Origin of the sequence: Clostridium algoriphilum, from assembly GCF_020443705.1 — a bacterium.
Classification (GTDB): domain Bacteria; phylum Bacillota; class Clostridia; order Clostridiales; family Clostridiaceae; genus Clostridium_AD; species Clostridium_AD algoriphilum.
In genome coordinates, this window is the sequence record NZ_JAIZZK010000007.1 from 1 (window position 1) to 57,671 (window position 57,671).

At 31.0% G+C, this 57,671-nt stretch carries 53 protein-coding genes (1 of these 53 running past the window's edge); 42 read left to right on the plus strand and 11 right to left on the minus strand.

Features of this window, described 5'->3' with window-relative positions; genetic code table 11:
- Positions 1-183 precede the first annotated feature (183 nt).
- Both LGK95_RS07570 and mltG read right to left on the minus strand, forming a co-directional pair.
- Entirely contained in the window at positions 184-1,533 is a 1,350-nt protein-coding gene (locus tag LGK95_RS07570) for a citrate/2-methylcitrate synthase (protein WP_226123785.1), read from the minus strand.
- Positions 1,534-1,808: 275 nt separating this feature from the next.
- Positions 1,809-2,591, minus strand: a complete 783-nt coding sequence (gene mltG / locus LGK95_RS07575) for an endolytic transglycosylase MltG (protein ID WP_226123787.1) — start codon at positions 2,589-2,591, stop codon at positions 1,809-1,811.
- A 489-nt stretch (positions 2,592-3,080) separates the two neighbouring features.
- Between mltG and LGK95_RS07580 the strand changes: the two genes are divergently transcribed.
- A complete protein-coding gene (locus tag LGK95_RS07580; protein ID WP_226123789.1) occupies positions 3,081-3,716 on the plus strand; it encodes a flavodoxin family protein in 636 nt (211 codons plus the stop codon).
- Between the two features lie 47 nt (positions 3,717-3,763).
- On the opposite strand, the gene LGK95_RS07585 is transcribed toward LGK95_RS07580, so the two are convergent.
- Positions 3,764-6,064, minus strand: coding sequence for a diguanylate cyclase (locus tag LGK95_RS07585; RefSeq protein ID WP_226123791.1), 2,301 nt, complete (start codon positions 6,062-6,064; stop codon positions 3,764-3,766).
- Between the two features lie 242 nt (positions 6,065-6,306).
- On the opposite strand from LGK95_RS07585, the gene yidA reads away from it, so the two are divergent.
- Positions 6,307-7,140, plus strand: a complete 834-nt coding sequence (gene yidA, locus LGK95_RS07590; RefSeq protein ID WP_226123793.1) for a sugar-phosphatase — start codon at positions 6,307-6,309, stop codon at positions 7,138-7,140.
- 85 nt (positions 7,141-7,225) lie between these two features.
- On the opposite strand, the gene LGK95_RS07595 is transcribed toward yidA, so the two are convergent.
- Entirely contained in the window at positions 7,226-7,609 is a 384-nt protein-coding gene (locus LGK95_RS07595) for a hypothetical protein (RefSeq protein ID WP_226123795.1), read from the minus strand.
- Positions 7,610-7,863: 254 nt separating this feature from the next.
- Between LGK95_RS07595 and LGK95_RS07600 the strand changes: the two genes are divergently transcribed.
- Positions 7,864-8,838 carry an N-acetylmuramoyl-L-alanine amidase family protein gene (locus tag LGK95_RS07600; RefSeq protein ID WP_226123797.1) on the plus strand — a complete coding sequence of 325 codons (975 nt, stop codon included), beginning with the start codon at positions 7,864-7,866 and terminating at the stop codon, positions 8,836-8,838.
- 417 nt (positions 8,839-9,255) lie between these two features.
- Here the strand turns inward: LGK95_RS07600 and LGK95_RS07605 are convergent, their stop codons facing one another.
- Both LGK95_RS07605 and LGK95_RS07610 read right to left on the minus strand, forming a co-directional pair.
- Positions 9,256-9,858 (minus strand): class D sortase, encoded by a 603-nt coding sequence (locus LGK95_RS07605; protein WP_226123799.1) that lies wholly within the window; start codon positions 9,856-9,858, stop codon positions 9,256-9,258.
- Positions 9,851-11,242, minus strand: coding sequence for a hypothetical protein (locus LGK95_RS07610; RefSeq protein WP_226123801.1), 1,392 nt, complete (start codon positions 11,240-11,242; stop codon positions 9,851-9,853). Before LGK95_RS07610 ends, LGK95_RS07605 begins: the two co-directional genes overlap by 8 nt.
- 296 nt (positions 11,243-11,538) lie before the next feature.
- Here LGK95_RS07610 and LGK95_RS07615 point away from each other — a divergent pair, with 296 nt between their 5' ends.
- The 15 genes from LGK95_RS07615 to LGK95_RS07685 all read left to right on the plus strand — a co-directional run bounded on the left by LGK95_RS07615 (position 11,539) and on the right by LGK95_RS07685 (position 23,352).
- Positions 11,539-12,402 (plus strand): methionyl aminopeptidase, encoded by an 864-nt coding sequence (locus LGK95_RS07615; protein WP_226123803.1) that lies wholly within the window; start codon positions 11,539-11,541, stop codon positions 12,400-12,402.
- Between the two features lie 241 nt (positions 12,403-12,643).
- Entirely contained in the window at positions 12,644-13,015 is a 372-nt protein-coding gene (locus LGK95_RS07620; RefSeq protein ID WP_226123805.1) for a GntR family transcriptional regulator, read from the plus strand.
- Positions 13,016-13,047: 32 nt separating this feature from the next.
- Positions 13,048-13,938 (plus strand): ABC transporter ATP-binding protein, encoded by an 891-nt coding sequence (locus tag LGK95_RS07625; RefSeq protein ID WP_226123806.1) that lies wholly within the window; start codon positions 13,048-13,050, stop codon positions 13,936-13,938.
- Entirely contained in the window at positions 13,931-14,983 is a 1,053-nt protein-coding gene (locus LGK95_RS07630; RefSeq protein ID WP_226123807.1) for an ABC transporter permease subunit, read from the plus strand. Before LGK95_RS07625 ends, LGK95_RS07630 begins: the two co-directional genes overlap by 8 nt.
- Before the next feature lie 96 nt (positions 14,984-15,079).
- Positions 15,080-15,457 carry a hypothetical protein gene (locus tag LGK95_RS07635; RefSeq protein ID WP_226123808.1) on the plus strand — a complete coding sequence of 126 codons (378 nt, stop codon included), beginning with the start codon at positions 15,080-15,082 and terminating at the stop codon, positions 15,455-15,457.
- 128 nt (positions 15,458-15,585) lie between these two features.
- Complete coding sequence (locus LGK95_RS07640) at positions 15,586-15,735, plus strand: hypothetical protein (protein WP_226123809.1); 150 nt, start codon at positions 15,586-15,588, stop codon at positions 15,733-15,735.
- Positions 15,736-15,901: 166 nt separating this feature from the next.
- Entirely contained in the window at positions 15,902-16,876 is a 975-nt protein-coding gene (locus LGK95_RS07645; protein ID WP_226123810.1) for a sugar-binding transcriptional regulator, read from the plus strand.
- A 360-nt stretch (positions 16,877-17,236) separates the two neighbouring features.
- Positions 17,237-18,058 (plus strand): SDR family oxidoreductase, encoded by an 822-nt coding sequence (locus tag LGK95_RS07650; protein WP_226123811.1) that lies wholly within the window; start codon positions 17,237-17,239, stop codon positions 18,056-18,058.
- Between the two features lie 344 nt (positions 18,059-18,402).
- Complete coding sequence (locus LGK95_RS07655) at positions 18,403-18,780, plus strand: transcriptional regulator GutM (RefSeq protein ID WP_226123812.1); 378 nt, start codon at positions 18,403-18,405, stop codon at positions 18,778-18,780.
- A 33-nt stretch (positions 18,781-18,813) separates the two neighbouring features.
- On the plus strand, positions 18,814-19,359 hold the full coding sequence (srlA, locus tag LGK95_RS07660; protein ID WP_226123813.1) for a PTS glucitol/sorbitol transporter subunit IIC: 546 nt from the start codon (positions 18,814-18,816) through the stop codon (positions 19,357-19,359).
- Positions 19,360-19,388: 29 nt separating this feature from the next.
- Complete coding sequence (srlE, locus tag LGK95_RS07665; protein WP_226123814.1) at positions 19,389-20,393, plus strand: PTS glucitol/sorbitol transporter subunit IIB; 1,005 nt, start codon at positions 19,389-19,391, stop codon at positions 20,391-20,393.
- Positions 20,394-20,511: 118 nt separating this feature from the next.
- The gene (locus tag LGK95_RS07670) at positions 20,512-20,877 is read left to right on the plus strand and encodes a PTS glucitol/sorbitol transporter subunit IIA (protein ID WP_226123815.1); all 366 of its coding nucleotides are present in this window, start codon (positions 20,512-20,514) and stop codon (positions 20,875-20,877) included.
- 151 nt (positions 20,878-21,028) lie between these two features.
- Positions 21,029-21,475: a MarR family winged helix-turn-helix transcriptional regulator gene (locus LGK95_RS07675; protein ID WP_226123818.1), complete on the plus strand. Its 447-nt coding sequence runs from the start codon at positions 21,029-21,031 to the stop codon at positions 21,473-21,475.
- A gap of 119 nt (positions 21,476-21,594) precedes the next feature.
- A complete protein-coding gene (locus tag LGK95_RS07680; RefSeq protein ID WP_226123820.1) occupies positions 21,595-22,392 on the plus strand; it encodes a nitroreductase family protein in 798 nt (265 codons plus the stop codon).
- Between the two features lie 327 nt (positions 22,393-22,719).
- A complete protein-coding gene (locus LGK95_RS07685) occupies positions 22,720-23,352 on the plus strand; it encodes an HAD family hydrolase (RefSeq protein WP_226123822.1) in 633 nt (210 codons plus the stop codon).
- Here LGK95_RS07685 and LGK95_RS07690 read toward each other — a convergent pair.
- From LGK95_RS07690 to LGK95_RS07705, 4 genes are all read right to left on the minus strand, one after another.
- A complete protein-coding gene (locus tag LGK95_RS07690) occupies positions 23,330-23,962 on the minus strand; it encodes a DUF3267 domain-containing protein (RefSeq protein ID WP_226123823.1) in 633 nt (210 codons plus the stop codon). The genes LGK95_RS07685 and LGK95_RS07690 overlap by 23 nt on opposite strands.
- 242 nt (positions 23,963-24,204) lie before the next feature.
- Positions 24,205-25,647: a glycoside hydrolase family 32 protein gene (locus tag LGK95_RS07695; RefSeq protein ID WP_226123824.1), complete on the minus strand. Its 1,443-nt coding sequence runs from the start codon at positions 25,645-25,647 to the stop codon at positions 24,205-24,207.
- A gap of 34 nt (positions 25,648-25,681) precedes the next feature.
- Complete coding sequence (locus tag LGK95_RS07700; RefSeq protein WP_226123825.1) at positions 25,682-27,061, minus strand: sucrose-specific PTS transporter subunit IIBC; 1,380 nt, start codon at positions 27,059-27,061, stop codon at positions 25,682-25,684.
- Positions 27,062-27,449: 388 nt separating this feature from the next.
- Complete coding sequence (locus tag LGK95_RS07705; RefSeq protein WP_226123826.1) at positions 27,450-29,999, minus strand: FAD-dependent oxidoreductase; 2,550 nt, start codon at positions 29,997-29,999, stop codon at positions 27,450-27,452.
- A gap of 238 nt (positions 30,000-30,237) precedes the next feature.
- On the opposite strand from LGK95_RS07705, the gene LGK95_RS07710 reads away from it, so the two are divergent.
- The 13 genes from LGK95_RS07710 (at position 30,238) to LGK95_RS07770 (ending at position 41,190) form a co-directional block, all read left to right on the plus strand.
- Positions 30,238-30,696, plus strand: coding sequence for a COG2426 family protein (locus LGK95_RS07710; protein WP_226123827.1), 459 nt, complete (start codon positions 30,238-30,240; stop codon positions 30,694-30,696).
- Between the two features lie 136 nt (positions 30,697-30,832).
- Positions 30,833-31,432 (plus strand): hypothetical protein, encoded by a 600-nt coding sequence (locus LGK95_RS07715; RefSeq protein WP_226123828.1) that lies wholly within the window; start codon positions 30,833-30,835, stop codon positions 31,430-31,432.
- 368 nt (positions 31,433-31,800) lie between these two features.
- Positions 31,801-32,157, plus strand: coding sequence for a DUF6514 family protein (locus LGK95_RS07720; protein ID WP_226123829.1), 357 nt, complete (start codon positions 31,801-31,803; stop codon positions 32,155-32,157).
- A gap of 343 nt (positions 32,158-32,500) precedes the next feature.
- A complete protein-coding gene (gene acpS / locus LGK95_RS07725) occupies positions 32,501-32,926 on the plus strand; it encodes a holo-ACP synthase (RefSeq protein ID WP_226123830.1) in 426 nt (141 codons plus the stop codon).
- 122 nt (positions 32,927-33,048) lie between these two features.
- Complete coding sequence (locus LGK95_RS07730; protein WP_226123832.1) at positions 33,049-33,663, plus strand: germination lipoprotein GerS-related protein; 615 nt, start codon at positions 33,049-33,051, stop codon at positions 33,661-33,663.
- Between the two features lie 39 nt (positions 33,664-33,702).
- The gene (gene alr / locus LGK95_RS07735; RefSeq protein WP_226123835.1) at positions 33,703-34,863 is read left to right on the plus strand and encodes an alanine racemase; all 1,161 of its coding nucleotides are present in this window, start codon (positions 33,703-33,705) and stop codon (positions 34,861-34,863) included.
- Positions 34,864-35,023: 160 nt separating this feature from the next.
- Entirely contained in the window at positions 35,024-35,344 is a 321-nt protein-coding gene (locus LGK95_RS07740) for a CopG family ribbon-helix-helix protein (RefSeq protein ID WP_226123837.1), read from the plus strand.
- Positions 35,304-35,651 carry a type II toxin-antitoxin system PemK/MazF family toxin gene (locus LGK95_RS07745; RefSeq protein WP_071614469.1) on the plus strand — a complete coding sequence of 116 codons (348 nt, stop codon included), beginning with the start codon at positions 35,304-35,306 and terminating at the stop codon, positions 35,649-35,651. Before LGK95_RS07740 ends, LGK95_RS07745 begins: the two co-directional genes overlap by 41 nt.
- Before the next feature lie 293 nt (positions 35,652-35,944).
- Positions 35,945-36,631 carry a cell division ATP-binding protein FtsE gene (ftsE, locus tag LGK95_RS07750; protein ID WP_226123839.1) on the plus strand — a complete coding sequence of 229 codons (687 nt, stop codon included), beginning with the start codon at positions 35,945-35,947 and terminating at the stop codon, positions 36,629-36,631.
- Positions 36,621-37,511, plus strand: a complete 891-nt coding sequence (ftsX, locus tag LGK95_RS07755; RefSeq protein ID WP_226123840.1) for a permease-like cell division protein FtsX — start codon at positions 36,621-36,623, stop codon at positions 37,509-37,511. The genes ftsE and ftsX overlap by 11 nt, the downstream gene beginning before the upstream one ends.
- A gap of 98 nt (positions 37,512-37,609) precedes the next feature.
- Positions 37,610-38,881 (plus strand): S41 family peptidase, encoded by a 1,272-nt coding sequence (locus LGK95_RS07760; protein ID WP_226123841.1) that lies wholly within the window; start codon positions 37,610-37,612, stop codon positions 38,879-38,881.
- 158 nt (positions 38,882-39,039) lie between these two features.
- Complete coding sequence (locus LGK95_RS07765) at positions 39,040-40,344, plus strand: PDZ domain-containing protein (RefSeq protein WP_226123842.1); 1,305 nt, start codon at positions 39,040-39,042, stop codon at positions 40,342-40,344.
- Between the two features lie 393 nt (positions 40,345-40,737).
- Positions 40,738-41,190: a hypothetical protein gene (locus LGK95_RS07770; protein WP_226123843.1), complete on the plus strand. Its 453-nt coding sequence runs from the start codon at positions 40,738-40,740 to the stop codon at positions 41,188-41,190.
- A 301-nt stretch (positions 41,191-41,491) separates the two neighbouring features.
- Here LGK95_RS07770 and LGK95_RS07775 read toward each other — a convergent pair whose 3' ends face one another.
- On the minus strand, positions 41,492-41,956 hold the full coding sequence (locus LGK95_RS07775) for a hypothetical protein (RefSeq protein ID WP_226123844.1): 465 nt from the start codon (positions 41,954-41,956) through the stop codon (positions 41,492-41,494).
- A gap of 436 nt (positions 41,957-42,392) precedes the next feature.
- On the opposite strand from LGK95_RS07775, the gene uvrB reads away from it, so the two are divergent.
- From uvrB to LGK95_RS07830, 11 genes are all read left to right on the plus strand, one after another.
- Positions 42,393-44,378, plus strand: coding sequence for an excinuclease ABC subunit UvrB (gene uvrB, locus LGK95_RS07780; RefSeq protein WP_226123845.1), 1,986 nt, complete (start codon positions 42,393-42,395; stop codon positions 44,376-44,378).
- A gap of 25 nt (positions 44,379-44,403) precedes the next feature.
- The gene (uvrA, locus tag LGK95_RS07785; protein ID WP_226123846.1) at positions 44,404-47,226 is read left to right on the plus strand and encodes an excinuclease ABC subunit UvrA; all 2,823 of its coding nucleotides are present in this window, start codon (positions 44,404-44,406) and stop codon (positions 47,224-47,226) included.
- 69 nt (positions 47,227-47,295) lie between these two features.
- Positions 47,296-47,724 (plus strand): FHA domain-containing protein, encoded by a 429-nt coding sequence (locus tag LGK95_RS07790; protein ID WP_226123848.1) that lies wholly within the window; start codon positions 47,296-47,298, stop codon positions 47,722-47,724.
- A 59-nt stretch (positions 47,725-47,783) separates the two neighbouring features.
- On the plus strand, positions 47,784-49,028 hold the full coding sequence (locus tag LGK95_RS07795) for an FtsW/RodA/SpoVE family cell cycle protein (protein ID WP_226123850.1): 1,245 nt from the start codon (positions 47,784-47,786) through the stop codon (positions 49,026-49,028).
- The gene (locus LGK95_RS07800; RefSeq protein WP_226123852.1) at positions 49,021-50,445 is read left to right on the plus strand and encodes a peptidoglycan D,D-transpeptidase FtsI family protein; all 1,425 of its coding nucleotides are present in this window, start codon (positions 49,021-49,023) and stop codon (positions 50,443-50,445) included. The genes LGK95_RS07795 and LGK95_RS07800 overlap by 8 nt, the downstream gene beginning before the upstream one ends.
- Before the next feature lie 279 nt (positions 50,446-50,724).
- Positions 50,725-52,590, plus strand: coding sequence for an excinuclease ABC subunit UvrC (uvrC, locus tag LGK95_RS07805; RefSeq protein WP_226123854.1), 1,866 nt, complete (start codon positions 50,725-50,727; stop codon positions 52,588-52,590).
- A gap of 153 nt (positions 52,591-52,743) precedes the next feature.
- On the plus strand, positions 52,744-53,661 hold the full coding sequence (gene murB / locus LGK95_RS07810; protein ID WP_226123856.1) for a UDP-N-acetylmuramate dehydrogenase: 918 nt from the start codon (positions 52,744-52,746) through the stop codon (positions 53,659-53,661).
- A gap of 181 nt (positions 53,662-53,842) precedes the next feature.
- Complete coding sequence (rapZ, locus tag LGK95_RS07815; protein WP_226123858.1) at positions 53,843-54,727, plus strand: RNase adapter RapZ; 885 nt, start codon at positions 53,843-53,845, stop codon at positions 54,725-54,727.
- The gene (locus LGK95_RS07820) at positions 54,724-56,061 is read left to right on the plus strand and encodes a gluconeogenesis factor YvcK family protein (protein WP_226123860.1); all 1,338 of its coding nucleotides are present in this window, start codon (positions 54,724-54,726) and stop codon (positions 56,059-56,061) included. The genes rapZ and LGK95_RS07820 overlap by 4 nt, the downstream gene beginning before the upstream one ends.
- Before the next feature lie 4 nt (positions 56,062-56,065).
- Positions 56,066-57,016 carry a DNA-binding protein WhiA gene (gene whiA, locus LGK95_RS07825; RefSeq protein WP_226123862.1) on the plus strand — a complete coding sequence of 317 codons (951 nt, stop codon included), beginning with the start codon at positions 56,066-56,068 and terminating at the stop codon, positions 57,014-57,016.
- A 7-nt stretch (positions 57,017-57,023) separates the two neighbouring features.
- On the plus strand, positions 57,024-57,671 hold the 5' end (the start) of the coding sequence (locus LGK95_RS07830; protein ID WP_226123863.1) for a DRTGG domain-containing protein. Its footprint extends 657 nt past the window's final position; the window shows 648 of its 1,305 coding nt (coding positions 1-648); the start codon lies at positions 57,024-57,026; its stop codon lies beyond the right edge, outside the window.

Sequence of the window (57,671 nt, forward strand, 5' to 3'; positions counted from 1 at the left end):
AATGTTTGACATAAAAATACTCCTCCTTACAATCTTTGATAATCACTTATCTCAATTATTGCCAAGAAAGAGTACATTATATTCTGTTTACACAAAATTATTTACAGGCCCGCTAGTAATAACAACTCACCAAAAACTCTTCCACAGAGGAATTAGGTGTAGGCCAATGTTACTTTAATATAATTATCTATCACTTAATGGAACGTAAGTTTTACTTCCTGCAACGCATTTATATGCAGGTCTAATAATCTTACCATTGTTTATTATTTCCTCTAGTCTGTGAGCACTCCAGCCAGATATTCTTGCTACAGCAAAGAGAGGAGTGTACATTTCATCTGGTATATCAAGCATTTTATATACAAAGCCTGAGTAGAAGTCTACGTTTGCACTTACACCTTTGTAAATCTTTCGTACTTTGGCAATTACAATAGGCGCTAGTTCTTCTACTTTTGCATAAAGGTCGTATTCATCTTCTAGACCTTTTTCCTTAGCAAGTCTTGCAACATATTTTTTTAGAAGAACGGCTCTTGGGTCTGATATAGAATAAATGGCATGGCCTATTCCGTAGATTAGGCCAGATTTATCAAAGGCCTGTTTAGTAAGTATTTTTGATAAATATTTTTCGATTTCCTCATCATCTTTCCAATTACTAACTTTTTCTTTCATATCTTCAAACATTTGCATAACTTTTATGTTTGCACCACCATGTTTTGGACCTTTTAGAGAACCAAGTGCAGCGGATATTACTGAATAAGTATCGGAACCAGAAGAGGTTATTACATGTGTAACAAAGGTGGAGTTATTACCACCTCCGTGCTCTGCGTGAAGCACTAGAGCAAGGTCGAGTAGCGCCGCCTCGAGTTTAGTGTATTTACTATCATCGCGAAGCATGTACAAAATGTTCTCAGCAGTACTTAAATCGACCCGTGGGCTACGAATAATCAAATTATTATCTTTATGATAATGAGCTAGAGCGTGATAACCATAAACCGCTATGAGTGGGAAACAAGCAATCAATCTCATGCATTGCTCCAAAACATTGCTTGCAGAAGTATCGTCAGCTTTATCGTCTATGCTATAAAGTGCTAATATACTTCTTGCTAGCGAGTTCATTATGTTTTTACTTGGCATTTTTAATATCATATCTCGTACAAAATCGTCAGGAAGATTTCGGTATTTAGAAAGCAAATCTATAAAATTTTTAAGTTCTTCTTTATTAGGAAGATCACCAAAAAGCAATAAATAAGAGGTTTCTTCAAATCCAAATCGATTATCATTAAGGAAGCCATCTACTAGATTTTCAATGCTTATGCCTCTATATTTTAAAGAACCTGCAACGGGAACCATCTCGTCATTTTGAACGATATAAGAATTTACTTGACTAATTTCAGTTAAACCTACAAGCACTCCTCGACCATCAAGATCTCTAAGCCCTCGCTTAACTTGATATTTAAGGTATAGCTCTGGATTTATAAAACTTTTTAACTTTTCAGGAATTATTTGTTCAAACTCTTTTAATTTATTAATATCCATAATATCACACCTCACATTAGTTCTAAATATATGTTCTTATAATTGTTTTTATGATTTTTTATATAAATGTTTTTTATTTTAATTAATGAATTTAATAACGTTACATACTATATTACACTACATTACGTGTTAATACATAAAATGTAGTGAACTTTATATTAATGATAAGGTATCGAAGGTAAAATCTATAAGTATGAAAGTTTAAGGGTATTAGAGAGGGGGTCTTGCTATAAGCTGCGTGAGTATAACATTATATATCCGACTTTCTCTATATTTTACTTGATATATAAAGATACGTTTTTAATATGTTCAGCATAGGTTTTTGAAAATACATGCTCATTAGTTTTACTATTTAGTACATAGAAAAGATAATCAGTAACTGCTGGATGAATAGCAACATTTATTGATTTAATTCCTGGATTGCATATTGGTGATGGGGGTAACCCCTTATTTAAATAGGTATTATAAGGTGATTTTACCGCTAAATCTTTATTGTATAGCTTAATCTTAAACCCAATTATGTATTGAATGGTTGCGTCTATTTGTAGTGGCATTTTTTTATTTAACCTATTGTTAATTACACTTGCTATTTTTGGCCTGTCTATATCTGTTCCTGCTTCTTTTTCTACTAGAGAAGCTGTTATTATAATATTTCTTATATTTAACTTGTTTTTAGTTATGTAACTTTTATTTGGTTCAATATTTGTTTCGAAGGTTTTAAGCATTTTATTTATAATTGTTTTACTTGATGAATCTTTTCGAAAAGTATACGTGGCAGGATATAAGAAGCCATCTAACATGTGTTTATTACTTGGAACTCCTTTTAAGAACCAGTGATTAGTATCATCTGTCCAGTTCTCGACTTGATTTGTGAAATCATTCGCTGTAACTAATCCTGATTTTTGAAGCGTTTGTCCTATTTTTTCATATGTATATCCCTCAGGTATAGTTACTTTTACTACATTATATTTATTATATAATTTATAGCCTAGTTGAACTATTCCATATGATGTTAAAATAAGAACAATTAATATAAGTATTATTTTTTTAAATTTCATAATTATAAGGTTCGTATTCTCCGTAACCGACTGGGCTTACAAGAACCAATTTCAACTCCTTTTATGCAAAATGTATTTTTAGAATATTATATATGTATAAATTACAGATATATTTCTTATATAAAAAATATATCTTATTAAGATATGAATCTCTTTTCTTTGGTTAGTATTATTCAGAGTCATATCAATAGCCGTGTCTTAAATATTGTATCATAAAATTCTAATAATATTTTGAAATATAAGTTATTTTTGCAATAAATATTAAATTAATATCTATAACATGAGATCATTTATTTTATAGGGTTTAAATAAATGAGGGAATTGTACATAGAAATAGAATTGCGTAAGCGTAGATATTACAATAAATCTTACCTATAGGTAAGTCATCTAACTTAAAAGTGCGTACTTGTTTGTAAAATATCGCAGTCTTATAATGGTCACATGTTAGAAAAAAATATCAATTGATAAAAGTAAACGGAGGTATATATTATGAAGGTACTTGCTTTAAACGGAAGTCCTAATAAGAACGGGAACACTTATGAGGCAATAAAAGCTGTTGCTATAGAGCTTGAAAAAGAGAATATAGAGGTAGAGATTATTCATGTAGGAAATAAAGTAATTCGTGGATGTTTAGCCTGTGGTGGATGCAGCAGAAATATGAATGAGCGATGTGTTATCAAAAATGATGAAGTAAATGAATGGATTCAAAAAATGAGTAAAGCTGATGGAATTATTTTGGGTTCACCTGTGCATTATGCAGCAATAGCTGGAACAATGAAATCATTTTTAGATCGTGCATTCCTCGTGACATCTGTAAATGGAGGTATGCTTAGACATAAAGTAGGAGCAAGTGTTGTTGCAGTAAGGCGAGCAGGTGGCGTTCCAGTATTTGATCAACTTAATAATTACATTAATTATTCTGAAATGGCAATGCCTACATCGAACTACTGGAATGTAGTTTTTGGAAATGCACAAGGGGAAGCTACTCAAGATAAAGAAGGAATGCAAATTATGAGTGTTTTAGGCAAAAATATGTCTTGGCTTATGAAACTAGTTGAACTTGGAAAAGATAAAGTAGAAGAGGGAAAAAGCGAAGAAAAAATATTTATGAATTTTATAAGATAAAAAATTATATGGCCATCGTTACTTTCAATCGGAGCGATGGCTATGTTTTATAACTTTTTTGCATCATTACAGTCTAAATCTATTGACATAACCTTGTTTTTACCAAGAGCTTTTGCTCTGTACATAGCTTTGTCCGCTGATATAAATAAAAAGTCTATATCTTGCACAGTAGGAGTAAGTGAAGCAACACCAAGACTTGAGGTAATGGTTATTGAATCTGACTTTCTAACAATTAGGGGGTTATTTTCTATAGCACTCCTCAAATTCTCCCCAATAAGCTCTGCTTCTTTAAAGGATGTGCCAGGTAATAATACAATAAATTCTTCACCACCAAAGCGACCTAGAATATGATTATCACTTAAATTTTCTAAGCAGACTTTAGAAAGACGTTTAAGCACTAGGTCACCTGTATGGTGACCTAAGTTATCATTTATCTTCTTAAAATCATCAATATCAATCATAATGGAGGAAATAGGTTCAAGTGATGCCTTAGCATTATTAAAACTTATATTTGCAAGTTCAATAAAACTACGTCTGTTGTACAAATTAGTTAGAGGGTCTATGCAAGCTAGCTGTTTAGTTCTACCGTGCAATTTAGCATTTTCTACAGCCATTCCTGCATGGAAAGCAAAGGATAAGGCTACGTCACAATGATAGCTACTATAAATGTCTTTTTTTATTGAATCCAACGTTAAGATGCCTATAATCTTGTTTTTAAATATTATAGGTATTCCCATCCAACTTTCGATATTAGTTAAACCTATATAATGAGTAAAACGTGGGTCATTTTTCACATTAGAAACTAATAATGCAGTGTTAGTCTCATATATTTCTTTAAATAACTTATCGTCATCTTTATTAATGCAGATTTTATAAATTTCATCTGTGTTTTTAAAACCATATGCTGCAGTAATGTTAAAGTGGTTGTTTTCTTCCATAAAAAATGAGGCGCTATCATAGGGTACTAATTCTTTCAAACCTTTTAATAATTTATCCAAAACCTCGTCTAAATTTAAAGTGGAATTTAGGAGAAAAGAGGCTTCTCGGAGTTTTTCTGCTAAGAGGTATTGTTCTTTTTCCTTAGATAAATACTCAACTTTTATGCATGCTTTAGATTGCTTCATTGCCAATATAAAAGAATCTAAAAGCATGAAAATAAAAGCTCCTAACAAAGAATAATTATTGATATTTTTTATACCTATATAATGTAGCAATGACATAGAACCTATTATAATAGTAGCAAAGCAACCAATTATAATAATTATGAATCCTTTCTTTTTGATATAGAATGTTTTTAAAATAACAAAAGCAGCATATATAATCATAAACAAAGTAAAGATTTGAAATATGATAAGGAGTTTTGATGCAAGTAGTGGGGAAATAAAAATAGTAGAAACTATAAAAACCGAGCAAAATAATTTGCAGACTTTGTTAATGATTTTTGAGGAGTTTTCTTTAAACACTACACACATATAACCTAGCATAAAATAAGCAGCTGCATAAAAAGTTATATATTCTAGTTTAAAATCAAGGCCATAAGTTAAGTTACTATATAAAGATAAGAAAAAGCTGTTACCAACAAATAAAGCTCTTAAAGATATAATTATGCATAAAGCTCCAATATAGAGCTTATAAGAATCTTCTGTTTTAAAGAAATACAACCACAGGTGGTATAAGCCTGTTATAAGTAAAACCCCAAAGTAAAAGAAATTAAGAGCAATAGAAGCCTCTCTTTTACTCATCATTTGGGACTCTGTTCCTAAATATATTTTGTCTCTAATACCACCATCGCGAAAGTTATGGTTTGACACTTGAAGTACTAAGTTAACCTGTTCACTATTATTCATAAAATAACTGGTTATAGGTACAGATTTAGGGATCTCAGTAGAACTGGTTGTACCAACAACACCATTAGATGAGAAGAGGCTTCCATTCACCCATAATTTATATGAGGATAACATGGAAGGAACACTTATACCTAAAAGAGTATTTTTATATTTTGAATTTAATTTTATATTTAAACTATATGTAGCGTATCCATTAGCATCATAATTTTTATTATATTTATTCCAAGCAGTCGGCATATCTATATAAGAGGGGACATGAGAACTTGTAATAAGGTCGTTTGGAGATAATAGTTGCTTCCAGTAAAATTTCCATTGACCACTAAGGGCAGTATATCCGGTTTTATTAAAGTCCCAATTAGAAAGCTCTAATATGCCGTTTTTAGAATTAATATTTGATGATGTATTGGGAACGGTCAATTTATTTAAGGAAAAAATAATATATAATATAGATGCTAATATAATGATAGATAGAGTTATTATAAATGATTTCCTTTTTATCATTATATTGGAGCCTTCTTTTACATATTATAGTATTATATTACATTAGTATTATAAAAATGTCATTATTTATTTTAAAAATTGTATATATAAACTTTAAAAAATTAATATAACACATAGTTATAATCAAAGTATTTAACATAACAAAATTAATTTAATATTTACAAACCATGAAATCCATTACTTATAAGATACTATGATATACTTAAAGTGTTTTTAAGAAATGTAGTTACATGGAGGTATTAATGTATAAATTAATAGCAATAGATATGGATGGAACATTATTAAATAATGAAAAGAAGATTTCCCAAGCTAATTTTGAAGCAATACAACAAGCAAAAAAAAATGGAGTAAAAGTTGTACTAGCGTCAGGAAGACCATTAGTTGGGTTTGAAAGATATTTAGAAGAGCTTAACCTAATTGGAGAGGATGATTATGCTGTAGCATTTAATGGAGCGCTTGTTCAAAATACTGAAGGCACCAAAACAATATCTAAAACACCATTATCTCTCGAAGATTATAAAAGTTTATATAAGCTTAGTAAAGAGCTAGAAGTGAATATACATGCACTAACTGAGGATTCAGTAATTTCTCCTAAAGATAGCGAATATACAAGGCAGGAGGCATACTGGAACGGTATCCCTAGTATAATAAGCCCTGTGGAAGATGTAGATGAAAGTACCACTATAGTTAAGGTTATGTTTGTGGACAAGCCAGAAATTATAGATGAAGTAATGAAAAGAATTCCTGAAGAAGTAAGTAATAAATATACAGTAGTTAGAAGTGCACCTTTCTACTTAGAGTTTCTTAATAAAGCAGTTAATAAAGGTGCAGGAGTAGCAGCACTTGCAGAAGCGTTGAATATTAAACAAGAAGAGGTTATATGTGTAGGAGATGCAGGTAACGATATTCATATGATTAAGTATGCTGGACTTGGAGTTGCAATGGAAAATGCATTTCCAGAGGTTAAAAAAGTAGCTAACTTTATAACTAAAACAAATGAGCAAGATGGAATAGCATTTATTATTAATAAATTCATTTTGAATTCGAAAGAAGACTTTGCAGAATTTGCAGTATAAAGAAATAAAGAAAAGCTAGTAATAATATAAAATTACTAGCTTTTGTATTTTTTGTAATTTATTATACTTTAATCAATATTACATATTAAATTAATTCGGTCATTTCATCTCTTCTGTTTTGTTGCCTTTCTTCCATATTTTTCAAAGCCAGGGGATCCATATGATCTTTGTTATGTTCTATATATCCTTTCGCAAAAGTATAGTTTTTTTCTAAAGTTTCACTTTGATCAGAATCTCTTTGTCCTCCATTTACAATTTTATCCTCTAAATTTCCAATGTTATCTTCTCTTGCAACTTGTTTTACTATCGCATTGCTTAAATTTTGTGATGACGCAATATCAGCATGCCTTTCTAAATGTCTTTCTGTTCTAGTATGATTTTCAACTATATTTTCTAATGCTTCTATTCTATTAGCTTTTTCTATTTTATAACGGTCTTCATTATTATAAATATTTTTAGTATTAGCCATTAAAAGTCCTCCTCTTTTTAATATTGTAATATTATTATTTTAGGTTTTTTACCTTCTTGAAATACTATGAGATGCTTGGAATATAATATATAAAACATAATTAACACGATATTGTGTATATATTGGATAGTAATGTTAAAAAAAAATTTTTATTATTTTATTAATAATCTGATATAATTACATGTATGTAATAGATTAATGGGAAAATTGGAAATAATAGTTGGAGTTTTAAGATAAAATCTAGGAGGGTCATAATGTCAAAAAATAAAAAAATCATATTAGCTTTTGTGTGTTTAGCTGTTATAGGTGGAGCATTATATAGTACAACCTATTCAATAAAAAAACATGAAAAGTCAGTACAAGCTACAAAGATTAATGAAGAAAATATAAGGGTAAGTAGTGCCGCAAAGGCAAAAGAAGTGGCGGAAGAGGCAGCACTAGCAAAAGTTGCGAAAGCAAAAGAAGTAGCGGATGCAAAAGCAGCGGCAGCATTGAAAGCAAAAACGAAGAAAGAGGAAACTGCAAAAGCACTAGCGGAAAAAACAGCTAAGGTAGACGCAAAATTACAGGTTAAAACCGAGGAAAACAAGAAAAATTCTAATTCTTCTCAAAAGGTTGTTGTTATAGATCCGGGACATGCTAGTGTTACTAGCAGTGTAACAGAGCCACAATCGCCGGGTTCAAGTACAATGAAAGTAAAAGAGCCAGGTGGAGCTCAGGGCATTAATTCAAGAACTCCTGAGTACGTGGTTAACATGGCAGTAGCAGTTAAGTTAAGAAGTTTGCTTCAGGCAAAAGGATATTCTGTAGTAATGACTAAAACTCAGAATAGTCAAATGCTTGGAAATATTGCAAGAGCTGAGGTTGGAAATAAAGCTAATGCAGATTTGGTTATAAGAATTCATGCGGATTCAAATAATAACTCATCTGCAAAAGGTGCATCAATGCTTGTACCTACAGATGCTAAAAATACGGATTCCATATATACTGCAAGTAAAAAATATGGACAAATAGTTTTTAGTAGCCTTGTAAGTGGCGTTGGTATGAATAATAGAGGCGTTGTGGAAAGAGATGATATGACGGGATTTAATTGGTCTAAGGTTCCTGTTATTCTGGTAGAAATGGGTTTCTTATCTAATGTTAACGAGGACAAATTGCTTAATACTGATGATTATCAGGCTAAGATAGCAAAGGGATTGGCAGATGGAATTGATAATGCATTAAAATAAAAATAATCAAATTCTCTTGCGTGCTTTGCAACCGAGCTCAATGAAATATATTTCTCCTGCATGTCTTGCAAATGAGCTCAAAACAGGAAAATTAATTAAGAAATTCTAGTCATTTGCAAATATAAAATTCTCTAACACTCACATTCGGCGTCCTGCCTCAGGTTCGCTAGCTTGCACCTCCTGTGCAAGCTTACGAGAATTTTATATTGGCAAAAGAAGAATTTTTAAATGAAATTTCAATGTTTTTTCGCTTCTTATTGCAAGTCACTCCGGGGAAATATTATAATTCATACGTTAAACAATGTATTATATATGAAAAATTAATTGTCTAGCGCCCACACTCGTTGTTGTAACTCGAGTGTGGGCGCTAGACTGTTTTCTGATAACATTCATTGTATCCTTGATCCAGTACTTAATTTATTTGCTTTTTATTAAAGATGCGGAGACAATATAGCGATCTGGAGCATCACCAATAAAATTGAAAGGATAGCAGGTGGTAAGGGTCAGTATGGCACTTGCGGTAGGTACAATAACTGTTTTGTCATCTTGATGAACAATTCGCGTGCCATTTACTTCATATGTAAATGTACCAGCTGATGTCTTAACAATCAATTTATCTCCTATCTTTAAATTACCGATTTTACTAAAGACAGTATCGCGATGTCCGGATAAAACACAATTATCTTTTTCACCTGGAAGTACGCTTTGTGAAAAGTGACCTATACCTTTCTTCAAATCATTATCACCGGTACCCTGAATGATGGGTAGTTTTTGCTTTAAGGCTGGAATTGTGAGACTTCCAATATTGTCACCATCCACAGGATATACAGAATAAAGGGGTTTGTCTGGTGTAGCTTTAGCGATTGAATTTTGTGTGGGGGTGGCATCCACAGAATAATTAGACTGTGACCATATATTAAATGTAGCCCAAGAAATACATCCTATCCCAAAGACCATAAATGCCAGAAAGAAAGCAGTAACTAATGAAATCTTGCCCCGCAATAGTCTTATTTTATTCATGTTTTTTTCTTCTATTTAAGCCTAAGGCTCCAATAATTGTTATAACAGTACCTATAAGGAGTAAATCATACAATTGCGAGGAGGTCTTCGGAAGCTGACCACCTGTAACAGTATGTTTAACAACTACCGGTTTTACAACTGCAGGTTTTATTACTACCTTACTGATTTTAGGAATATTACCACCCTTTATAGCAGAAGTAATTTCTTTTATTGGCTGTGAGTTTGGGTCATCAAATAAGTTTATAATATTAAATGAATTTGCTGAAGTAAGCATTGGTAAATTAATATTTACTATTCCATTAATATTGCTGTTAGTTACCTCAAAATTTATACCCACACTATAAATACCTGTTGGCATAACTTCACTTGCACTTTCACCAAAAACCTTACTTAATTTAGCCATATCTATATGGAGGTCTATAACACCTTTTGTACTTATTACATATCCATTTTCATCTATTATATATGTAATATCAATTCCTTTACTCCCAAGTATATGTACATCCTTAAGCTTGTCCATTGTTTGATTAAATTGGTCTAAAAATTCTTGTGATTCTAGCGTTGTAAACATTTGTTTCATTTCAACTTTTGTAGAATTAATTTCTTCAGTTGATGCGCCACTATTTTTCATTTCAGTAATGGTTAAATCGCTTATAAGATTTTGCATCTCTTTATTTTTTGCAGTTAAATTAACTACGCTTCTTACTATGTCTTTAAATTTAGCATCATCAATTTTAACTTTATATTCATTACCAACCTTAGTTATAAGATTATAATTTGAGCTTAATTGTGACGAATATTTCTCAATAAGAGTTAAAATAGATTTTTGTAGTTCTTTGTTTTCACTTATCATTTTCCCAAAATCCATACTACTTAGGTCAGTTTGCATCTCTGGCATATTTTTAATCTGCTGCAAATCTAAGAGCATATATTTATTCACATATTGAGGATCCAACATCATCATTTCAAATAGTTGTGGTGATTTTACAATTTCCTTAATTACTGGGGGGTTGCTTGTAAGATTTATATCACTCCATAATTCTCCACTGTACGGGCTTCCACCTACATTTGCTGACATTTTTGCATATTGCCTTAAAATTGATCCATCACTATTACCAGATCTTTTAGTATCAATATTTACTTGTAAGTTGTTTAGAATTTCACTTACCAATCCGAAATCTTGCTGATCTTGATTTGAAAGTCCATCAGCCTTAAAAGTCAGATTTAATTTTCCAGTGCTCTCCATTGAAGTTACCATATTTGTCTTCAATAGGGCATCCGAAAGTGTTTTTGTTTGAGCATTTACTGTATAAGTCGGTAATACAAAAACCAACACAGTTATAGCAATTATAAACGAGCAAACCTTTGATTCGAATTTTGTCATGTCATCTACCCCCATATTATATATATTTACGTTTTACTAAACTATAGCATAATGTAAACAAACAGTAAACAATAAAAATATGGTAAAATTGTGATAACAGTGTGAATTTTTAGTTGGATGTTAATTGACCATTAATATTATAAAAAGGATGTTCTAATGGCCTTATTTTCATTATTAATAAATTAGTACTATAATGAAGGGTGAACAATTAATATAGTATATAGTTCCAAGTATTCAAGATTGCTTGAAAACAAGCATATGTATGCTTTGAATAAGTTTAATTAGGAGGAAATTTTATGGAGAAACTAGAACGAAATGATATTTGTTGGTGTGGCAGTGGTAAAAAATATAAGAAATGTCACTTAGAACAGGATATATTTATAAGAAATATAGAGGAAAAAGTAGGTTATAAAATGCCTAAAAATGCTATGAAAACAGAGCAGCAAATAGATGGTATAAGAAAAAGCTGTATACTGACTCACGACATACTCGATATGGTAGAGCAGAAAATAAAGGTGGGAGTTACTACAGAAGAAATAAATACTTGGGTACATGAATATACAGTGGACCATAATGCATATCCAGCACCATTGGGCTATGGTGGGTTTCCAAAGAGTGTATGCACTTCAATAAACAATGTAATATGTCATGGTATACCAGATGACACAGTTTTAAAAGATGGAGATATAATTAATGTAGATGTGTCTTGTATACTAGATGGCTATTATGGCGATGCAAGTAGAATGTATAAGATAGGGGAAGTGTCTAAAGAGGCATCAGATTTGGTACGTGTATCAAGGGAATGTTTAGAAAAAGGCATAGAACAGGTGAAACCCTACAATACATTTGGAGACATTGGATATGCTATTCAGAATCATGCAGAAAGCCATGGATATTCCGTAGTATATGATTATGGTGGTCATGGTGTTGGGCTAGAGTTTCAGGAAGAACCATTTGTAGCGCATATTGGGAAAAAGGGTGAAGGGATGATAATACTGCCTAATATGATTTTTACTATTGAACCTATGATTAATATAGGAAGTCCAAAAACTAAAGTACTTGAAGATGACTGGACTGCAACTACAATAGATGACTCATTGTCATCTCAGTGGGAACATAGCATACGGGTTACTGATACCGGATACGAAATATTAACATAGATATACTGTTTGTTCTAAATACCACTCATTTATTGGGTGGTATTTTTATTATTATATATGTCAAAGTTGTTTTATAAACTAGTCCAAACTTATGAAATTAATGTTATATTGTTCCTTAATTGGTACTTGACAATATAAGGATTAAGTATTATATTTGTATTGTGATCTACATGATGTAGTACACTTAATACACATAAGGCAAAGAAAGTGAAAATTTTATTATTTGAGAGAAGGTGACCACTTGATAAATATTGATAGCAGAAGCAGCAAACCTATTTATGAACAAATTATTGAAAAAATAAAAGAGAATATAATAAAGGGAATATTTAAGCCAGGAGACAAACTGCCTTCTGTACGCGAACTTGCCTCGTTAATAACAGTCAACCCAAATACAATAGGTAAAGCTTATACGGAGCTTGAGAGAATGAAGGCAATTGAGGTTATAAGAGGGAAAGGTACCTATGTCGTAGAAAATTTTGAACCTATTATGGATGAAGCAAAGATGAGAGAAATAAAAGAAAATATGAAGAGAATAATTATAGAAGCACATTATATAGGTCTTGATAAGGATATGTTAATTGAAATGCTTAATGATATTTATAGTGAATTTTAAACTGATTAAATTAATACAATGGGGGTGCTAGCTTGATAGATATAAAAAATGCGAGCAAAATAATAGATGGTAAATATATCATCAAAAATGTAGATTTACATGTAAATAAGGGCAGTATATTTGGAATAATTGGAGAAAATGGTGCAGGAAAAACTACATTGATAAAATGTTTAACTGGTATTTATAAGGTTGATGAGGGGTCTATATTAATAGATGGAGAAGAGGTTTTTGATAATAATAGAGTAAAGCAAACTATAGGTTACGTATCCGATGAGAACCAATATTTTTCATCATTTAAAGTAGAAGAACTCCTAAAGTTTTACAAGAAAACATATAATGATTTTTCGGATGAAAGATTTAATGAACTTAATAAAAAGTTCAAAATTCCTATCGAGCGAAGAATACGCGAACTTTCTAAAGGAATGAAGATGAGAGTCTCGATTCTTTTAAACTTAAGTATAAAACCTGATATTTTAATACTTGATGAGCCTACATCAGGACTTGATCCTATAATTAAAAAAGAAATAATGTCAATTATTGTAGATGAAGTCGCATCAAGAGATGTAACTGTATTTATTTCATCTCACCACTTGGATCATATAGAGAGAATATGTGATAACGTAGCAATAATTAAAAATGGTGAAATAAAACTTATGAGTTCTATGGAAGAAGCAAAAAATTGTATGAAGAAACTTCAAGTAGTATTTAAAAATAATGATGACTTACGTAAAGAGTTATCTTCTCTAAGTGGAGTAACTAAAGTCGAAACTATTGGAAGAGTCAACTATATAATCACTAAAAGTTATACAAAAGATTTAGAAGAAAAGCTTTATAATATGGGCGCTGACTTTATAGAAATTGTAGATATGAGTCTTGAAGATATGTTTATATATTTCGTAGAAGAGGAGGATAAAAATGAATAAAATTATAAATAAGGCCCTTTTCTATAAGGAATGGATAAATGTAAGATGGGTAACTCTTTTAACTATTATTGTACTTTTATATTTTAAGGTTTATGGGGTTATATCATTATTAAATCAAAATAAAATTAATATTAAACAGGTAGGTACAATATGGACTGATAGATGGTTCAATAATGGACTATATTATGGAGGAAGTTATTATTTTGTAATGGTATGTATTGTAATAATACTTGCAATAATTTTATTTATAGGTGAAAAAACTAGTGAAACACAAGGATTTATAGCTTCTATGCCATTTACAAGGAAAGAAATAATACTTAATAAATGGATAGTTGGAGTGATAAGTTTGATAATAAGCTTTATAGTAACATATATAGTTTTAAGCTTATTTTATTTGGCAAATATAAATACACTTAATACAACGTTAAATCCATATTCTGATATAGTTAAATGGTTTTTCATGGATATATTTCAGTACGTTTTTATTTTTACATTTATGATGATGGCACAGGCTGTTATGGGAAATAGTATAGTGGCCGCAATAGTTGGTGGAATAATTATTTATGTACCATCATTTATATTAATGGTAGTGCAAGATTTAGTTGTAAGACACTATGGGTTTGTTGAACATATATATAAAACCTTTGATAAAATTGCTGGCTGGATAAATATTTATAGTTACAATGTAACCCATCAGGAGTGGTTTAATCAAGAAGCTAATAGTGGAAAGGATATGTATCAAACTTTTTATTATACTAATTATAAATCTAAATTATTAATCTTTTTCATATTGACTTGTATATTTTTATACCTAGCGTATTTAGCTTATAAAAAAAGAAATTTAGAATATAATTTAAGACTAATAGTATTTGGTAATTTAAGGTGTGTATTTATCTGGGGGTTTGCAATTTGTTTAGGGCTTTTGGGTGGATCTATTTTTGGAAGTGAGCACCTAAGAGTATTTGGAATTTGTACTGTTATATTCATAATTATTGGATACTTTATATCAAAACTATTACTTAAGGTATTATCAGCAGGGAAGTAGTTAAAGATATTTAGGGCAAAGGCACTATTTATTTGGGGTAGTGCCTTTAATCTTAAACAAATAAGGTAATGCAAAATTATAGGGGAGTGATTTAAATTGAAAATCAAACCATATAGAGCTTTATTAGGTTTCATGATTATTATAATTTTTATGTCTGCTTGTGGTCAAAAAGAAACAAAAAATAATCTTATTATAGGAAATAAGAGTTCTGAAATTATAAGTAACATCGCCGTTCAAAGAGTAGGTAAAACTGATGTTATGGGTAGCAACTTAAAGCATAATGAGCATTGTTATTTTGATATGGGCGTGCAAGAAAATTGTACATACATTGTGGAATTTGAAGATGCAAACAATAAGAGTATTCATAGCAAAAAAATTACGTCAAATTTTAATGAAAATGATATAGTAAACATAAATATTTTTAAGGATGATAAAGGAAAATGGTCTATTATTTTAGAAAATCAAAATAAATAATAAAAAAATGAAACAAGAGAAGCAATCGCTAAAGTAGATCGGACTTTTTCTGCTTTATACTTTTTTTATAACATGGTTGTCTTGGTTAATTATTATCATAGGTAATAGATATTTTAATGCTCTTTGGTATGATTAGCCTATATTTTGGATACAATGTTAATTGGCTGGGACCAGCTATTGGTTCTTATATTATTTATCTACAGTTCAATGAAGATTTTGGTGAAGGATCTTTTGTTAAGTTTGTCTTTGGTAAAAAACAGATAGAAAAGTGTGGCTGATATTTGGATTATATATGTCAAATGTTATCTTAAAGTTGACTATTCATAAATATTCAAGTGAATTATGTGTTGGGAATGGTTGTATAGAAAAAAAATATGCTTCACAAATGTGCAAGTATGTAATATAATGCATATATCAAAATCGTTTTAGAAAGTAGTGATTAATTTGTCAAAATGGGATGAAACAAGAATTTTGGTTAAAGTGTCACAATTATATTATATAGAGGGCCTGACTCAAAATGAAATATCTAACAAGTTGGGTATTTATAGAACTACTATAAGTAGACTCTTAACGAAGGCTAAAAAGAAGGGTATTGTAAATATCACGATAAAAAGTGAAAACAATGAATGTTTTGAATTAGAAAAGATTATGGAAAAAAGGTTTGGTTTGAAAGAGACATGCGTAGTTCCGTCAGAACCAATGCAATCCTATGATACTAAAGTACAAATGATTGGGTATGCAGCTGCAGAGTACCTAAAAAGAATAGCAAAAGATGGTGATGTTATAGGCTTTGCCTGGGGAACTACTTTAGCTTCACTATCAAGAGAGTTAACAGATTGTAAAACAATATCTGCTAATATTGTTCCACTAGTTGGAGGTTTTAGTGGTATAGATAGTGAAAATCATGTATCAACTATAGTTTCTAAAGTTGCATCAGAATTTAACGTGAAAGGGCATTATCTATATGTTCCTGCCATAACTTCTGATAAGGCTATAAAAGATGCAATAATGCAAGATGACAACTATAAAAATATATCACAACTGTGGAATAAAGTGAATAAGGCTTTTGTAGGAATAGGGTCACCAGGTAAATCATCCAATTTAGTTTGGTCAAGCGAGTACAAGAGTAAAGATATAACAGGCTTAAAAAGTAGTAATGCAGTTGGTGAAATATGTTCAAGGTTCTATGATGTTCAAGGTAATGTAATTTTCAGTGACTTAAATGATAGGACAATTGGTATAGAATTAGATATGTTAAGAAATCTAGAATATTCTATTGCTGTAGCAGAATCACAAGAGAAAGTTCCTTCAATATTGAGTGCACTAAAAGGAAAATTTATAAATGTATTGATTACTACTGAAGACACAGCCAGATTAATTTTGGATCTAGATAATCAAATTAAAAGAGCAGAGTATTAAAAAAAAGAATATAGTAGCCCTCATCTTAAGTGGTGGGGGCTACTATATTCTTTTTTTGATTTATCTATGAATATTTATTAAAAATAAAGCTATTTAATCAAGCATGAGTTGAAGCACAAGAATAATATGTTTGCGCTTCTTGAAAAATATTGTTATAAGCTTTGAAAGAGGAATTAGAAAAGAATTTAGAAAAATAATTTAAAACTAATTTCATAAAAAAAATAAAAATTACTATTGAAAAAAAATCCATTAAGATATATAATAATATCAAGCGACACAAATATCTGCTACATGCACAAATGTGATGTAAAAAATGTTAAAATTTAAAATCAAAATATAAGTATAAGGAGAATGAAAATTATGGATAAATCATGGTTAGAATTAGAAAACAAGACAGTAATTGTTACAGGTGGAGCATCTGGAATAGGAAAAGCTGTTGTTCAAGAATTTTTAGATAATGGAGCTAATGTAGTTGTAGGGGATATGAATTCTACTGCACCTAAATTTGATATTAGCGATAACAGTGGAAAAATGTTATATGTAAAGACAGATGTATCAAGTGCTGACAGTGTTAATGAAATGGTTGAAAAAGCAAAAGAAACATATGGTAAGATAGATGTTCTAGTGAATAATGCAGGAATAAATATACCTAGATTGTTGATGGACGATAAAGAACCTCATAGTAAATATGAGTTAGATGAAGTTATTTTTGATAAAATAGTAAACGTTAACCAAAAGGGAGTGTTTTTTTGTACCCAAGCTGTAGTTAGAGAAATGGTTAAAGTTGGAACTGGAGTAATAATAAATATGTCATCTGAAAGTGGCCTTGAGGGATCAGAAGGACAGAGTATTTACGCGGCAACAAAAAATGCTGTCAATTCTTTTACACGATCTTGGGCAAAAGAATTAGGCAAAAAAGGAATTAGAATTGTTGGAGCTGCTCCAGGAATTTTAGAAGCAACAGGACTTAGAACAATCGAATATGAAACTGCATTAGCTTACACTCGTGGAATTACTGTAGAAGATTTAAGAGCAGGATATAGCAAAACGTCCACAATACCTCTTGGAAGGTCAGGGAAATTGACCGAAGTTGCAAATTTGGTTTGCTTCCTTGCATCAAATAGGGCAAATTATATTCATGGAGTAACGTATAATGTAGCAGGTGGAAAAACAAGAGGGTAATAATTTTACTAGTTTTATTAATAGTTAAGTGTTATAAATTGGACGGTAAGGGAAAGACAAATAGTCTTTGTATCTTTCCCTTGATAAAAAAATAAAAAGAATTTTAAATTACTATTGTAAAAAATTACACTAAATTGTATAATAAAATTATGAATAACACAAATGACATACAAAATCACAGATGTGCAAAAAAAGAGTGAAAATATAAAACATGATTTTTAGACTTTAATTAAAGTAAACGTTTTATTTTAGTTTTCTACACTTTGAATAATTATATAGAGATCATTAATAAAAAGTATAATATATCAGCATTAAGTAAATATAAAACAGATAGGAGGGTAAATATGGTTTTAACTTTAGTAATATTAATAGGCTTTTCATGGATAGTGCAAGCAATATTTAGCTATTTTCAAATGAAAAATTTTAATGCTGAATTTATAAGATTGCGTAGGAAAGGAAAAGTAGCAATCGGTAAAATAAAGGGGAAAATAAGTGCAGGTACAATTGTATTGATATGTATTGATGATAACTTAGAAATTGTTGAGGCTAAAATAATGACAGGGATAACAGTATTTGCAAAGTTAAGGTCGTTTAAAGAAATTGAACATGAAAATTTACTTCATATAAATGAGAAAATAATAGATAAAATGAATCCTAGAAAAAAGAAAGCTACTAAAAATGCTGTTAAAAATTACTGCTCATTTAAGGAGGTGATTAGTTAAAGTTTCAACAAAAAATAATAAAGAGGTGTTGTTATGCAATTATTAACGAATTTAGCAACAGGGTTTATTGGACTTTTTAACGCAGGCGGAAAGGTATTCGTAGAAATGGTTACTGGCATAATTCCAACACTTATAATGTTGTTAGTGGCTATGAATGCAATCATTAAATTTGTTGGAGAAGAAAGAGTAGAAAAATTATTTAAAAAACTTGGAGGAAATCCAATTAGTAGATATTTGATTTTACCTGTAGTAGGAACATTCTTTTTCTGTAATCCTATGACTTTATCATTAGGTAAGTTTTTACCTGAAAAATTCAAACCAAGTTATTATGCTGCAGCTTCATTTTCATGCCATACTATGAATGGATTATTTCCACACATAGATCCAGGCGAATTGTTTGTATTTCTTGGTATAGCAAATGGAATTACAGCACTAGGTCTACCCACAGTAGATTTAGCTATGAGGTACTTATTAGTTGGAATGGTTACAAATTTCTTTAGAGGATGGATAACCGATTTTACAACATCATTTGTCGCAAAACAACAAGGAGTAGTACTAGGTAAAAAAGCTGTTTTATAGTATATGTTTAACTTAAGGGGGAAAGGTTTATGGAGCAATATAAAACTATTAAAGTTAAAGCAGGCTCAGGTGGATTTGGTGGTCCTCTGATAATTAAATTTACAGAGGCTAAACATAAAATAGTTTGTGTAACTGGTGGAGTAATACCAGAACTCGCTAATAAAGTTGCAGAACTAAGTGGAGGAGAAGTTATAGATGGATTTAAGACATCTGTACCAGATTCTGAAACTGCGTGTGTAATAATAGACTGTGGTGGTACATTAAGATGTGGAATATATCCAAAAAAGAGAATTCCTACATTAAACTTAGTTGCAACAGGCAAAAGTGGTCCATTAAAAGAGTTTATATTACCTGATATTTATATATCAGCTGTAAAACCTAATTGTGTGAGCAGTTATGAAGGTGAAGTAGAAGAAAAAAATGAATCTGCTCAAGTGGTAGGTAAAGAAGAAGAAAAAAAGACGTATAAATATACTTCTGATAAGAAAATAACTCAACAATCCTCAGGTCTTTTAGCCAAAATTGGTAAAGGCATGGGAGGAGTAATAGCTGTATTTTATCAATCAGGTAGAGACACAATTGATACTGTAATTCATACAATACTCCCATTTATGGCTTTTATAGCTTTGTTTGTTGGAATAATGACAAGTTCAGGATTTGGAGATGTTATTGCTAAAGTATTAACACCATTGGCAGGTAATATATATGGATTGTTACTCTTGTCAGCAATATGTTCATTCCCATTTTTGTCACCATTTTTAGGACCGGGCGCTGTAATAGCACAGGTTATTGGGGTTTTAGTTGGAGTTCAGATTGGCGCCGGCAAAATACCTCCACAATTAGCATTACCAGCATTATTTGCAATAAATTCACAAGCAGCTTGTGACTTTATACCAGTTGGTCTTGGTCTTGCAGAAGCTGAACCTGAAACCGTTGAGGTAGGAGTTCCAGCTGTACTTTACTCAAGATGGATAACAGGTCCAACTACCGTATTTGTAGCATGGATAGCAAGCTTTGGATTATATGCGAAATAATTAACGTATCTAAATATGATTATGAAATTATTGGTTTGTAAATAAAATCATTATAATGAGTAATATGGGTGAAAGCTTTTACTACTCATTATAATTTTATTAAATGGGAGGAATAATAATGAACTTAATATATAGTACGAAAATAACAAAAATAGGTGAGATGGTTCCACAATTTTATCCGGAAAAGATGATTATAATGTTTAAAGAAAATGCACCACAGGATTTAGCAGATTATTGTATTTTACATAATATTAATCAGCTTAATGAAGAAATTAAAACAGGGTATATATTAAAGATAGATGACACAGAATATAAAATTACCGCTGTAGGTGGTGTAGTTAATAAAAATTTAAGAGATTTAGGACACATTTGCTTAAAATTTGATGGAAGTAAAGAAGCAGCATTAGATGGAACCTTATATCTAGAAGATAAAGATATAAAAGAAGTTACAATAGGTGATGTAGTTGAAGTAATATCAGCTTAAGTATTCGTAAAATTAAATCAAAATAATATCAAAAAACTATCTGACGCTCAGATGGTTTTTGTTTTGGTTAACTGATAAATATAGTGGTTGACATAAAACTAGCCTAAGTATAATATATGCATATACATATATTGTACTGGAGGTTAAACTTATGTGCTGCTTAAACTCATCTTATAAAAAACATATACAGAACTGTACTTGTGGTGATCTAAGAAAAACCACCCGTACAATTACTCAATTCTATGACAAAATGCTTCAACCAACAGGACTTCGTAGTACTCAATGTTCACTTTTATTGGACATCTTTTTTAATGAAAATATTTCGGTTTCTAATCTTGGTAATATTTTACTCATGGATCAAAGTACAGTAACAAGAAATGTTGAGTTACTTAGAAAGAGTGGTTACATTGATATTAAGAAAGAAGAATTGGACTGTAGAAAAAAGTGTATATCTATAACTCATAAGGGCTTAAAGAAGCTTGAAGAAGCTACACCCATATTGAAGAAAGCGCAAAGTAAAATTGAAAATGGTATTGGCAAGGAAAGAATTGAAGAATTATTAAAGACATTAAAAGATATTGAGAGATTAGTAAAGTGAAAATTTTTTAGTATAATATATGCATATACATATGCAATTATTAAATGGAATAATAAAAATTATGTTAGTCTAATTTATGTAATATGCTGAAACTTAAATTAAACAAGGAGATGTACAAAATGAGTATTATAACTGTAAATGAAGAAAAATGTATTAAATGTGGACAATGCATTAAGGAGTGCCCGGTATTTGTTCTAAAAATGGGCGAAAAGGGACCAGAAGAAAAAGAAAAATCCAATTGCATTGCTTGTGGACATTGCGTTGCTATATGCCCTAATTCTGCTATAGATAATACAAAAACACCCCTAGCACAACAAATTGATTCAAAAGATTTTCCTAAGTTAAACGCACAGGAGGCGGAGCATTTTTTAAGAGCACGTCGCTCTATCAGAAATTATAAAGAGAAATCAGTATCAAGAGAAGAATTAACAAAATTGGTTGATGTTGCAAGGCTAGCACCCACTGGAAGTAATAGTCAAGGCATATCATTTGTAGTAGTTGAAGATAAACAATTAATTGAAAAAGCTGCTGAACTTACTATTAAGCTTATGGAGAGATCACCACTTAGAAATGTATTAAAAGAAACTATCAGAACTTACAGGGAAGATGGAGTTGATACAGTATTTCGTGGTGCTCCGAACTTAATTATAACCATTGCAGACAAAAACTTTTCAAATGCGAGAGGTAACTCTGTTTCTTCTTTGACTTATCTTGAATTATTTGCGCCTTCACTAGGACTGGGATCCTGTTGGGCTGGTTTTTTTGAGTATTGTGCATCCATTGAGAATTCACCGATGCTTAAATTATTTAATATTCCAGAAGGAAAAAAAATAACAGCCGCTGTTATGGTTGGATATCCTAAGTATAGCTATAAGAGGTTAGTGGATAGAAAACCTTTGGAGGTTATTTTTAGGTAATATAATATGTTATCAGTTGAATATTTAGTTAGACAAGCTCAGTTAAAATTTAATGAAATATAAAAAAACATCTGGATATCGGATGTTTTTTCTTTTAATATAATATATTAGTCTATCATAATACACGATCATCGCAATTTTTTATATGAGGTCTAAATCTTTTTCTTCTCTAAGAGAACATGCTAATGTGATGCTTAATGGTATAATATTAAGTGAAATGCAAAATAAAGATACATAAATGAACAAGTTAATTAATTCAATTGTTATTGAACATTAATTGATAACATACATATAATAGTAACCAAATTATTAAGATAGGGGGTAACAATGATTAAACTTGTAATTTTTGATTATGATGGTGTAATAGTAGATTCATTTATTACTGTTTATGATATATATAAGACTATAGGCAGTAAACTTAATGTAAAAATTCCGAGTACAATTGAAGAATTTAGAAAAACATATGGAGATAATTTTAGTGAATGTTACAAAAATTTAGGCATAGATAAAGATAATCAAACAAAAGCTATGAAAATTTTTGGAGAAGAGTTAGAGAACAAAAATCCAGAAATCTTTTGTGGAATTAAAGATGTTTTAAGCTGGGCAAATGAACATTATGAAGTAATTTTAATCTCTTCAAATTATACAAAAGAGGTATTACAAAAGCTTGAAAATAATAATATACATAAGTATTTTTCTTTTATAGATGGTAATTGTGCGATTAATAAATCAGAAAAATTTAAGTTTATACTTGAAAAGTATAAACTTAAGAGTAATGAAGTTATAGTAATTGGAGATAGATTGTCAGATTATACTTCTGCAATTGAGGCTGAAATTGAACACATAATTATAGTTGAATATGGTTGGGGATATGACAGAAATAAATGTCCTAATAATAAATTTGTAATAAATGAGGCAATTCAATTAATAGATGCTATTAAAGAGATCGATGTAAGTTGATTTTGTGATATGTTTCAAATCCATTATTTATAATATTAGCTCCATTAGGAATTTGTTTTATTACAAGACATATATTAAAAATATCTACACATGAACCCATTGCATTTATAAGGCATAGAAGAATAGTATAGCCATTTAATATTCCAAGCATTTTAAGTATAAATGGAAGTATAATAGATAATATGAAAAACGGCATAATTGAAATGAGTAGAAATCTTCCTTTTACAATTGGCTCATTAGTATACACAAACCCGTATATGCCGTTTAAACCCCAATATGTTTTATCTGAAGTCAGTACTCCAGGAATAAAACAAGCATGTAAAAATTCATGGAGTATCATGAATATTATTATTCCAATAAAATACAATAAAGTCCGTAAATCTATCATAAATTCAAAACTAAAATTTTGATTGTCCATCAATGCTTGAAAGGGTTCATATAGATTATACATAATAGTAATTACGATAACTGCATTCATTAACATAAAAGGGATGGATAGTAAAGTTGTTATTCCCAAATTAGATGGCTCTTTCAACTTTTTCCAACCACTTGCAAGTAGCTCATCACTTAAAGTCTTGTCAGTAGGGGGTATTTTCTTTACATATTTCATATAAACAATTTCCTCTCATTTTACATAAATTATTTTTATAGTACAATATTAATGTATTATATATTTATTAAATTATACAAAAATTAACAGAATATTCAAATATAAAATATAATAAACAACAAATTTATAGTTAAACGATAATAACATTGACCCAATGCAGTCCCCTTTCTAGTAACAGATTTTTATTATTTAATCTGTATACTTTAAGGGGAGTATATCAGTGTCTATAAGTACCAGTTTATTTAGATTATATCCCATTTATCTATAGATACAATCCCATTACAGATTATTTTTACTCCTTCATTTTCTCCACATTGATAAAATCTTGTGGTAAATACTTCTTCTCCCGAATTTATGAATATTTCTATAGAGGATGTATCTGAAAATATCCATAAGGATTTTAATTTATCTAATTGAACTTGTCTATTATTTCTTCCGTATCCACTTTGACCTAAAGAAAGTTCAAAGATTTTTTTATGCGAACTGAAAGTTAATTTACAATCATTTCTCATAATTAATTGGAAATCACCAACAAGCTGATCTATATTCAGTTTTAATTCGAAAACATCTCCATTTAATTCTCTGAATTTTTTTTCCTTATTAATGCGCATTTTATAAGCTATATGATTTTTTCGTAATTCTTCCGTTTCTACACAAGGCATTTGTATTAGTTTTTCATTTTTTATAAAAAGCACTCTTGGAATAGTTAAGGCATGTTGCCAATGGTTTTCTATAGTAGGGTTAATATAATCAGTTACATCAGTAAGTCCCATCCAGGCTATCATTATGCGCCTTCCCTTATTATCTAGAAAAGTCTGCGGTGCATAAAAATCAAATCCTCTATCTAATTCTATAAATTTATCATAATTAAAATTGTTTTTATCTTTATCAAAGTTTCCAATCATGTATCCGCTTTGATATATATTGTTATATAAATGCCCCTTAGCAGAAATTCCTTGGGGTGATATAATTAACACATCTCTTTTTTCTAATGTGAAAAAATCTGGGCACTCCCACATGTAGCCTAAAGCGTCTACCCCTCCTGCTGGTATACTTTGTATTTCCCATACCATCATATCTTTAGATTTATATAAAAGGATATAACCTTTATTATCTTTTCCTCTTCCACCTAATACCATATAATAATCATTGGCTTCCTTCCAAACCTTGGGGTCTCTAACATGTAAAGTGAAATTTTTTGGAAAATCTTTATTTGTTAATACTACTGTCTTTTCACCAAAATTAATTCCGTCTATACTTTTTACACAAATTACATTTTGATGTCTACCTGTAAGCACATAATCGTGGTTGCCTTCTTCTTTTACATTACCAGTATAAAATAAATATAATTCTTCTCCTTCTACTAATGCTGATCCTGAATAAACTCCATCTTTATCAAATTCGCTGTCTGGATATAATGCTATTCCTAAATTTTCCCATTTTAATAGGTTCTTAGATTTATAGTGCGCCCAAAATTTTAATCCACCATTAGCATCTAATGGGCAATATTGATAAAAAACATGATATTCACCTTTAAAATAACATAATCCATTAGGATCATTTAACCATCCTACCTCGGGCATAATATGATATTTTAATGCCCATTTATCTGCTTTTACTATGTCTTTAACATTATCTACTGCCTCAATTATATTTTCATTTAATTCTTGTGTTTTTATCTTCATAATATCCTACCTTTTCATAAACTATCTAATTTTTTTATTCTTCTTCTATGCCTAAAAAATAAGTTATACTAAATGAAACAGTTAACGCTATAATTAGACCTATTACATAATTAACCATTGAGCCTGGTTTTACTATTGTAAGAGCAGGAATTGCGGTTAATCCTATAGCATTCATAGCGACCTTTGTTGTTGCAACATAAGCACCTGCAACAGCGCCACCAGCAAGTGCAGCTAAAAAGGGCTTTCTAAACCTTAAATTTACACCAAATATAGCAGCTTCAGTTATTCCCAAAAATGCACTTAAAGCAGAGGGTAATGCTATAGATTTCGTTTTTGAATTTTTTGTTTTAAAATATACAGCTAATGCAGCGCCACCTTGTGCAAAGTTTGCCATGGACCATATAGGAAGTAATGTATTAGCACCAGTTTTAGCTAATAATGTAAGCTCGATAGCATGGAAGCTATGGTGAATACCAGTAATAACTATGATTGAATATGTTCCACCGAATAATAATCCGGCAAATATTCCAAATTTAGTAATTGCAAAAGTTAAAAATATGCTTATTCCATTTCCTATAAGCATTGCAAAAGGTCCAACTATAGATAATGCTAAAAATCCAGTTAATAAAACAGTTAAAAATGGAGTTACAAATATATCTAATACGTCTGGAACAATTTTTCTAATCCTTTTTTCTATTATGCTCATTATCCAAATTACAAGCAAAATTGGCAAGACAGTCCCTTGATAGCCTACTAGCGGCATTTTTATTATCCCGCCTAGTATAGGCATAGTTTTATATCCTCCACCTATTGTCCACGCATTTTGAAGTGAAGGATGAATCATTATTCCACCAATAACAGCCGCCAAATATGGATTACATCCAAATTCTTTTGCTGCACTAAATGCTACTAGTATTGGAAGGAATATAAATGCAGAAGAACTAAACCAATCTAGCATTGACCACCACCAAGTCTGAGACATTGACTCAAGACCAAAGGCTTTTAATGCCCCCAAAGTTCCCATTAATAGACCGGATGCCACAATTGCAGGGATTATAGGTACAAATATATTTGATAATACCCTTGCTATTTTTTGAATTGGGTTTAGCTTTTGCATAGCGTCATTTTTGACATCTGAAGTACTCATCTCTTTTATGTTTGCTTCTAGAGCAAAATAGGCATAAACTTTATTTACAATACCCTGTCCCAATATTACTTGATATTGTCCTCCGTTTAAGAAACTTCCTTTCACTAGCTCTACGTTTTCAATTTTATCTTTTTCGATAAGGCTATCATCTTTTAGAACTAACCGTAAACGTGTTGCGCAGTGGGCCGCGCTTACTATATTTTCTTTGCCACCTATAAGTTTTAATATTTCACTGGCAGCATTTTTGTATAACGTATCTTTGCTCATAACATTTTCCCCCTTAAAATAACATATTTAATTTTGAAATGTGGTATCGTTACCATGAAAAGTAAAAAAATAAATATTCATAATTACTTAACTTTTATATCCCTCCTTATTTTAACGGTATCGTTCCCACATATGTTTTTTAAAAAACTTGTTAAAGGATTACATTTTTATTCTATACCATTTTTCAACTTAAGTCTATACCCTAATTTGAATTATTTTGAACCTACTGGAATTTTATTTAACAACTCTATCATTACTTGATGAAAATGCTGATACTAGAGTAAAAGATAAACTCTTAAGCAATCAAATTAATTTGGGACTGTTTGCGATTCCACAACTTAAAAAAAGCACATAAGACAGCAAAGTCTTATGTGCTTTTTTTGTTTTACTAGATTAAATTGCCTTTTAGTACTTCTTCAAGTGTTTTCGATCCTTCAATGTCAGTTATTAAATTAGCCGAGGATTTGTTGTCACCAATTATAATTCCACCGGTTAAAACATTTTTATTAAAGAATAGTTTTTTGTATACATTGTTTTCGCTATCCTTTGAGCTGACAGCTTTAAATTGTTCTTTAGATATTTCACCTACAGATAAGAGCTCAAGTCCCATAGCATTAAATGATATGACACCTGTTGCGTGCACGTAGTCTTTATGGTCTCCTACTGCATTTGTACCTGCAATTTTCCCCATATCTACAGCGGCAGGCCAGTTACCATATACTGTGCCTGCGTATTCTGCAATATCACCACATGCATATATATCTTTAACATTTGTCTCCATCTTTTCATTAACTAATATACCGCGGTTAGTGTCTATATTGGTTTCATCAGCTATATTTTTGTTTGGTGCAATTCCTGTTGAGAATAGGACCATACTTGCATCAATTGTTTTTCCACTTTTGAGAGTGACTGATGTAACAGAGTTTTCACCGTTAATAACGGTTACTGAGTCACCTAATACAACTTGTATATCTTGGTTTTCAACTGCAGCTTTAAGTATAAGGCTGCCTTCATTATCTAACTGTTTACCAAGCAAGGAGTCACTGAATTCTACTACTGAAACATTTAGACCAGCTTTTTTTATTTCATATGCTGCTTCAAGTCCTAAAAGTCCACCACCTACAATTACTGCACTCTTAGCTGTTTTCATCTTATCTTTAATTGCTTTTAAGTCCTTTAGATCTCTTAAAGTAAATACTCCTTGTTTATCTATTCCATCAGTCGGAATCATGCGGTTTTGACTTCCGTTTGCTAAAATTAATTTATCATAATTTATAGATTTACCATCCTTTAGTAGTACTTGTTTTTCCTTAGTGTTTAGGCTTTGAACTTGTACTCCTAAGTTAAGAGTTATGTTATTTTCTTCATACCACTCTTTTGGAGAGAGGTAGAAAGTATCATCTTTAAGATCTTCACTTATACCATCAGAAATAGAAGGTCTGTAGTAAGTTAATTGTTCTTCATTAGATATTATTTCTATAGCACATTGTTTATTTCTTTTTCTTATAGAATCAGCAGCATAATATCCAGCAGCTCCGTTACCAATAATTAAAAATTTCTCTTTTTTATCGGAGCTAAAAGTTATCACTTCTTCTGATACCTCAATAAATTGATCTGCACTTGCGCCACAAGCAGGACATATTTCAGGTGGTCTTTGTCCATCAAATTCTTCTCCACAAACTACGCATTTCCATCTTTTTTCTGTAGAAGGTTTAGCCGGAGTGTTTCTTATTTTTATATTTTCAGCTATCTTCGCAGCAAAACTTTCACCAAATTTATAAGCAAAGTTTAAATCTTTTTCAGAAGGCTTAAAGTTAGTCATCATTGAAGGATATAAATCAAGATTGATTTGCTTCAATCTATCTACTACATTAGGAACACCTTCTCCACTCCAACCATAAGAACCAAATGCAGAAGCTACTTTTCCACCATGAACTATAGGATTTAGATTTATTAAAATATCCCATATTGGTTTTAAAGCGTCTCCGTTTATTGTAGGCGTACCAAATATAATCCCTTCAGATTTACCTATACTTGCTAAAATATCATTCATGTCATGATGAATAACATCATACATATTAACTTTGTAATTAGAACTAGAGTTTATTCCTTCTTCTATTTTCTTAGCTATAGATTCTGTATAGCCATAAGCTGAGACATAGCATAGAGTAACTTCTGGTACTTCAGTAGCTTTTTCTGGAAGGCTCCACTGTTTGTATTGATTTACTATGTTTAAAGGATCATCTCTTAAAACAGGTCCATGACCTGGACATATTACGTCTATTGGAAGATCTTTAATTTTCTCTATAGCCTGTAAAACATAAGGCTTAAAGGGTCCCATAATAGCGTCGAAGTAATATTTTAAGGCTTCTCTGTAATTTTCCTCACTCTCGTTTAGGTCATTAAATACTGCTTCGCTTGCGTAGTGACTTCCAAAAGAATCACAAGTGATAAGCAGCTTGTCTTCTTTAACGTAGGTATAAATTGAATCTGGCCAATGAAGAAAAGGCGCTGAAATAAAGGATAATGTTTTATTTCCAAGATCTAGAGTATCTCCATCTCCTACAGTTATGTATTCGAAGTCTCTATTTATGATTTCCTTAAGGAATTGGATGGCTGAAGGTGATCCTACAACTTTAGCGTTTTTAGCAATTTCTAAAAACTTTCCTACAGAGCCTGCATGGTCTGGCTCAGTATGGTCTACTACTATATAGTCGATATCTTCTACTTTAATGTTTAAAGAACTTAATCTTTCTAAATATTCATCAAAAAATCTCTCTTTTACGGTTTCAAAAACCGCAGTTTTTTTACTACCTTTTACTACATATGAGTTATAAGTAGTACCAAAAGGGGTATACATAATTATATCAAAAATTCTAAGATTAGGGTCTAGTGCACCTACCCAGTATATATCTTTTTTCACTTCTAATGCTTTCATTTATAACACTCCTTTAATAATTATTTAAGAATAATAGTTATTACCTAGAGTATAGTATAAGAAAATTTAGAATGCAATAACAATTTGCCATAAAAGTTTATTTTACCCATAGAAAGTAAGCTCTGTTTTACAGTAAACACTTTTTATGCTATAGTTTTATTGTTATTTAAAAGTATGCCTTTATAGTACTATTTTAAATAATAGAACTAAAGAAAATTTATAAATAAGGAGAATTTATATGGATTGGTTAAAAGTTTTATTGCTGGCAGCGGTGCCACTTTTTGAGCAGAAAGTGTCTATACCACTAGGAATATATGAGTATCATATTAGTCCTATAGTGGTGTTTTTTTTAACTTTTGTTGGAAGTTTGTTGCCAGTTCCTTTTGTATTAATATGTTTTAATAAAATATTTCAATGGTTAGGTAGATATAAATTATTTAGTGGTATATATAATTTAATCGATAAAAAGATAAACAAGAATAAATCTAAATTTGAAAAATTTGAGGAGATAGCACTTATAACATTTATTGCAATACCTCTTCCTACTACAGGGGTTTGGACTGGAACTGCGATAGCTGCTTTCTTAAAATTAGATTTTAAAAGGTCGGTTATGTGTGCGGTTGTAGGATCTTTTATATGTGGACTTATTGTTACAGGATTATCTGTAGCTTTTCCAGCTTTTTTAAATGTTTTATGATAAATAATCTCTTACCGAGTGGTAAGAGATTATTTATTTTATTGCTTATTAGTATACTTTAAATCAATTTAGCCACACTAAATAGAGGATAATTGAGAATCCTAAATGTATTCGTTACAGTGGGGAGAGATAGAGTATGAATGAAATAGATGGAGATAATAAAAGTCATTTAAATAAAGCTTATAAAAGTTTTTCGGAGTTAGTATATGTGGTATCTGCAAAAGAACTTGAGTTTTTTATTACAAAGGGTGAATTCACTAGTTATTTTAATAATAGAATGAAAAAAATATTATCAGAAATAAACGAGGAAAAAAACGGAATATTAGATGTGGGTGTGTTTTTTAATACAAAGGGTGAGATAACCCTTATAGATGCAGAGACGTTAGGTAAATTTATTGAGGATAATTATGCCTTGAAAATGGTGGAGTATTACAAGAACACTTCTTTAAATAGAATTATTAGAGAAGTGGTAAATGGAAGTGAGAAAGCTAAAGGAGATTTTATCTTAATTTCATACTCTATATTATATGACACACTTAATGAATTATATAAAACAATTAGTTGTAAAAAATCTAGTTTGATTATATATAAAAATCGATATGCTCTAGACGATTATCCAAATGATGATTGTACTATGGTTATTGCTGCATTATTAATATTGGAGGATTTATGTAAATACATTGGTGTGAATAGATATAAAATGATGAAACAGATAAAGGAAAAAATTTACAAATAACTGAATGAGATTAAAGCTTACACAAAATAAGGAGAGGAATAAACAAATATTATGATAATTATTTACAAAATAACTATATTTTTAAAATATAAACGTGGTTATAAAGAAAAAATACAATTTAATAAAAAAATATTCAATAATTTATAAAAAACTTTTAGATAAATTTATTATAATTTCGACAAAATAATTCACCACATTTATACTAAGTTGACTCACTATTCTTAGTTAATCGTGGCATTATGGGTGTAAAGGGTTGTTGTTGTCATTTAAACGAGATAATACATTTGATATACACATCATAAAATGACAGATTTTTTTAATAAGTAATGTTAATCTATTCTCATAACATAGTATAGGGGGAAAACATTATGGTAATTTTGGAAAACTTATTTAAAAAAGTAACAGATGGTGATGTAAATCATAATTATTTTTATAGACTAGTAAAAAGTCAGATTTCTGTTTCAATGTATGGTGAATTTACTAAGGTGCAAGCTTATGGTATTGAAATAGAAAGACAAGACATGGTTGATGGAACAGTTGTACGTATACAAAGAGATTGTGTAGAAAATATAAGTCCACAAAGATATAAAGTTAAAAATCTCTTAAAAATGGTATATGAAAACACAGTGTCACCTATTCACATGATTGATATATTGGGTGAGTATATCGATGAGTATACTAGTGATTTTGATGATGAAATGTTAAAAGACATAGCTACTTGTTAATATGCATATTAGCCTAACATATTTAGGAGCTGCTCCTCCTTCAGAGGGACTGCTCTTTTTTGTTATATAATGAAGAGTTTTAAAATTGAAAGATTTATGGTACTATTATAAATTAGAAGAAATTCAGTTTTAAATAATACATACATAGAAATTTGCCCATATAAATTCACTTTAACATATAATTAAAAAGATTTTATATAAAAAACTAAAATAAAGCTATTTATAATCAAGATTGTATTATATTATTGTATTATTATAGATTTATAATGATAAAGTTTAAATTTGTGTTTTGGATTTGATTACTAAGATTTAGGACATAAATTAACAGGTAGGAGTGATAGTTATGATTCTCGGTGTAGGTACCGATATAGTAGAAATAAGACGTATAAAAAATGCTATAGAAAGCAACACTAGGTTTTTAGAAAAAATATTTACAAGTGATGAATTAGAATATCTTAAAAGCAGAAATTTAAGACCTGAATACATCGCTGGAAGATTTGCTGCCAAAGAAGCGGTTGCGAAAGCTTTAGGCACGGGATTTAGAGGATTCGAATTTAAAGATATTGAAATTGATAGGACAACTCTTGGAAAACCAATAGTGACGTTGAAAGGGAAAGCAAAATTAATAGCCAAAAAAGAAGGGCAATATAAAATTCATCTTAGTATATCTCATGGGGAAGATAGTGCCGTAGCTTATGCTATATTTGAAGTCAATAAAAAAGATGAAGAAGAGTGTATACAAATAGTTGCAGATCCTGTTTTAGGATAGTTAAACAATATAGTAATAGTGTGAAACCATTAGTAATAGTATTAATAGTAGAGTGAGTTGTTGAAGTAGAAAACAATTAATAATTGTTTTTGCATCTCTAGAGTAATGCTAGGAGGATAACAATGAAAAAAAGAGCACTATTATTATTAAGCCTTTTACTGATTTTAAGTTCTATGCTATTAACTTCTTGTAATAAAAAACCAAAAGATACTAATGATATTACAACTTATTTAAAAAACATGGAAAGCTATACTACAGAAATGACTATGGATATAAAAAATGATAAACAAACGATTAACTATAATGCCAAACAATCATATCTGCAAGGAGGTGGATACAAATTAGAGCTAAATAAAAATAGAGTGTTTGTTTACAAAAATGACAATAAGATTTATGTCAGTGACAAAAACAATGGAACTAAGTATGTACAGAGTAAGGATTTTGACGGAGTACTTAAACTAAGTTTTATTGGTGAATACATAGGATTATTGTATACCAATGAGAAAATTGAATATGTAAGTAAAACTATCAATGGAATTGATTACACAGTAATTGATTTATTTATTCCTGGTAACAATAAAAATATTAATAAAGCAATGCTTTATGTTAATAATAAAAGCATGTTGCCGGAAAAGATGCTTATATACGATCTTAATAATAAAGAAAAAATTGCAATAAGATATACAAAATTTCTTCCTAACGTAAAAATTAATCCGTCAGAGTTTAAAGTTCGTTAGAAGTAAATTAAATTGCAATAAACAAATGAGGTGAAGGTCATGTTTAGACATTTAAGGCCTGTATGGGCAGAAATTGATTTAGATAAATTAGCTCATAATATGAGGGAAATTAGACGGCTTGCTAAGAGTGAAAATATTATAGCTGTTGTAAAGGCAGATGCTTATGGACATGGAGCAGTGGATGTGGCCCCAGTGCTTCTGAAAAATGGTGCCAATATGTTAGCAGTAGCAATCCAAAGCGAAGCGATGGAACTAAGGAAGTCAGGTATAGAATGTCCAATAATGATTTTAGGGTTTACACCGCCAAATTTAATAGATAATTTATTGAAATACGATATTCAACAAACCGTATACACATATAAATTTGCAAGTGAATTATCAAAGATGGCTGTAAAAGAAAACAAGATAGCTAAAATTCACATTGCAGTAGATACAGGTATGGGCAGAATAGGATATCTACCAAACGATGAGAGTGCTATGGAAGTATATAATATAAGTAAGCTACCTAATATACTTATAGTAGGGATGTTTTGCCACTTTTCCACCGCAGATGAAAAAGATAAGACATATACTTATGAACAAGTTAAAAAGTACGATGATTTTTATGAAAAGTTAAAAGCTAAAAAAGTGTACATAAAGATGAGGCATATTGCCAACAGTGCTGCTATTATAGATTTGCCAGAAACTCATTATGAGGCAGTACGCCCGGGAATAATAATATATGGCTATTATCCTTCTGACGAGGTAAATAAAGAGAAGATAAATTTATTACCTGTAATGACTTTAAAAACAAATGTAGTGCACATAAAAACACTTCCACCTGGAGAATATGTAAGTTACGGAAGAAAATATAAAACTCAAAAAGAAAGTGTTATAGCTACTCTTCCAATTGGATACGCTGATGGGTATACAAGGCTCTTATTTGAAAAGGGAAAGGTAATCTTAAAGGGTGAATTTGCTCCAGTTATAGGTAAGATCTGTATGGATCAATGTATGATTGATGTTACAGAAATAAATGGAGTAAAAGTAGGAGATGAGGTTATACTTATAGGTGAAGATGGAGACAAGAAATTTACTGCAGATATAATAGGAGACCTGATTGGTACAATCAGTTACGAAGTAGTTTGCATGATAGGTAAACGAGTTCCAAGAGTATATACTAAACAAGATGAGGTTGTGAAAATAAGAAAATACATATAGGATTCATGGTTTTATATGTAGAATAAACTATTTGTGTGTAGTGGTAATTGTTGAAAAAGGGCGAAATTACGAATAATTTCTTTGACAGATTGACATAGGTTGAATTATAATATATTTCATACATATTGTTGCTTTACTAATAGGAGGTATTAAATTCTATATGTCAACTTCAAAGAAACTAGTAATAAACCTCTCAAAAAAACTTTATATTGAATTTAATAAGGCACTTCAAAAAGATTGTAAAAAAAGAAGTGAATTTATTAGGGAAGCTATAATACTATATATTGAGGAAAAGAAAAAACTCAAATATATAGACGAAATGAAACAAGGATATTTAGAAATGGCCGAGTTAAATTTAAAAATAGCTAATATGGGTTTTGAGATTGATATTAAAGATTTTAAAGAATACGAAGTTAAGCTTTCGGAGAGTGATTTGTCAAATGACAACAATAGTAAAAAGAGGAGATATATTTTATGCTGATTTGAGTCCGGTTGTAGGCTCAGAGCAAGGTGGGATTAGGCCAGTGATTATACTTCAAAATGATATAGGTAACAAGTATAGTCCCACTATTATTATTGCAGCTATTACTTCTCAGATAAATAAAGCAAAACTCCCTACTCATGTTGAAATTTCTTCTGAAGAGTATGGTCTAAATAAAGACTCTGTAGTTTTGCTGGAACAGATAAGAACATTAGATAAAAAAAGATTAAAAGAAAAAATCGGTCATATGACTGATGGAGATATGAAAAAAGTAGATACTGCGCTTTTAATTAGCGTAGGTTTGTAAAATGGACAAGGAAATTTATTGCCCTTGTTGAATAGTAAGGGCATTTATTGCCCTTATTTTTGTTGTTACCCCTAAAAATTTGAAAATTATCTCATTAAAGTGTAGAATATTGTAATATTGGGTTTAATTGAAAAAGTAATCATTTATAAATTATGCTAAATAATTTAGCATAATTTGAATAATATTCACGGAAATTTTATAATAAATTTTATTACAGACCTAGTCATTATGGTATAATGTTATTAGTGATTTTACTGTAATGAATTACATAAACAGGGTAAGGAGAGTTGAATATGATACAATTAAAGAAAGTAAGTAAGATTTATGATAATAATGTAGTAGCTTTGTCAAATATTGACATAACTATTGAAAAGGGGGAATTCGTATTCCTTGTAGGTCCTAGTGGAGCTGGAAAATCTACTTTTGTTAAAATTCTTTTAAAAGAGATAGAACCAACTACAGGTAACATTATTATAAACAATATGGATATAACAAAATTATCTAGAAAAAAAGTACCGTACCACAGAAGAAAAATTGGAGTAGTTTTTCAAGATTTCAGGCTGATTGATACATTAAATGTTTATGAAAATGTGGCGTTTGCACTTAGGGCAACAGAATGTTCTGCAAAAGAAATTAGGAAAAAAGTACCTTATGTTTTAGATTTAGTTGGATTATCTAAAAAACATATGGCTTTGCCTAATGAAATTTCTGGCGGAGAGAAACAAAGAGTATCACTTGCGAGAGCTATAGTAAATAATCCTACTTTGTTAATAGCAGATGAGCCAACAGGAAATTTAGATCCTGAAACTGCATTAGGTATTATGGATATCTTAAATGATATTAACAAGGCTGGTACTACGGTACTAATGGCGACACATGCAAAAAATATAGTAGACTCTATGAAAAAGAGAGTAATTGCTATAGAAAAAGGTGTTCTAGTTAGAGATGAGCAAAGGGGAAGATACGGTTATGAAGATTAGTACAATTAAATATTTTATAGTTGATGCTTTAAAAAGTTTGAAAAGGAATAAAACCGTTAGTTTGGCATCGGTGGCTACAGTTGCAGCTACTCTATTTATTTTAGGGGTGTTTTTATTAATAGTTTTTAATGTTAATGCAGGAGTTCAAGAATTAGGTGCTAAATTAGAGGTAAAAATTTATCTTAATGATAAGGTAACGATATCAGAAAAGTCGGCAATAGAAAGAGCAGTAAATAAAGTTCAAGGAGTTTCAGAAGTTAAATTTGAAGACAAGGGTGATGCGCTAAACAAGGTAAAGAAACAATTTGGACCAGATAGCAAATCCTTAGTACAAGGATTTGAAAAACAGAACCCATTTCCAAATGCATATGTAGTAAAAGTAGATAAACCAGAAGTTGTAAGTAATGTAGTTAAAGCAACTAATGGGCTAAAGGGTATAGACAAGGTTAAGGATGTTAGAGAAGTTGTTGATAAAATTATAAGTATAACAAATACTCTTAAAATTATAGGTGTTGTATTATTTGTGACTTTAGTTAGTGTTTCTTTATTCTTAATAGGAAATACCATTAAGCTTACAGTATACTCAAGAAAAAAAGAAATAGGTATAATGAAATTTGTTGGTGCTACTGATTGGTTTATAAGATGGCCATTTATTATCGAAGGTATGATACTTGGTATATCAGGAGCAGTCATTTCTACTGGAGTACTATATTATGCTTATGCATTTGTTTTCCATAAGTATACTAGTGCAATCCTCGGAATTACGCTTATAAATCCTCATTTTATATTAAGCACTACTTTATGGCAATTTATGTTGGGCGGCTTAGTTATTGGAGCTGTAGGAAGCGCTATATCAATAAGAAAATTCTTAATTGTGTAATATTAAATAAAATTATTCATATGTTTATTTAATAATAGTGTTATAAAATTCTTATATTTACATAATAATATATAGAGAATTGCAAAGAGGTGAATAAAATGGGTGATGAAAATAAATTTAAAGTTGTAAAGAATAGTAATGAGATGCCTAAAGCAAAAAAAAGAAAAATGATTGTATGGATTGTAGTTTTGCTTTTGGTTACAAATTGTATAACTTTATTTATATCAAATCGAATTTCCTTAGGACTCCCTAATGGGAAAGTATTAATTGGAAGAGATGCTTATAGTCAAGTATTGAAATTCCAAAAACTGTTTTTAGTAAGAAATAAACTATATGAGTATTACGATGGTAAAATTAGTGATGATGTTTTAGTAGAGGGTGCTATAAAAGGCATGACTGATTCCCTAAAAGATCCTTATACAACTTTTATGAATAAAAAAGAGTTTACAGATTTTAATACACAAACAGAAGGAGCTTACACTGGACTTGGATTACAAGTAGGGGTTAAGGATGATAATATAGTTGTAATTGCACCTTTTGATGGATCACCAGCTAAAAAAGCGGGATTGATTTCTGGAGACGTTATAGAAAAGGTTAATAAAACAGAAGTATCTGGAAAAGAATTAGAAAAAGCTGTTACAATGATGAAAGGTAAGGTAAATGAACCAGTTTCCTTAACTATCAACAGAAAAGGAAAAGGTACTTTCCAGGTCAACATGAAACGTGCAACTATTGATTTGGTAACAGTTAAAGGTAAGATGTTAGCAAATAAGGTTGGGTATATTCAACTTACAATGTTTGATGAAAATACTAGTAGTAACTTTAATAAAAAATTAGCAGAATTACAAAGCCAAGGTATGAAGAGTCTAATAGTTGATATAAGAGGAAATCCAGGTGGACTTTTAGATCAATGTGTAGATTTAACATCTAATTTTGTGCCTAAAGGAAAAGTTCTAGTATACACAATAGATAAAAACAAGAAAAAGACAGAATATAAATCTAAGGGTGGTCTAGCAGTAGGCATGCCATTAACTGTTCTAACAGATTCAGGATCAGCTAGTGCATCAGAAATTTTTGCAGGAGCTGTAAGGGATTATAAGGTTGGTACTTTAGTGGGAGAAAAAACCTTTGGTAAAGGTGTGGTTCAAACTATGCTTTATAGAGGTGTGGATGGTTTTGATGATGGTACCGCATTGAAAGTTACTATATCAAAATACTACACTCCGAATGGTGAAAATATACATCATATTGGTATAAAACCAGGAGTTGCAGTTGTTTATCCAACAGCACTTAAAGAGAAGGTATATGATAGGGATACAGATCCACAATTTAAAAAAGCTTTAGAACTAGCTAATGATAAAATTAAGTAATAACATAGGGATATTTATCCAAGTATCTACCAAGAAATTTGGTAGATATTTGGTTTTTAACAACGTTTTTATTCTACATGCGATAAGTAATGCTTTTACTTATGTTATGCTTCGAATATAACGTGTTTGACAGTAATATGGAAGGAGAATTTTAGTCAATGGAAATTGCAATACATACTTTAAGAGCAGTTGCTTATGCAATTGCAGACCCTTCTAATGCGTTTATTTTAATAATGATTGCGTTAATTTTTTATAATAAAAATAAAAAAATAGCTGCTATGCAAAAAATGATAATGGGAGAGAGTTTAGACTCACCTTTTGAACTAACTATATCTCAAATTGTAATAGGGATTTTTGCAGGGGCTATAGCGAGTCTAATATTTACATTTTCAGGGCTAGTTTTTGATGAAAATTCAAATATTTATTTATTGTTTATGGTGTCATTATTCTTTATGGCATTTAAACCTAGATTTATTTGTTTCTCTTATTCTGGTGCAGTATTAGGTTTAGCCAGCCTACTGCTTAAATATGCAGCCATTTCTTTACAGAAACCACAATTAAATGTTATTAACATTGATATTCTAACATTAATGACTTTGGTTGGAATATTGCATATTATAGAGGGAGGCTTAGTAATGCTAGATGGTTCAAGAGGAGCTATTCCGGTGTTTACTAACAGAGATGATAAAATAATTGGTGGATTCGCCTTAAAAAGATATTGGGCATTACCAGTTGCTTTACTCATACTTTTAAGTGCAACTTCATCAGATTTAGCAGTTGGACAGAGCATTATGATTTCTGAGTGGAGGCATTTGATACAAGGGGATATAGCCCAGCGAATAGTTAAAAGTTCAGTCATAGCATCTATTGCTTTATATGGAGTAATAGGTTATAGCAGTATAACTTTTACTAAAAGTAAGAGAAAGAAAACATTTACTTCAGGGGCTTTAATAATAGTCTATGGAATACTGTTAACGGCTATATCAAGACTTGCGATACTCGGAGTAGGTTATCAAATATTCATTTTAATATTTGCAGCAGGACTTCATGAAGCAATGCTACGATTAGAAAAGCATATGGAACTTACTTTTAAACCAAAATATGTTAGTAGTGATGATGGAATTATGGTGCTTGCAGTTGTCCCAAAATCGCCTGCTTTTCAAATGGGAATTCAAAGTGGAGACTTGCTTGTAATGGTTAATGATAAAAAAATAGAGTCTGAAGAAGAAATATTTAATATAATTAAAGGAAACTTTGATGCACTCTCTTTTAGAATTAAAAAACCCTCAGGGGAATTAAAAGACACCCAATTTAGCAATATAACTAATAATAAAAGACTAGGAATAGTAATTGTACCAAGAGAGGTGCCTAAAGACACAACTATAGTGAAAGTGAATGATGAAACATTTAAAGACATAATGGACAAAATGAAAGATAAAGATGAAAATGAAGACAAGAAATAAATTTTTCTTAGAGAATGCTATTATGAAAAGTATATATTGCTTAAATGCGTTCATTTCGCTAAGTAATTCTAAAATTTATTTTGTTTTCAGTTGCTAAAAAACGCAAACTCGCTTCACTCAAACATGCGTTTTTCTTTACACACCTGAAAATAAAATAAATTAAGAATTACTAAGGCTTATTCAAACGCATTCTACGCAATATATACTTTTATTAGCATTCTCATGGAAAAAGACATAATTTCAACAATCCTTCTGCTGTCATAAATGGCTAAGCGTATTAAAAATCTTAATAATGAATTATAATACATTAACTAAATAAATTTATTTTAATTATATACATCACTACAACATAACTACATTTATTAAGGGCAGATTAATAAATGGGTGATGTTTATGAAAAAAAAAATACTAGCAATCATAGTTTTATTTATTATATTATTACATCCAACAGTTATTTTTGCTGAAGGATTTAAGGATGTTGAAATTTTTGACCCAAAGCAAGAAAAGGTAGTTAAGGTAGTTAAGTTAAATCCGAAAATTAACAATATGGTTACGGAATGGATAAAAAATGTAGATGCCATTTATGGCAAAAGTAATCCTCTTACAGATGATGGGTATGCGGTTAGGGTACCACTTTACCCATCTGTTACTGTACAGAATAAAAACTTAAACACAGTTGTGAATGATGTCTATATAATAGTTCCTAAACATGAAACACCATTTCTTATGATTTTTGATAACGAAAACAGATTGCTTTGTTATCCATTTAAAGGGGATATAAATACATTGTCAAAAGTTTTAAATTTTAAACTTGAAACTGGAAGAAGTTTCTCTTTTCTTAATTGAGAACGAACTGAAATATTATTTAATTAAATAGAACCACTGTAAAGTATTATGAATTAATGCTTTACAGTGGTTTTATCTATATTAATGCAACTATAATTATGTTATGGTTATAAATGAATTAATTGGAATCTTTTTCATGAGAATGTTAATGCACTTCTACCCATGGTTTAAAATGGAAGTTAAAAGTAGCTTATTTTATCTAAAGTTTAGAAAGCAATACATAAAAAAACCCCTAGCCTAACATTAATATAATGGGAGGCTAGGTGTTTTTTATATATGGTTAATTATTTAAAATAGATGTTTAAAGGAAACTATGTAACATTCTTGACTGACATAGATATAATTGCTTCATAATAATTTTGTCAGCTTGAGACTGAGTTATAGTTCCATTACTTACAAGGGATGTTAAAGGATTTATATGATTTATCTTGTTACTAGTCATATATATATTATTCTCTCGATCGGTAATATCTTTTGTCTTTTCAAATGTTGTTTTCTTTGAACCTTCAGTTTTATTTAGTATAGCTTTAATTTTATTAGCTTGATTTACACTTATAGTGTTACCAGTTACAACGTTTTCATATTTTTTGTCTAAAGATTGGTGTATATTAGTATTTACACTTTTACATTCATTTGTTAATGAGGCCTTTTTACTAATACTTAATGTGTTAGTAGTTGTTGCAAATGTCGTAGTAACAGTGGATATAAGTATTCCCCCTGTTAGTAAGCCTGAAAACATTTTGGACTTAAAAGACACATGTTTCATTTTAATATCTCCTCATAATTTATTTTGAATCTATCCATAATATAATTATAGCCCTTATTAATACCAAAAAGGTGTCAATATGATGTCTATTTTGTTTACATTGTGTAAATTTGTAAATTCTTTAATTTAATATAGTATAGTAAGTTAGAAATTAATTAGACTAATGAATAATTATTATTAGTACATATTTAGTGTTAATGTAAGAAATGCAAAATACAGTAAATAATTACTAGAATAAATATTAGACTGACCCCCCTACAAAAGTTCATAATGATGTTATTATAGTAAATGTAGATTAATTAAGAGTGTTCTATATAGTGAACACTCATAGCTTATTATAGGATTAGAAATACGATATTGACATATCAAAAAGTTATAGTTAAAATGTTAAGTAACGAACAAACGTTCAGATAAAGGAAAATAAGGCGGTGATTTTATGTATGAGTTTAAGTTGCATTCAAAGTTTAAACCCACTGGGGACCAACCACAGGCTATAGATAGTCTTGTGAAAGGAATAGATGCGGGTAAAAAGTTTCAAACTCTTAAAGGGGTAACTGGTTCGGGTAAAACTTTTACTATGGCTAATATTATTGAGAGAGTTCAAAAGCCAACATTGGTGCTTGCTCATAATAAAATCTTAGCGGCGCAGCTTTGCTCAGAGTTTAGAGAATTTTTCCCTGATAACTGTGTAGAGTATTTTGTGTCATATTATGATTATTATCAGCCTGAGGCTTATGTTGCACAGACCGATACATTTATAGAAAAAGATTCATCTGTTAATGATGATATTGATAAATTAAGACATTCAGCTACATCTGCATTACTTGAGCGTAATGATGTTATAGTTGTGGCTTCAGTTTCATGTATATATGGGCTTGGTAACCCTGAGGAGTATAAAAAACTTACAGTATCCCTTCGGGAAGGCATGGAAAAGGATAGAAATGAAGTAATAAGGCATTTAGTAGATATACAGTATGAAAGAAACGACATTAATTTTATTCGGGGAACCTTTAGAGTACGCGGGGACACTGTTGATATATTCCCAGCTTCATCGTCTAGTGAAGGAATTAGAGTAGAGTTTTTTGGAGATGAAATAGAAAAGATTAGAGTTTTTGATTCACTTACAGGAGAAATTATCGGAACCAGAAAACATGTTTCTATTTTCCCAGCATCCCATTTCGCCACATCAAAAGATAAATTAGAGATTGGTATAGCACGAATAGAAGAAGAATTAGAGGTAAGGCTTAAAGAGCTTATTGAGGAAGATAAAGCACTCGAGGCACAAAGACTTAAGCAAAGAACTAATTATGATATTGAGATGATGCGCGAGGTTGGTTATTGTACTGGTATTGAGAATTATTCTAGAATATTAGATGGTAGGCCAGCAGGAACAGCTCCTCAAACTTTAATGCATTATTTTCCTGATGATTATTTAATGTTTATAGATGAGAGTCATGTAACTCTTCCACAGGTTAAGGCTATGTTTGGAGGAGATAAATCAAGGAAGACTAATTTAATTGACTATGGGTTTAGGCTTAAGTCAGCTTATGATAATAGACCCCTAACATTTCAAGAGTTTGAGGGCAGCATGAATGAAACAATTTTTGTAAGTGCAACTCCAAGTAGCTATGAAGAAGAACATAGTGAAAATATCGCAGAGCAAGTAATAAGACCTACGGGATTATTAGATCCTGAGATTGTTATAAGGCCAGTTAAAGGTCAAATAGATGATTTATATGCTAGTATTCAGGATACAATAAAAAAAGGGTTTAGGGTTTTAGTTACAACTCTTACGAAAAAGATGTCAGAGGATTTGACTAAATATTTTAGAGAAATGGATATGAAAATAACCTATTTGCATTCAGATATTGATACAATAGAAAGAATGAAGATAATTCAAGACCTTAGGCTGGGCACGTTTGACGTGTTAGTAGGTATAAATCTTTTAAGAGAAGGACTAGATATTCCAGAAGTAGCACTTGTTGCAATACTCGATGCAGATAAGGAAGGATTTTTGCGCTCCGAAACCTCGTTAATTCAAACGATAGGAAGAGCTGCAAGAAATTCAGAGAGTAAGGTAATAATGTATGCTGACAAAATAACAAAATCCATGAAAAAAGCTATGGATGAAACTACAAGGCGTAGAAAACTTCAGATGGATTATAACGAAGAGCATGGTATTACGCCAACTACTATTGTTAAAGATATTAGGGAAGTTATCGGATCTATAACAGTAGCTGAGGATAAAGAGGTATATGAAACTCTCGAAGCTGCAATGAGTGCAAATTACGAAGAGACTAAAAAGTTAATGGATAAGTATGAAAATGAGATGAAGCAATCAGCTAAAGATTTACATTTTGAAAGAGCTGCTGAGCTTAGAGATATAATATATAAACTAAAGAAGCAGATTAAAAACATATAATTATATTAATACAGAGGAGATAACCATGAGGGATAAGATTTTTATAAAGGGCGCCAAGGTTCACAATTTAAAAAATGTTGATTTGGAGATACCAAGAGACAAGTTTGTAGTATTTACTGGACTTTCGGGATCAGGTAAATCTTCGCTTGCATTTGATACATTATATGCAGAGGGGCAAAGAAGGTATGTGGAGTCACTATCTGCTTATGCAAGGCAGTTTTTAGGTAATATGGATAAGCCAGATGTCGAGTACATAGAGGGGCTTTCCCCTGCTATTTCAATAGATCAGAAAACTACTAATAGAAATCCACGTTCCACAGTGGGTACTGTAACTGAAATTTATGATTATCTGAGACTACTTTATGCAAAAGTTGGAACACCTCATTGTCCTAAATGTGGCAAGGAGATTACTCAGCAAACTGTAGACCAGATGGTGGATAGAATAATGGATATGCCAGAGAAAACTAAGATTTCAATATTGGCACCAGTAATAAGAGGGAAAAAGGGTGAACACGTTAAGGTAATAGAAAATATTAAAAAAAATGGCTTTGTTCGTGCTAGAATTGATGGCACCACTGTCGAGCTTATGGAAGAAGATATAAAGCTAGCAAAAACGAAGAAGCATAGTATTGAGATAGTAATAGACAGAATTTCCGTAAAGCAGGAAGTTCGCGGAAGGCTTTCTGAATCTTTAGAGAGTGCATTAAAACTAGCAGAGGGTACTGCTATCGCTAGCATTCGCGATGGAGAAGACATACTTTTTAGTGAGCATTTTGCTTGCATAGATTGTGGTATTAGTCTTGGGGAATTAGCACCTAGAATGTTTTCCTTTAATTCTCCATTTGGTAAGTGCGATACCTGTGATGGTCTTGGTACGCTTATGGAAATTGATGAGGATTTAATTATACCTGATAAGAGTAAGAGTATTAAAGACGGGGCTATTATGTCTTTTGGGGAAGGTAGCCTTAAGGAAGATTCTTGGACTTTCTCGGTACTACGTGCATTGAGCTTAAAATATAAGTTTAGTTTAGATACACCTATAGAGGATTATGATCCAGAAACTCTTAAGATGTTATTATACGGAACTAATGGAGAAAAAGTTAAGGTAGAGTATGTTAAGGAGTACAGATCAGGAACTTTTAATCATGCTTATGAAGGAATTATAAATAACTTAAAAAGACGATATTTTGAAACCTCGTCAGATTATATAAAAAGAGATGTTGAACAATATATGGGCGATAATGCATGTCCAAAATGTAAGGGCGCAAGGTTAAGCCCTGAGGCACTAGCCGTAACAGTTGGAGGCATGAACATAAGCCGATTTTGTCAGTTGTCAATTACTGATGAAGCAAATTTCTTAAATGATATTGAATTATCGGAAAAGAATAAGATTATTTCTAATCAAATATTTAAAGAGATAAATGATAGACTTAACTTTTTAAAGGATGTAGGGCTTGATTATTTAAACTTAGCTAGATCAGCGGCTACATTGTCCGGTGGAGAAGCTCAGAGAATAAGACTAGCAACTCAGATAGGCTCTAGTTTAATGGGCGTTTTATACATTTTAGATGAGCCTAGTATCGGTCTTCATCAAAGAGATAATGATAAACTTATTAAAACATTAAAACATTTAAGAGATATAGGTAATACAGTAATTGTTGTAGAACATGATGAGGATACTATGAAGGCAGCAGATTTTATTGTAGATGTTGGACCACAAGCTGGAGAACATGGTGGAGAAATTGTGGTTGCAGGAACAATTGAGGATGTTAAAAACTGTGAGAGATCAATTACAGGTCAATATTTAAGTGGTAAAAAGAAAATTGAGGTTCCAGAAAAAACTAGAAAATCTAATGGGCATAGTATAAAAATACTTAATGCAAAGCAAAATAACCTTAAGAATGTTAGTGTGGAGTTCCCTTTAGGGGTATTTACTGCAGTCACTGGTGTTTCAGGTTCTGGAAAGAGCACCTTAGTAAATGAAATTTTATATAAGGGTCTTAATAAAAAGGTGAATAAATCTAAAAAGAATGCAGGGCTTCATAAAGATATTTTAGGATCAGAGAACATTGATAAAATTATAAATATAGACCAGGGACCTATTGGGCGTACCCCAAGATCCAATCCAGCTACCTATACAGGGGTATTTGATGTTATTCGTGATGTGTTCTCAATGAGTTCAGAAGCAAAGATGCGTGGTTATAAGCCAGGTAGATTTAGCTTTAATGTAAAGGGCGGAAGATGCGAGGCTTGTCACGGTGATGGAATAATTAAAATAGAAATGCAATTTTTATCTGATGTATATGTGCCTTGCGAAGTTTGTAAAGGAAAAAGGTATAATAGAGAAACTTTAGAAGTTAAGTATAAAGGGAAAAATATTGACGAAATTTTAAACATGACTGTAGAGCAAGCTGTAAAGTTTTTTGAGAATATTCCAAGAATTTATAGTAAATTTCAAACACTAATGGATGTTGGCCTTGGATACGTAAGACTTGGGCAACCATCAACGCAGTTATCTGGTGGTGAGGCTCAAAGAATTAAACTTGCATCTGAATTATCTAAAAGAAGTACTGGTAAAACCTTTTATATATTAGATGAGCCTACTACAGGGCTTCATACTGATGATGTTAGCAAACTTATTAAAATACTCCAAAGGCTAGTAGATTCAGGGAATACAGTAGTTGTGATTGAGCATAATTTAGATGTTATTAAGTGCGCGGATCACGTTATAGACTTAGGTCCTGAGGGTGGAGATAAGGGTGGGACTATTTTGTGCACAGGAACGCCAAAAGAAATATCTCTAAATGTAAAGTCATATACAGGACAATATCTGAAAAAAATGTTATAATTCATATAAGGCTAGCATATTAAGTAAATGCTAGTCTTTGATTATTTTTTAAAGAGGAGAAAGTGCATTATGGCTAATATAAGCTTGTTTTTTAAATTTGCAATTATAGCGATTATTTACATTATAATAATATTTGCTTTAAAAATAATGTATAAGGACATAAAAGGTGGTGCAAAACAGAAACCGATTATGAGAAAAACTATGGGACTTGAAGTTATGGAAAGAGGAGAAAACTTTAATTTAAGAGTTGGTGCAGTTATTCCTCTAAACGATGAATTAACCATAGGACGAAAGGGAGATAACCTATTGATTTTGGGTGACAAGTACGTATCATCTCAGCATGCAAGGATATATTTAAAAAATACAGATTACATATTGCAAGATTTGAGAAGTACAAATGGTACCTTAAAAAACAAAAAAAAGGTAACAGACAAAGTGGGTATAAAAAAAGGTGACGAGATTAAAATAGGAACTTCAATTTTTAAAGTTATAGGTTAAATATTACAGCACCTTAGGTGGAAAGCAGTTGCGTAGATGATGATTAAAGAGGTGATAGTATGGAAAGTATAAAGGAAGAAAAAAAACTTCTAAGATATACTTATCTTTTGTGTATAGTTTTGTTTCTTAATTTGTTTTTAATTGGAAAAGATTCTTTTGATAAAGGCGCTATAATAATGGGTGTAATAATATGTTTGATTTTTGCGTATTCTCATTTTATTATAAGAAGATTTTTTCCGGATGGCGATAAGTATATATTACTATTCTCAAATGTTTTAGCAGTTATAGGCATGGGGATTCTATATAGGCTAGACTCTCCTACTGCACTTAAACAACTTATATGGTATACCGTAGGCATTGCCGTATTCATTTTAGTGGTAGTGCTTTTCCCGAGTTTGAAAAAATTTGGTAAATACAAGTATGTTTATATGGTGTGTACACTTGTACTTATGTCTTTAGGAAGTATACTAGCTAATCCCACTTATGGATCTAGAAACTGGGTAAGCCTAGCTGGTTTCACTTTCCAACCAACAGAATTTGCTAAATTATCTTTGGTAGCATATTTAGCAGCAGCACTACAGTATTATGGAAAGGATTTTCAGGGAAAGTCAGAGCTTGCTAGATTTAAGGCATTACTTGAGCCTGGAATTGTAGTTATGGTATCACTTGGGTTCATGGTAATTCAAAAGGATTTAGGATCAGCTCTTCTATTTTTCGCTATTTCAGTAACTATGCTTTATATTGCTACCTCAAATTTTAAGTATGTACTATTATGTTTGGTACTTTTTATTATGGGTGCATTTATAAGCTATAAACTATTTGGACATGTAAGGTTAAGGTTTATGATCTGGGGTAACCCATGGAAATATGGTAATAATGAAGGCCTTCAGATAGTACAATCTTTAATATCTATAGCTTCAGGTCATCTTTTCGGGACAGGTCTTGGACTTGGATATCCTAAAATGGTCCCTGTTGTTAACTCAGATTTTATATTTGCGGCAATATGCGAGGAAATGGGACTTCTTATGGGATTCGCTATTCTTATTTTATTCTTTTTACTGTTTTATAGATGCATGAGAGTTCCCGTTTATAGCAAGGATAACTTTACTAGGTTACTTGCAGTGGGATATAGTACAATGATAGCGGCCCAAGTTTTGGTAATAGTGGGGGGAGTAGTTGGAGCTATTCCACTAACAGGTATAACGCTGCCACTGGTCAGTTATGGTGGAAGTTCCATGATAATAACTTTCTTTTCACTTGGTATACTTCAAAAAATTTCGGAGGATGGACAAAGTTATGAATGATTTTGTTAATAATATAAAAAAGGTAATGTTAGTGTTTCTAATATTTTTTATTGTTTTAATTTCCTACATAACTTACTTATATGTATTTAAGAGCGAAACAGCCGTAAGTAGTTCATTTAATCAGAGGCTTTGGGCTGAGCGAAATAAGGTATTAAGAGGAACTATTTATGATAAGGATATGACAGCACTCACAGAAAGTACTAGATTAAGCGAAACATCACAAAAACAGACTTATTTACAGGGAGCAGTTTTTGCACATGCCATAGGTTATATGGATCCTAGATATGGACTTGCAGGCCTTGAAAAAAAATATGATGCAGAACTTATGGGCGAGGGTAACTCGTCACTTCCAAAGTTTGTATTTTTTGGTAAAGACAATGATCAGAAAGTTGGCAATGGATTAAGAACTACCCTTGACTCTGAACTCCAACAAAAGGCATATAGTCTTTTAGGTAATCATCGTGGGTCTATTGTGGCTATGAATCCTAAAACTGGTGAAGTTTTAGCCATGGTTTCAAAACCTTCTTATGACCCTAATAATTTAGATGAAAACTGGAAGAGCATAAATGCAAATGATGAAAGACCACTCCTTAATAGAGCGGTATCTGGGCTTTATCCACCGGGATCAACATTTAAAACTGTTACAGCAATAAGTGCTTTAGAAAACATTCCTAATGTTTACAATACCAGCTTAAATGATAATGGCAGTTTAATTGTCAATGGAACAAGACTACTAGGAAATTTTCAGGGTGAGACTTTTGGGAATATAGATTTTAGATCTGCTTATATGCATTCTAGTAATGTGTTTTTTGGGTCATTAGGTCTTGATGTAGGAAATAAGTCATTAAAGGAAACAGCAGAAAAGTTTTATTTTAATAAAAATATTCCGTCAATAGGATTAACTATAGAAAATAGTCAATTTCCAAGCTATAAAAATAATGAAAAAGGTAATATTGCGCAAAGCGCTATAGGTCAAGCTTCAGTTTTAGTTACGCCTATGCAAATGGCATTAGTTGTGAGCAGCGTTGCTAATGATGGTATTATGATGGAGCCAATGCTAGTTAAAGAAATATTAAGTAGTAAAGGCACATCAATAGATAAATTACAACCGAAACAACTAGGCGAAGTAATGACAAAGCAGAATGCTTCGACTATGAAGGGTTTAATGAAGGATGTAGTAGCTGAAGGTACAGGAAAGGGCGCAGCGCTTTCTAATATAGTGGTTAGTGGAAAAACAGGTACTGCAGACCATCAAGCAGATGTTAGTAATCAAGGGGCTGCTCATTCCTGGTTTACTGGATTTGCACCTTATGATAATCCTCAAATTGCAATTGCAGTAATTGTAGAGGAGGGTGGCCAAGGTGGTAATCTAGCTGCACAGATAACTAAGGAACTTGTTAGAACCTATTTGAAATAAAGCATTAGCTTCAATAAAGGTCTAAAACGTGCGAATGTATATAATGTTAATAATATAAAGTCAAATATTGTAATGATATTTGACTTTATATTTTGCACAAAAACACTTAATTAGTATTATAATTAGATATGTTGAAAGGTGAAGCAAATAGTCCTATAGGTAACATAACAGATGTAGCAATTTGTTATAAATTGCCCGGGAAATTTAATTGCAGGAGTATAATTTTGACCGCATATGTCTTTATGCATATTTTATTTATATTTAAGGGGGTGTTACATTGTGTTTGATTTTGAATATCAGCTAAAGAGTCTTCCAGATGCACCAGGAGTATATCTTATGAGAAATCATCTTGGAGAAATAATATATGTGGGGAAGGCAAAAATATTAAAAAATAGAGTAAGGCAATATTTTAAAAGTTCAAAAAGCCATTCTGTAAAAGTGAAGGCTATGGTTAAAAACATATCTGAGTTTGAGTATATAGTAACGGATTCAGAAATGGAGGCTTTAATACTTGAGTGTAATCTTATTAAAAGATATAGCCCCAGATACAATATTTTGCTCAAAGATGATAAACACTATCCCTTTATAAAGATAACGATAAATGAGGAATTTCCAAGAGTATTTGTAACTAGAAACATTGCCAATGATGGTGGAAAATATTATGGGCCATACACAGATTCAGCAGCTGTATATAGCACTATAGAACTTATAAAACAGATATACCCACTTAGGACATGTAGGAGAACTATTAAAGAAGGATTAAATCCTACTCGTCCTTGCTTAAATTATCATATAGGGCTTTGCAAAGCTCCTTGTGCGGGGTATATTAGCAAAGTAGATTATGGAAAAATTATAAAAGGTACAATGGAATTACTAACAGGAAAAGACAAAAACATAAAAGATGATCTTAAGTTAAAAATGGAAAGTGCATCAGCATCTTTAGAATTTGAAAAAGCTGTGGTATATCGCGATAAAATCATGGCGATAGATAAAATAAATCAAAAGCAAAAGATTATAATAGGAAATTGCGAAAATGAAGATTTTATTAATATATATATGGATGAAAAAGATGTTTGTCTTCAAGTGTTTTTCCTCCGAGATGGTAAAATAGTAGGACGTGAACATTTTATTTTAAATGACGAAGCAGACCAGGTACCAACTGAGCTTATAGAAGAGTTTATAAAGAGATTTTATGGGGCTACGGCATTTATTCCAAAAACAATATATGTGCCTTTTATAAATGAGACAGATATTCTTGAGCAGTGGCTTAGTTCTAAAAAGGAATCAAAGGTTATGATTAAAATCCCTCAAAAGGGAGAAAAGAAAAAGACCTTAGAGATGGTAGAAAATAATTCTAAGATAACTCTTGAAAATTTCAAATTAAAAGATATGCAGGATAAGGAAGTTCATAAAATAGCACTGCAGGAAATTGTAGAATTATTAGAACTTGATGAAATACCGGAAAGAATTGAATCTTATGATATATCAAATATAATGGGTGTGGATTCTGTAGGTAGCATGGTAGTTTTTGAAAATGGAAAACCTAAAAGCAGTGATTACAGAAGGTTTAAAATAAAATCTGTAATAGGAGCTAATGATTATGATAGTATGCGCGAAATCCTAGAGCGAAGATTTATTCATGGACTAGAAGAAGTAGAACAAATAAAAGAGAGACATTTAGAGTTAAGTAAAGGTAAGTTTTGTATATTTCCTGATTTAATTCTTATGGATGGTGGAAAAGGACAGGTTAATATTGCAATAGAAGTCTTAAATAATCTTAATATTAATATACCGGTATGTGGAATGGTTAAGGATGATAGGCACAAAACTAGAGGTTTGATATATAATAATATAGAGCTTGATATGAAAAGTAATTCGCAAAGTATGCACTTAATTACTAGAATACAAGATGAGGTGCATAGATTCGCGATCACATATCACAGAACTTTAAGGGACAAAAGAACTTTATATTCTATATTAGATAATATACCGAATATTGGTGGAAAGCGAAGAAGAGAGTTATTAAAGAAGTTTGGTAGTGTTGATAATATAAAGGTTGCAAGTAAGGTGGAACTACTGGATACCCCCTCCATGGATAGTAAGTCTGTAGAGTGTGTTATAGAATATTTTAAAAACAGTAAATAGTTACAAATGTAACCACTATATTAATGATGGATATAAACTGTTGAAATTTTTTTGAAAAAAGGGTAAACTATAGGAACTATAACTTCTGTACATAATTTTATGATTTGTGTTATGGAAGTATATAAATATATTAATATTTTCAAGGAGCAGAATATGAAGCAATATGCGAAACTGATTGAACAAATAAATAAGGTAACACTAAAAGAAAACATAAAGCTAGATGAACCTATGGAAAATCATACTTCTTTCAAAGTAGGTGGACCAGCAGATATTTTAATAACTCCAGAGAACCCTAGTGAGGTTCAAGCTTTAATAAAAATTTGCAAAGAGAATAATGTTATTTATTACTTAATAGGCAATGGGTCTAATTTGCTTGTACGTGATGGTGGAATTCGCGGTGTGGTTATAAAATTATGTAAGATTAATAAAATAGAGGTTCAAGGAAATAAGATAATTGCTCAAAGTGGAGCTACTTTATACGATGTTACTATGGTTGCATTGGACGAAGGACTTAAGGGAATTGAATTTGCTAGTGGAATTCCAGGTAGCATTGGTGGTGCGGCGGCTATGAATGCAGGAGCATACAATGGCGAAATGTCTATGGTGCTTGAAAGCACACTAGTTATTGATAATAATGGAGAATTATTAACTTTAACAAAAGATGAGATGGAGCTATCATACAGGAGTAGTGCTGTTTTAAAAAATGGATATACAGTCATAAGCGTTACTCTTAGTCTTCAAGTAGGAGATAAGTTAGTTATAAAAGCGAGAATGGACGAACTAAAGAAAAAACGAAGTGACAAACAACCATTAGAATACCCTTCAGCTGGTAGTACATTCAAAAGGCCAGAGGGTTATTTTGCAAGTGTACTTATACAAGAGTGCGATTTGAAAGGTACATGCGTTGGAGATGCTCAAGTTTCTGTAAAACATTCTGGATTTATTATAAATAAAGAAAGTGCAACAGCAAAGAACATCTTGGACTTAATTAAGTTTGTACAGGATAAAGTAAAAGAAAAATTTGGGGTAGAACTTAGCACTGAGGTTAAAATTTGGGGCGAGGATAAATAGTATTTTAAAATGCACAGTAAGTTAAACTTCTGTGTATTTTTTTATGTTTGCATATCTGTAATGATCCCTATATGTGTTATAATAAAAAATGATACTACATTAATACAATGGAGTATTTAAACATTTAAAATGGATTCATTGATAATGGGAATTGTTAATTTTTGTAGAGGGGGTATTTAAAATGAGATTTGTTATATTGACAGGGTTATCAGGCGCTGGGAAAACACAAACTGTACGAAATCTTGAGGACTTAGGATTTTTTTGTGTTGATAATTTGCCACCTTTATTAATTCCGAAATTTGCAGAGGCATGTTATCAATCAAATGGAAATATAGATAGAATTGCATTAGTTATAGACATAAGAGGTGGAAAGTTTTTTGATGATTTATTTGAAAGTTTAGCGTACCTAAAAGATGAAGGATATAAGTATGAAATATTATTTTTAGAGGCATCAGATAAAGTACTTGTTAAAAGATATAAAGAGTCAAGACGTAAACATCCTCTAGCACCAGAGGGAAGAGTTTTAAATGGTATTGCAACTGAGAGGCGAAAACTTAGAGATGTACGGGAGCGTGCTGATCATATAATTAATACATCAAAACTTTCTGCAAGGGAACTTACAGAAGAAATAAATAACATTTATAGTGAGGAAGGTCAAATAGAAACCAAGCTTATTATAACTGTGCTTTCTTTTGGATTTAAATATGGAATACCTGTGGATTCAGATTTGGTGTTTGATGTTAGATTTTTGCCGAACCCATATTATATTCCAGAGCTTAAGCAGTATTCAGGGAATGATAAACCTGTAAGAGATTATGTATTAGATTTTGATGGGACCAAAGTGTTTATTGATAAACTTCAAGATATGTTACAGTTCCTTATCCCAAATTATAAGGCTGAGGGAAAAAGACAGCTAATAGTTTCTATAGGATGTACAGGGGGAAGACACAGATCTGTAGCCATAGCGAATAGGGTTTATGAAATACTTGAGCATAATGGCTATGATGTTAATATAGATCACAGAGACGTAAATGAAGATGTAAATAGAGGTGACATTAAATTATGATGCTTAGTAAGTTGCTTGCACCTGGAGTTAATATAAAAAGGTGGATACTTCTAGGTATAGTAGGTAGCTCCATTTTAGCTTTCGGAGTCGTTGAAATCATAAATGAAACTAATTTTTCTTTGAGAAATATATGTTTTTCAATAATGTTAATAGGTTTTGGATCTTTAATAATATATATAGCTATAATTCAAATTATTAAGTTCTTTATTATACTTGTAAATAAGGGAAATTTAGATGTAGCTATTAACTCGAAGAAGTTAGGGGATTTAATCTATGAGAAGAGGGTACTTATAAAAGGACCTAAAATTGTAGTAATCGGTGGAGGCACTGGTTTATCAACTATGCTACGGGGGTTAAAAAAGTACACAAATAATATAACTGCAATAGTTACAGTAGCAGATGATGGTGGGGGTTCGGGGGTATTAAGAGAAGATTTAGGGATTCTTCCACCGGGGGATATTAGAAATTGTATGTTAGCCCTTGCCGAAACAGAGCCACTTATGGAGGAACTATTACAGTATAGATTTAAAGATGGAAGGTTAAAGGACCAGAGTTTTGGCAATTTATTTTTAGCAGCCATGGATGGAATATCAAACAATTTCGAAGAAGCTGTGCAGAAAATGAGCTCAGTACTTGCAGTAAAAGGAAAAGTTATTCCAGTTACTTTGGATAATATGGTTTTAAAGGCAAAACTTAAAAATGGAATGATAATCGATGGTGAATCTAATATACCACAAGGTGTAATAGATAATGATAGTGCTATTGATGAGGTTTTTATAGAACCTAAGGATGCTAGAGCGATTAAAGAAGCATTGGTTGCTATAAATGAAGCAGATGCAGTAATACTTGGGCCAGGTAGTCTTTATACTAGCATTATTCCAAATTTATTAGTAAGTGAAATAAGGAATGCATTAGATAAAACAAAAGCTATAAGAATTTATGTTGCAAATATAATGACTCAACCAGGCGAAAGTGACAACTATGGTGTTAAAGATCATATAAAAGCTATTAACAAGCATGCTAAATGCAAGGTTGTTGATTATGTGGTAGTAAACACAGGAAAAATAAGCAGTGAACTTGAACAAAAATACCATGATGATAATTCCAATATGGTTCACATAAATGAACAAGAGCTTACAAAAAATGGCATAGGGGTAATTAAGAGAGATTTTGTTGAGGTTGGAAAAGGATATATAAGACATGATCCAGATAAGCTTGCAGCTATTTTAGTAGAAACAATTATGGAAAAAAGATTATTTAAAGATAAAAAGAAAATAGTAGAATATTTTTATCTATCGCAAAAACTCAAAGAAAATAAACAAAATAAGGAGTAGAATAATGTCATTTTCGTCTAAGGTTAAAAATGAAATTTGTAGATTTACAGACATGAGTAAGAAGGAAGCCATGGCTGAAATGGCGGCTATAATGAAGGTTAGTGGGACTATTGGACTTGGATCTAACAAACAAGTTAATTTTCAAATAACTACTGAAAACCCAGCAATAGCAAGACTTATCTTTAAATTATTAAAGGAACATTTTAAGATTCATGCAAGGTTACTAGTTAAGAGAAGTAATTCGCTTAAGAAAAAGAATGTTTATGTTGTTATAATTACTGAAGAAATGGGTGTTAAAGACTTATTAAAGCAAGTAGCAGTTCTTGAGGACGAGAACTTTTTTTCAATAGATTATACAATACCGGAAAGATTAATAGATGCTGAGGAATGCAAACGTAAATATATAAGAGGAGCCTTTTTAGGTGGTGGAAGTATTAGTAATCCTGAAAAAAACTACCATGTTGAGTTTGTTACACATGATAGTGATTATGCAGAGGAGCTAAGCACACTTATTAATAGCTATGGATTATTTTCAAAAATAATACAAAGAAAAAGTAGTTTTGTAATTTATATTAAAGAAGGCGAACAAATTGTTGATCTCCTTAATATAATTGGTGCACATAACTCTTTATTGTTCTTAGAAAACGTAAGGATAATGAAAGAGATGAGAAATAATGTAAATAGGCTTGTTAATTGTGAGACAGCAAATCTAAGTAAAACAGTAAATGCGTCAGTAAGGCAAGTAGAAAGCATTAAATTAATACAAATTGAAATAGGATTTCAAAGATTGCCTAAAAACTTAAGAGAAATTGCTGAATTAAGACTTGAATACCCAGATGAATCTTTAAAGGAACTTGGTGCAATACTTGAGCCACCAGTTGGTAAGTCTGGGGTTAATCATAGATTACGAAGAATAGAAAAAATTGCTGAAGAATTAAGGAAAGAAGGAAGGTAGAAGGACAATGTCAAAACATGAGGAGATAGTTAATTTTATTCTTTCTTTGGAAGTTGGAACTAAGATATCAGTAAGGGGCATTAGTTCCCAATTAGGGCTTAGCGAAGGTACATCGTATAGGGCGATAAAAGAGGCTGAGAACATGGGTATTGTTAATACCGTGCCAAGGGTTGGAACAGTAAGAGTTGAGAAGGTATATAAAAAAAACATTGAAAGTCTTACTTTTGCTGAAGTTACAAGAATCCTTGATGCGACTATTTTGGGCGGAAAAGACGGTATAAATAAAATTTTAAATAAATTTATTATAGGTGCAATGGATATTGAGTCAATAATTAGATATCTAAGACCAGGTTACCTGCTTATTGTTGGAAATAGGGAAGAAGCACAACAGCTTGCCCTTGAAAATGAGGCCGCGGTATTGATTACTGGAGGATTTGATTGTAGTGAAAAAGTAAAGGCGATTGCAAATGAAAAAGGTATTCCTGTATTATCGTCAACCTATGATAGCTTTACAGTAGCAAGCATGATAAATAAAGCTATTTATGAAACTATGGTTAAAAAGGAAATTATTCTAGTTGAAGATGTAATGGATGTTAATACTACGTGTCTGATGGGCTCTGACACTGTTGCTACGTGGAGAAAACTAATGGCAGAA

Bases quoted from the DNA above. Each gene is read 5' to 3' on its own strand.
- LGK95_RS07570 (WP_226123785.1), bottom strand. From the start codon at position 1,533: ATGGATATTAATAAATTAAAAGAGTTTGAACAAATAATTCCTGAAAAG.
- mltG (WP_226123787.1), bottom strand. From the start codon at position 2,591: ATGAAATTTAAAAAAATAATACTTATATTAATTGTTCTTATTTTAACA.
- LGK95_RS07580 (WP_226123789.1), top strand. From the start codon at position 3,081: ATGAAGGTACTTGCTTTAAACGGAAGTCCTAATAAGAACGGGAACACT.
- LGK95_RS07585 (WP_226123791.1), bottom strand. From the start codon at position 6,064: ATGATAAAAAGGAAATCATTTATAATAACTCTATCTATCATTATATTA.
- yidA (WP_226123793.1), top strand. From the start codon at position 6,307: ATGTATAAATTAATAGCAATAGATATGGATGGAACATTATTAAATAAT.
- LGK95_RS07595 (WP_226123795.1), bottom strand. From the start codon at position 7,609: ATGGCTAATACTAAAAATATTTATAATAATGAAGACCGTTATAAAATA.
- LGK95_RS07600 (WP_226123797.1), top strand. From the start codon at position 7,864: ATGTCAAAAAATAAAAAAATCATATTAGCTTTTGTGTGTTTAGCTGTT.
- LGK95_RS07605 (WP_226123799.1), bottom strand. From the start codon at position 9,858: ATGAATAAAATAAGACTATTGCGGGGCAAGATTTCATTAGTTACTGCT.
- LGK95_RS07610 (WP_226123801.1), bottom strand. From the start codon at position 11,242: ATGACAAAATTCGAATCAAAGGTTTGCTCGTTTATAATTGCTATAACT.
- LGK95_RS07615 (WP_226123803.1), top strand. From the start codon at position 11,539: ATGGAGAAACTAGAACGAAATGATATTTGTTGGTGTGGCAGTGGTAAA.
- LGK95_RS07630 (WP_226123807.1), top strand. From the start codon at position 13,931: ATGAATAAAATTATAAATAAGGCCCTTTTCTATAAGGAATGGATAAAT.
- LGK95_RS07640 (WP_226123809.1), top strand. From the start codon at position 15,586: ATGATTAGCCTATATTTTGGATACAATGTTAATTGGCTGGGACCAGCT.
- LGK95_RS07650 (WP_226123811.1), top strand. From the start codon at position 17,237: ATGGATAAATCATGGTTAGAATTAGAAAACAAGACAGTAATTGTTACA.
- LGK95_RS07655 (WP_226123812.1), top strand. From the start codon at position 18,403: ATGGTTTTAACTTTAGTAATATTAATAGGCTTTTCATGGATAGTGCAA.
- srlA (WP_226123813.1), top strand. From the start codon at position 18,814: ATGCAATTATTAACGAATTTAGCAACAGGGTTTATTGGACTTTTTAAC.
- srlE (WP_226123814.1), top strand. From the start codon at position 19,389: ATGGAGCAATATAAAACTATTAAAGTTAAAGCAGGCTCAGGTGGATTT.
- LGK95_RS07670 (WP_226123815.1), top strand. From the start codon at position 20,512: ATGAACTTAATATATAGTACGAAAATAACAAAAATAGGTGAGATGGTT.
- LGK95_RS07675 (WP_226123818.1), top strand. From the start codon at position 21,029: ATGTGCTGCTTAAACTCATCTTATAAAAAACATATACAGAACTGTACT.
- LGK95_RS07680 (WP_226123820.1), top strand. From the start codon at position 21,595: ATGAGTATTATAACTGTAAATGAAGAAAAATGTATTAAATGTGGACAA.
- LGK95_RS07685 (WP_226123822.1), top strand. From the start codon at position 22,720: ATGATTAAACTTGTAATTTTTGATTATGATGGTGTAATAGTAGATTCA.
- LGK95_RS07690 (WP_226123823.1), bottom strand. From the start codon at position 23,962: ATGAAATATGTAAAGAAAATACCCCCTACTGACAAGACTTTAAGTGAT.
- LGK95_RS07695 (WP_226123824.1), bottom strand. From the start codon at position 25,647: ATGAAGATAAAAACACAAGAATTAAATGAAAATATAATTGAGGCAGTA.
- LGK95_RS07700 (WP_226123825.1), bottom strand. From the start codon at position 27,061: ATGAGCAAAGATACGTTATACAAAAATGCTGCCAGTGAAATATTAAAA.
- LGK95_RS07705 (WP_226123826.1), bottom strand. From the start codon at position 29,999: ATGAAAGCATTAGAAGTGAAAAAAGATATATACTGGGTAGGTGCACTA.
- LGK95_RS07710 (WP_226123827.1), top strand. From the start codon at position 30,238: ATGGATTGGTTAAAAGTTTTATTGCTGGCAGCGGTGCCACTTTTTGAG.
- LGK95_RS07715 (WP_226123828.1), top strand. From the start codon at position 30,833: ATGAATGAAATAGATGGAGATAATAAAAGTCATTTAAATAAAGCTTAT.
- LGK95_RS07720 (WP_226123829.1), top strand. From the start codon at position 31,801: ATGGTAATTTTGGAAAACTTATTTAAAAAAGTAACAGATGGTGATGTA.
- acpS (WP_226123830.1), top strand. From the start codon at position 32,501: ATGATTCTCGGTGTAGGTACCGATATAGTAGAAATAAGACGTATAAAA.
- LGK95_RS07730 (WP_226123832.1), top strand. From the start codon at position 33,049: ATGAAAAAAAGAGCACTATTATTATTAAGCCTTTTACTGATTTTAAGT.
- alr (WP_226123835.1), top strand. From the start codon at position 33,703: ATGTTTAGACATTTAAGGCCTGTATGGGCAGAAATTGATTTAGATAAA.
- LGK95_RS07740 (WP_226123837.1), top strand. From the start codon at position 35,024: ATGTCAACTTCAAAGAAACTAGTAATAAACCTCTCAAAAAAACTTTAT.
- LGK95_RS07745 (WP_071614469.1), top strand. From the start codon at position 35,304: ATGACAACAATAGTAAAAAGAGGAGATATATTTTATGCTGATTTGAGT.
- ftsE (WP_226123839.1), top strand. From the start codon at position 35,945: ATGATACAATTAAAGAAAGTAAGTAAGATTTATGATAATAATGTAGTA.
- ftsX (WP_226123840.1), top strand. From the start codon at position 36,621: ATGAAGATTAGTACAATTAAATATTTTATAGTTGATGCTTTAAAAAGT.
- LGK95_RS07760 (WP_226123841.1), top strand. From the start codon at position 37,610: ATGGGTGATGAAAATAAATTTAAAGTTGTAAAGAATAGTAATGAGATG.
- LGK95_RS07765 (WP_226123842.1), top strand. From the start codon at position 39,040: ATGGAAATTGCAATACATACTTTAAGAGCAGTTGCTTATGCAATTGCA.
- LGK95_RS07770 (WP_226123843.1), top strand. From the start codon at position 40,738: ATGAAAAAAAAAATACTAGCAATCATAGTTTTATTTATTATATTATTA.
- LGK95_RS07775 (WP_226123844.1), bottom strand. From the start codon at position 41,956: ATGAAACATGTGTCTTTTAAGTCCAAAATGTTTTCAGGCTTACTAACA.
- uvrB (WP_226123845.1), top strand. From the start codon at position 42,393: ATGTATGAGTTTAAGTTGCATTCAAAGTTTAAACCCACTGGGGACCAA.
- uvrA (WP_226123846.1), top strand. From the start codon at position 44,404: ATGAGGGATAAGATTTTTATAAAGGGCGCCAAGGTTCACAATTTAAAA.
- LGK95_RS07790 (WP_226123848.1), top strand. From the start codon at position 47,296: ATGGCTAATATAAGCTTGTTTTTTAAATTTGCAATTATAGCGATTATT.
- LGK95_RS07795 (WP_226123850.1), top strand. From the start codon at position 47,784: ATGGAAAGTATAAAGGAAGAAAAAAAACTTCTAAGATATACTTATCTT.
- LGK95_RS07800 (WP_226123852.1), top strand. From the start codon at position 49,021: ATGAATGATTTTGTTAATAATATAAAAAAGGTAATGTTAGTGTTTCTA.
- murB (WP_226123856.1), top strand. From the start codon at position 52,744: ATGAAGCAATATGCGAAACTGATTGAACAAATAAATAAGGTAACACTA.
- rapZ (WP_226123858.1), top strand. From the start codon at position 53,843: ATGAGATTTGTTATATTGACAGGGTTATCAGGCGCTGGGAAAACACAA.
- LGK95_RS07820 (WP_226123860.1), top strand. From the start codon at position 54,724: ATGATGCTTAGTAAGTTGCTTGCACCTGGAGTTAATATAAAAAGGTGG.
- whiA (WP_226123862.1), top strand. From the start codon at position 56,066: ATGTCATTTTCGTCTAAGGTTAAAAATGAAATTTGTAGATTTACAGAC.